This is a genomic window from Paenibacillus sp. BIHB 4019, from assembly GCF_002741035.1.
In the GTDB taxonomy this organism is placed as follows: domain Bacteria; phylum Bacillota; class Bacilli; order Paenibacillales; family Paenibacillaceae; genus Pristimantibacillus.
Window position 1 is genome coordinate 4,908,946 of the sequence record NZ_CP016808.1, and the last position, 57,671, is coordinate 4,966,616.

Consider the following 57,671-nt stretch of genomic DNA (forward strand, 5'->3'; position numbering starts at 1 on the left):
GAATGGATTACGGCTTCAGAGCGATGGGAGCTCTATGCTGATGGTTCTGATGTGGAAGAGAGCGAACAAATACGCGCGGGGCGTGAACAAGCGTTTAAGCAAGCATTTCGCTTGACAGAAAACCATGATTTGGCGGGGTATATAAGCGATGATATTCGTTTGATCTGCATGGCTTTAAAGCAGGGCGGGGGCGAAGATCCGGTTATTAAGCAGATGCTATCTTCCTATTTGCAAGGCCAATTGCCTTTCTTAAGCTAGATGCCGTATATGGAATAATCGTGATGTGCCGCACCGTAACCGTTTCATTTAAGGCAGCTAGAACAAGGGATAACCCCTATGCCTAGCTGTCTTTTTGCTTGCATCATTGCCGCTGCCTGAAGGCATAGTCGCTTTAACTATTTTTCCCGTGAAAAAAATCAATCAGCCCCTCCGTTAATTGTTGATGCGAGCGGCTAATAAAGCGATCCGTACAGTACATCAGCTCCATATGGCGTACAGGCGTAGGCCCTGTAAAAGGGATAGCTACAATGTCCAGGCGTTCTGGAAATAGACGAAGCAAGCCTTTCGGCTGAATAGTAGCGCCTACCCCAGCAGAAACTAATTGCAGCAAGGAATGAGCCGAGCTGGTTTCCATAACAGTAGCTAATTCGAAGCCTTCTTTGATGCAAACCTCATCCACTAAATCACGGCCGAGAAAGCCTTTCGGATACATAACTAATGCATGCTGCTCCAGCTCTTGCAGCGTAATTTTCTTTCGGTTAGCAAGCTCGCTTGCTGCATGAACGAAGAGCTGATAGGGCTCCGAGCCAAGCGGGACTTGAATTAATCTTTTATCAGGCAGGCCTTGCAAGCCAATACCGATATCGACTTTATGGCTAAGCACTTCTTCTTGCACATGGATAGTTGAGAAAACCTGCAGCTGGATGTGAGGATACTTCGTCTTAAATGCAACGAACAGCGGGACGAGCTGAAAATCCAAATCCGAGGGTAGCACGGCCAGACGGACAGTGCCGCCTTCTCCAGATAGAAGCTCCTTTATCGCATTTTTGGCATCCCGTTCTGCTTGCAGCATCTTAACCCCGTAATGCGCCAGGAGCTTGCCGGCTTCCGTTGCCACCACCTTTTTACCGATGCGGTCAAAAAGCGGCGTGCCGAGCTCAGCTTCAAGGATGCGAATTTGCTGGCTTAATGTGGGCTGTGAGATGCCAAGCCTTTCGGCAGCCTTCGTAAAATGAAGCAGCTCAAATACGGCCATAAAGTACTGTATATTGCGATTGTCCATACAGCAGCTCCTTTGAATGATAGTATTTTACTATCATTATAATATAAATTATAAAATTGATCGATGAAACGTGGCGCCATATACTTGATGAAGGGTTACCAAGCTAAATAGAGAGAGGCAGCACGTATGAAAAAATATTTTTTATTGTTAGCCATATTTATCGCAGCTTTAAATCTAAGACCGATTATTACATCGGTTGCCCCTTTGCTTCGTACGATGCAAAACGATTTGGCAATGAGTGGACTGACCGCGAGTCTGCTAACGACATTGCCTGTCTTATGCATGGGGATTTTTGCTCCAGCGGCAACCGCGTTACGTGATCGAGTAGGTCTTGAGCGAACTATTTTTATTGCATTATTTCTCATTACAGGGGCAACCGCTTTGCGGGGGATCGTTAGCTCCGTCTTTATATTGATTGTAAGTGCGCTAGTTGGCGGAATCGGAATCAGCTTGGCAGGGCCGCTGCTGTCGGGGTTTATTAAAAAATATTTCCCCACAAAGCCCGGCATTGTAAGTGTGTATTCCGCTTCGATGACCGTAGGGGCAGCCATTGCCTCTGCATTTGCCATACCTTTATACAATCGCAGCAATCACAGCTTAACGCTGACTTTGTCATGCTGGGCTATTTTCGGCGTGGCGGCCTTAATTGTTTGGTCGGCTTTTCTTGGAAACAGGGGGAGCAAGGGGAACGAGGGGAACGAGGGGAACAAGGAGAGCCAAGAAAGCTTAGTACGATCTAGCTCGAAGCTGCCAATCCGCAATAAAAAAGCGGTTATGTTAACCTTATTTTTCGGATTGATGGCCAGTGTGTTTTATTCGGTTACGGCGTGGATTTCACCGATCGCCCTAAATTTCGGGTACAGCGCAGCAAGCGCGGCTATGCTCCTTACCGTGTTTACGATTATTCAAATTCCGGTATCGTTGACGATTCCCTTTCTTGTAGCTAGGTCTGGGAAACGGCGATTTTATCTGGTCCTTTGCAGTGTGTCTGAGCTAATCGGGATTGTTATGCTGCTCTTCCATCTGCCGATGCTGCCAGCTGTAATATTGCTTGGCATTGGAGCGGGAGGATTGTTTCCACTGGCGCTTATGCTGCCGATTGTCGAAACGGATACACCAGAGGAGGCAGGAGCATGGTCAGCGATGTCTCAGTGTGGGGGCTACATCATTGGCGCAATGGGGCCCTTATTAATTGGGGCGATTTATGATCGTAGTGGGAGCTTTATGGCTGCGCTATTTACGCTGCTTGCTGTTATTGTGGTGATGATTGGGGTGCAGGTGGTTATAACTGGGGGGAAGGGGAGGGTCAGGCAAGTGTGTAAATCAACATAAGATATTATTGACTTTAATAGACTTGAGACTACCTCTACGGTTATTGATACGAGGGGAATTGACAGTAATATTAGTAAAGAGAAAGATGGTTCTGAGGTTAAAGAAAGAGACTCTTTTAGACGAGAGGATATTTTGTATTATATCGATAAGAAACAAGATGAATGTATATTCCTTTTTATAGATGGTATAAAAGCTGCACCTGCACAAGATATACTAGATACACCTTTATCATCATTTTAGTCTGGCGGTTGAAAAGGCTTATGATCGTATCTATATTGAGGCAAAGAATGATGTTATTAAAAAGGTTAATGAGTTCTTAAACTATATAAACATAACTAAATTGGAAGAAATATACTATAAAGCATTTTTAGAGAAAGTTCAGAGGGGATATCTAGAACAAAGAGCAAGTTTAACTGAGAATTATAAAGAACTGTTAATTGAAAACTTTAGAACTGAATCTTGGAGAAAAGTAGTAAATGAATATGGTAGAGGTAGTGGCAGATATACAAAGGACGTTTGTAGCATATATATGGCTGAAATTACAAGACTGGATGAATTGTATCCATTTAGAGAATCCTTTAATAATTCGTGGTCAACGCTTATAGAAGGCAATAATTTAGTTAAGAAAGAGTCTACAGGTCAATAGAATAGGAGGATAAAGTAAAAAAACGCAATCCTTATCAGGTTGCGTTTTTTTATTTGGTGGAAAGCCCAGTGGTTCAGTCCTCACGGTAGAAGTTTATGCGAAAACATTAATGAATTGGCATTATGGAGGAGCACGACATCTGATAAGGCGAGTTAAAAAAAAGACAATTAATTGGAATCGAAAGGCTTCTTTTTTGTCTATTATACAAGTGCAGATTCTAACAATTTAAGTAAATTGTTTTACATATTTAATGTTTTGTTGTAATATGTAAATCAGAAAGGTGTGTGGATATGATTGGCGATAAACAATGCAAAACGTGCAAGGAGGTCAAACCAAGCACCGAGTTTTACTCGCAAGATAATATTTGCAAACAATGTGTTAGATTAAAAAGTAAAGAAAATCTCTTAAAGCGTGCGTTAGAACCAAAGGAGTTCGTCGTTGAAAAACAGTGCGCTCGTTGTAAGAGAATAAAACCTAGATTTGAGTTCCTTATAGATAAATATACAAAAGACGGATTGCGAAACTCATGCCATGATTGTGAGAAATTGTTACAGCTTGAGTACGATCTGGCCGTTAAAGCAAGGCGCGAAGCAAACCCTGACTTTTACCAAGTAGCCGAAAAGAAGTGCTCTCATTGTAAGGAAGTTAAACAAAGAAGTGAGTTCAGCAAACACAGCTACTCATTAGATGGTTTACAAACTTATTGTAAAGCATGTAGGGGAGTGCTAGAAAAGAAGCGAAGAGAGAAGCTTAAGGAACAAGTCTTAGAAAGCGTAATTATAGAGAAACGATGCAAAAATTGTAGAGAAACTAAACAAGCAATGGAGTTCACAAAGAGCTTCAGTTCTAAGGATGGATTTTCAAATACTTGCAGAACGTGTATGTCTATTCAATATCGTAATCGAAAACGTGAAAAGCAGATCAAAGAACGAATAGAGGCAATCGGTTATGTTGAAATCGAGAAAGTCATCCCGAAGGATATTGACTTGAACCAGATCAAGAACTGCACTAAGTGCAACATGGAGAAAACTCTTCGTGAATTTAACTATAGTTATACTGTAAAAAAGTTCCGTCCCGAGTGCAAACAATGCGGTAAGGAAACTAGGCGCAATTATGCAGTGAATAACGAGATAGAGCGGTTACAGCGTTTAAAACAAAGGAGAGATTCTGAATGATTGAGCAAGAAATAAAGAGTCAAGATAAATACACTGAAGTATTTGTAACAAAAGACTATGGTAGGTTTAATACCATCGATGGAAACAGAATTATTAACGAATTGCATGTAAAACGTCTTATTGAGTCCATGCAACAGAAACAATTAATTACACCAATTATCGTTAATGAGAAGCATGAAATTATTGATGGTCAGCACCGCTTTAAATCACAATCAATATTGGGGCTGCCGGTATACTACATTGTATGTGCGGGATACGGTCTATCAGAAGTTCACCGATTAAATGAAAAGAGCAATAATTGGAAGCCGATTGACTTTCTAAATGGTTACGCGACTTTCGCCGAAAAAGAAGAAAAATTCTTTGACTACGTTTTGCTGAAGGATTTTATCGAAAGTAATGCTATTACACCAATTTTAGGAATTTCTTTAACAAAAGGAGAATTAAACGAACTGGATGCAATGACTGCGTTTAAAAATGGTCACTATAAGGCGAAGAACATTGAAGAAGTGCAACTGTTTATGGACCTACTCGAAGATTTCTCGCCGTACTTCTATGAAACATATAAGTCAACAAAGTTCATTAAAGCATTCCTACTGTTTTCAGGAAGCGCGAAATACAACCATGATATCATGACAAAGAAACTTGGATACATGAGTGGTTTCCTGCAACAACGGAATCAAATTAGTCAATACTTGGATATACTTAGTGATATTTATAATACAAGGCTTTCAGAGAAAAGTCGTATTCATTTTAAAGGTGAAAAAGAACTTTAATAGAATCGAGGGACATAATGACAAAATCAAAGACGACTAGTAGCTTCAGATTCGATATCGATTTTATTGATTTGCTGAACACATGGTCATTTGTAAGTAAGAGAGAGAAGGGGGCTCTCCTGCAGGAAGCATTCCGAGAGTATACCAAAATGAAGCAGAACTCGGACATTGCAGAAAAAGTAAATATGATCCTGGAAAGTTTGAAAGAGGATTGAGTCGCGGAGGTGGTCACTAACGATATTTCAGGTTTTAATTAAACGTTCATAATAATCTAATCAAATGGTGATTGCTAGAGTTGTTCTGAAAAATCTGGAAGACTGTTAATCAGGTGGACATAGAGTTATTTTCCCTGAAAAGATCTAAAAAGTAATTGAGTATAGGTTATAGCTAATAGTAGCAGAACATTTTTTGGTTTGAATGAATTGTAAGGAGAGGTCGGCCAATGACAGAAGATTTATATAATCTTTTTATATCAGGAGATGAAAATGCTTGGGAATCTAATACAAAAATATTTGATTTAGACCGTTGTCTCCGAGAGTATACTGAAAAAGATATTGTTGGAAAGTTCGGTAAGTTAGGAAAAACAGACATTGATGAGATTAAAAAACTTCCATGCATTTTTGCATATGAAGACTATTGTGTTAAGGATGCTAGCATTGGTTATATGACAGATATAAAAGTACGACAAGCTGGGGTTAAAATTACGATCCAGAAAGTGAAAGAACTTTCATTAGAAACTCTACACAAATTGCAATTTGAGTTAGATATAAAAAGTTGGGAATTAAATAGAACACATTGGGCAATAAAGAAAGTTAATCTATATAAGGAATTGCAACACATAGGCATTGACTTTAATAGTATAAAAACAGGCCCGCCTGTAGACATAACTAAGCATCAGTTTGACGTCTCTTTTACATTTGCAGGAGAATTTAGAAATGTAGTTGAACAAGTTGTAAATGAGTTTGAAAAGATAGCAGGCATAAACAAAATATTTTACGATAATAACTATATTAGTCAACTAGCAAGGCCCTCCTTAGATACACTATTGCAAGATATATATAGAAATCGTTCAAAATTAATTGTTGTATTCTTATGTGAGAAATATCAAGAGAAAGAGTGGTGTGGCCTTGAGTTTAGAGCAGTTCGGGAGATGATAAAAGAAAAAGTCATGAATAGAATTATGTATATACGACTTGATACTGGACATATTGATGGCGTGCTTAGCACTGACGGCTACATAGATGGAACAAAATTCACTCCACAACAATTAGCCAATTTTATTAATGAGCGTCTTAATTTTCTTGAATAATTTTGCGAAATTCCATGGCGGTAAAGTATGCATAGCATGCGAGAGGTCAGGGGTTAATTCTTGAGGAATCAAGGGTTTTTAAATTTATTAGAGGAATACCATTAAAGCAATATCATCAAAATATATATCTTGGGGGCGAAAAAACTGTATGCCCTTACGTACCGTTTTCTTTTGAGACAATTTCTGCTTTCGGAGACAATATAGTGTTGAATGTATTGGCAGTCGCCTGATCTATCGATTGTAGAGCGTGACCGTAATGGATATCTGCATGTCCAAGTCGGCTTGAAATCGTTTGAGAATGAACACCTTGATTATAAGTAAAGTTGCAGATGTATGACGTAAGTCGTGAAAACGGACTTTTTTTAAATGATTTCGCTTTAAGAATCTTCGAAACCATGAACCTGGTACAGTATGATAATACGGTACTCCGTTTCAAGAGGAAAAAACGAAGAAGCGCTTTGTTTGCTCCAAAAGGTCTCCGACATTTTCTTTTGACTTTTTCGCTTGATATTGATAATTCTTCAATTTGGGTATAAGTGAATCGGAAATCTTGGCGGAATTAATTCTTAGTTTTTGATACTTTGATTATATTATTTCCGTCAACATAACTTAGTGATTGTACAACTTCTAGCATATTTCGCAAGAGTTGCTATTGAAGGTTTTGGCAGGTGGTGTGAGTTGGGAGAACAAATCGACCACGTATCGGTTAAAAGCACTAAAAACGGTGCGTAATTGGCAAGAAGAGATCATCATTTACCATCGTTGTCGTTGGACAAATGCTGCAGTAGAAGGTCGTCAGACCCTTAAATATTTTATTTAAGACAATTGTTTTTTTAAAATAGGATCTAACTTACAGAGCAGAAGTAGGGGGTTATCGAAGATAATAATAGAGAGGTTGGGAATGGATATGCCCCTACCTCTCTATTTTTTAATCAAGTATTTAATCTTTTTAGTAAGGACCGAGCACAGTCCAAACATCGTAGAGATTACTATTCAGATCGGGACGTTGATTTTGCGTCCACCATTTGGCTTTATACTTCACTCCGTCATAAGAAACAATGTCATCTTTAACATAAACGGAGGAAGCGCTCCATGGAGTAAAGGAAGCGTCAACTTGAACCGTCACCGAGTTATTTTCCGTAGACAAATTACTAAAGCCATCCCGAGCCTTGACAGTAAATGTATATGAACCGCTTGTTAATCCACTGATCGTAGCGGAGTTGCTAGTCGTTCTTGCTTTTGGAAATGGATCGTTATTCACATAAATGTCATAACCGATCAATCCAACATTGTCCGTAGAAGCTGTCCAATTCAAGTTAACTGTCTCAGTGATCGTACTAACAACTAGATTGGTTGGTGCTAGTGGTGCCTCTGTGTCGTTAGGTACGGCACCTGGCGTAGGTAAATTTGATATAATTTGCTTCAAATTAGGTAGGGTGCCGATTCTATCATTTGCCATATCGGAAGTCGGGGTATTGAACGGTAACCATCTCAGTATTCTACGAATTTCAGCTGGCGAATACGGCTCGCCGAAATTAGCTTTAGCAATCCCTTGCAGTTGTAGAATCGCGCCTACAACGACAGGTGAAGCGGAAGATGTTCCATTGAAATAGTCGGTATAACCAGTTGTCGAAGCCGTACTTGTTGCACCTAAGGTAGCAACGTTCTCACCAATACCGAAAACGTCGATTCGATTGCCATGGCTACTAAAGTCGAGTCTGTAGTGAGGCGCAGTTGATGATCCCGCTCCAACAAGTATTGCTCCAGAATCTTTGAAATCTGGGAGATCCCGATTGTAGATGTATTTATTATCCCAATGCTGGTACTGATCGAGATCAGCACCACCGTTGGCTCCCGCTTCTACAACGACAATACCTAAGCTTGTTGCATATTGGATTGCATCAAACTCTGCTGGCTGTGTTTCGATAGGTAACCAAGGACCGCCAAAACCGATCTGTATTTCGAGCAGAATAACGTCACCTGGAGATAATACTTGTGTGGCCGCTAAAATGGCTTCTGCTGCGCCACCTGAACGAACTAAAGAGGATACAATGGGCGTTGCTTTGTTAGCTAGCCCGATATTGCCGATAGCATTGTCAACCGCGGATACAACCCCGAGTACAGCCGTACCATGACTACCATCTCCATCATTAATGCCGCCTGGCAAAAGCTGTATGTTATGAGCAGCTAGATCTTCATGATTTAATGCCCAACTCCACTCGATATCGGCCCATTGGGTACCTTTGCCATCGCCACCTTCAAATTGCCAAGCATACGGAGCGTTAATACCTAGAGGATCTGCTTGCGCATATTTTTGAAATGAGAAGCGTGGATCGTTATCTGGAAGGACAGTTGTTGTGTTCGGAAAAGGTGTATTGGCTAATTCTGGTTTTTTGCTTAAATATGCTTCCTCAACGAGCGACAAGCTTCGCAACTTTTGTACCAACTGTTCGACGTCAGCGCCAGCAGGAATTTTGGAATAATAATAGCGATCAAACACGGATGCAAACGGACTAGCAGTCATGCCTTTGTTAGCTGACGGTAAAAATTGCTGCGAGATTAGCGGGTCAAACGATAATTCTGGGACAGCTGATAGCGGCGATACTTCTTGTTGCAATTGAAGTTTTCCTTCTTTACTTGGAAGGAAGGCTTGTTTTTTAAGTTTGACAACAATTTTTTCTTCGAATATTGAAGCTGCAGTATTTGAGAATGATGTACTCGTCGGAGAGGGCTGTCCAATTTCTGAAGCGTATGCTCCATTTGACAAAGTACTTAATGATAAAAGCAAGGTCGAGGCTAGAGCGACGGACAACGTTTTTTTTAATTGGGAATAAGTATGTGTAATCGTAATCTCTCCTTTGTAATCGTTTCTTTTTCTAGTTCCGAGCACTACCGTTTAGCAGTCAAAAGTAATCAAAAAGCTGAACGCTAGCAATAAAGAGTAGACGAGTGCGATAGGTTACGTTCTGATGAAATGCGAATACAATTCTATCATTCCCTTCTATTCAATATGTTTATTTTTTGTTTTATCTGGTTGAATAGGCTAACAATTTACAGTATAAATTAAGGGAAATATTGGATCAAACCTGAGGTAAGCGTAAACAACGACAGTAATATAAAGATATCAAGTTCAAACTTCTATTTTCTCTATTTCCCATAGGTTCAATAGGAGATAATGTCGAATAATTAGCTTTTAATGTAATTTATTGTTGTGAGCTGAGTCTAAACTCCTAATTTTGAAAAAGAAACCGACTAATCCGGTAGAGCGCGTCGCTGGCAGCGATGAGGTCAGGGGTTCGATCCCCCTAGGCTCCATACTAAAAAACCTTGTAACAACGGCATTTCCCGAAGTTACAAGGTTTTTTAGATGTCATTTATTGACTAAAAATCTATTCGTGGTCACACGTTTGGTCACAGTGCTAGTATTTTTGAGCTATTGTAGAGGGATTTCATTGAGTAAAATGATTCAAACGTGTGGGGAAATAGCATATAGGTTCAAATATTCAGCCTTGATTAATCGATTGTCCAAATAACATATCCCATATTGCGAAGCGGTCTGCTTATGGACTGAAGGTAAAACATGAGAGTAAGTATCGAGAGTTACTCTGATGTCTGAATGTCCTAGAATTTCTTTAACAACTTTAGGGTTTATATTTTGGGCTAACATGAGTCTCGAAGTGATTCGACTTCTGTTTTGATTTCCTGTTTGCGTTCCAGAGATGTTCCTCGCTGAGAAAATTCCAGCGCTAATTTTACATGCCGTCCGGCAAGAACCAACAGCCGTTCACGATAAATCTCATTTTCGAGTACCATCCACAAACAGCTTTCCATGTATTTCACCCCACTTACTCTAATTGAACAAATAAGAAAGCTGCGGCACTAAACCGCAGCTTTCAGTTAATCTTCTGTTAGTTCTTTGTATCGCTCCATAGTAATCTTGCTCTGTGACAATACGTAATCCTTGATAGATAATTTCGGAATGCGGTATCCTTTCATTTTGATAGCTTTAATTTGCTGAATATGTTAATGCCAAAGAACCATCGAGTTAATGATTGAGAGCCACAGTGTTAATTAAATAGAGCTAAGTTGTTAACGGTGAGAGCCACTTTAGAATTAGGCTGTGAAAAACATTATAGAGAGTGGTCATTAAAATAAAGAGCAGAGCTTAGACTTTTATGAAGAAAAGAGATTTTTGTGGTATTATATGTAATTATGGATTGTGAAATAAATGGATTATTTGAAAATGGGGGAATCAATATATGGAACGTAAAATTCAACTAATGGAAACCTACGTAAATATCGACTTTGGAAACTCACCCTTTTTAAAATTAGATAAAGGGTTGCAATTCAATACTTTTCAATCAAGGGAATAACAACAGGTAGACCGATACCAAATGCTTTTAAACTATATGGTACTTTATTAGGAGGAATGAGAAATGGGTTATTTATATCATTTGGCGGTTATCAACTGCACTTTTTTGAAAATGAGCTTGAAACTCTTCATTTAGATTTGAATAGCTTTAAAGTTGGTAAGTTCAAAATATCAAAGTTGATCATTGGTGTTGAAAATCCTGAAGAAATAAGTAAAAATATTTCCGAAAGAGTGAAGTGATAATTTGTTGATGAACTGTTCTTTGAACTAACGTCGAACGATAGTTGAATGGGGTGATTGATTGCCTCTCGCGAGGACTACCTATCTGTATAGGTATCAGGGTTATAATATAGAAATCAATTTTTATATTTTCCTCAAAGTACAAAAAACGCCTTTAGGTAACAGGAAATGAATGGATAATGTCGAATGTAGGTCTTAAGGCTTGATTCTCATCTCATCCTAGCTGTGGAAGGGTGGTTTAAATGAATATTGCTAAGTTAAAAGCAATGAATTTTAGAGGCATAAAAGAATGTGAGATTTTTTTGATTGGTAAAACTGTACTCGTAGGAGATAACAATATTGGAAAATCAACATTGCTTGAAGCCATAGACCTTGTCCTTGGACCAGAACGACTTGCAAGGTTTCCCGTTATTGATGAACATGATTTTTATGCTGGTGAGTATCTGAATGAAAATAATGAAGCAATCGAAATTTTTATAGAGGTTGTTGTGATAGATTTAAGTGAAGAGCAGCAGAGACATTTTAGAAATCATCTTGAATGGTGGGACAATAATAAAAAAACATTGCTGGAAAGTCCCCCGCCAGAAGCTACAGATGAAAAAGGTGTAGAGGCTGCATTAAGAGTGTGCTTTAGAGGGAAATATGATAGTGACGAAGATGACTTTTTAGGGAAAACATTTTTCATGTCGCCTCTGAAAGAGGATAGTTCATTTGATATATTTGGAACCAAGGATAAGAGGCAGTGTGGTTTCTTATACTTAAGAACTCTTAGAACAGGATCACGAGCATTGAGTTTGGAGCGAGGATCGCTTTTAGATATCATAATCAAATTAAAAGAAATACAACTTCCTATGTGGGAAGAAGTATTATCGCAACTTCGGACTATATCTGTGGCCGAAAATCCTGATCTAGGAGTATCCGATATCCTGCAATCGGTTCAAAGCGCTGTTCGTTCATTTGTTCCATCTGATTGGGCCGACAAGCCACACTTCCGAGTTTCAGACTTAACGCGCTCAAATTTAAGAAAGATCCTTACTGTCTTTATGAGTACAGGGGCATTGCGTCAAAATGGCGAAGAGTATGCTGCTCCATTCCAACATCAAGGTACTGGTACTATAAACACATTAGTACTTTCACTATTATCTATGATTGCGGAGTTAAAACAAAATGTAATTTTCGCTATGGAAGAACCAGAAATAGCAATTCCACCTGCTACCCAAAAGAGGATAATTCAAAGCATCTGTTCTAAGTCGGCTCAGGCTATTTTTACATCACATTCACCATATGTTCTTGAGGAGTTCGCCCCGTCCGAAATTCTTGTTATAAATCGTGTGAATGGAAAAGTTGAAGGTATTCCTGCTCAGTATCCTCCAACCATTAAACCTAAAAAGTATAGGGATGAGTTCAGAAGAAGATTTTGTGAAGCCTTACTTACACGGAGGGTATTAATAACAGAAGGAAGAACTGAATATGACTCCTTCCCAGCAGCGGCAAGGCGGTTACAGGAGCTTTATCCTTGTAAATTTAAAAGTCTCGAGGAACTAGGGTTTGCAATAGTTAATGCCGAGGCAGAATCACAAGTAGCTCCACTTGGCGAGTATTTTCGCGGTTTAGGTAAAACCACGTTCGCAGTTTTTGATAAACAGAACGAAACTAGTAAAGCAGCAATTGAGAAATCCGTGGATCATCCATTCGAGGCGCAGGAACATGGGTTTGAAGATGTAATCCTAAATGGTTCCCACGAAAGTGCTCTTCGACGATATGCTATGCTACTTGTGAAATCGGATGAGTGGCCATCGGGACTAAGTGTTCAAAAACCATCTGACGATATTGAAATGACTGAGTTAAAAAAATCACTACGAGTATTTTTGGGAAAATCAAAGGCTTCAGGTGTTACGGCTGATTTTCTGGGTCAGTGTTCGATGGAAGAAATGCCGGATTTTATTATAACTACTCTGCAGTCTATTCAAGCTCTTGTGGAGAGGAATATTGCTTCTGATAGCGAGGAAGGGCTTGAGGATGAAGAAGCAACTGAAGATTTTTTTGAATAGGACTTCACGTCTCTTAAAGAGGTGATCATATATGTTTGATCTTTCCGAAGAAAAGAAAAAATTATTGAAAACTGATGGAAACCAGCTAGTACTAGGGGGACCGGGATCTGGAAAGACAACAATAGCTTTGTTGAAAGCTAAAGATGGGATCGAGTTTGGTAATTTAAAACGAGGACAGAAAGTATTATTTTTGAGTTTTGCAAGGGCCACTGTATCGCGTATAGAGGAACAAGTTGGTCAGCTAATTACTAAATCAATTAGTAGTTATCTTGAAGTAAATACTTATCATAGCTTTACTTGGAATATATTAAAGAGTCATGGATACTTAATTAATTCTAATTTACCAATCAGATTGCTTACGCCACCTGAAGCTGCCACAAAGTTTGCAAATATAACAGGTGACAAAGAACGGAACGCGGAGAAATTAAGGTTATTTGAAGAAGAAGGAGTACTTCACTTTGATTTGTTTGCAAAATATACAGGTGATCTACTTCGGAGAAGTAACTCGCTTGCGAGTATAATCTCGGATTCATACCCACTTGTCATACTTGATGAATTTCAGGATACGAACTCTGATGAATGGGGGCTTATTCAAGTGCTGGGGCAATGGAGTACACTTATAGCCTTGGCTGATGCCGAACAACGTATTTATGAGTTCAGAGGAGCTGACCCAGCAAGAATAGGCCAGTTTATATCACACTTTGCTCCAAAGCAATTTGATTTTGGTATAGAAAATAATCGCAGCAAGGGAACAGATATTGTCCAATTCGGAAATGATGTGTTGACTGGAAAGAATATAGGGAAGAGTTATAAAAATGTACTTAGTTCTTATTATCCCTATAGGAATGGATATGGAGCTCACTTCGATTTGAAACTTGCTGTATTTCGTACTCGTAAAAAAATGGTTGATTTAGGTAGAAAAGATTGGTCCATCGCAGTTCTAGTTCCATCAAAGAAATTGATGTTGGAAGTATCGGATTTTTTTGATTCAGCACAATCGCTTCCAAAGAACAAAACTTTTTCGCGAATTGCTCATGAGGTAGCACTTGAAACTGCAGGCCCATCTTTAGCTGCTGTTTTGCTTTCTGAATTATTGGAATTAGGTTCACGAAAACAAATGCAAGCAACGAATCTTATAAAAAGTATTTGTGATCATTCTCGTGGGAGAAAAGGGAATGAGCCCCCGAGTAAAGATATTCTAGCTCTGACTGATGCGCTATTGGAATATATAGATACTGGAAAGGTTTTAGGTTCGAAAAGAAAAGCAGTTATTAAGGAATGCGAAGATATAGCAAAGAAGTGTAATGAACTCGATTTTTCAGGAAATCCTATTGAAGATTGGATGCTTGTTAGAAAAATTCTGAAAGAAAATGACTCCGATGTATTAAAGCAGCTCGTTTCGGATTCGAAATATTTACGTTTAATGAATAAAGGATCTGAATTAAGATCAAGTCTCGGCAATCTATGGAGAAGCCATGGAAATTATACAGGGGCGGTTCAGGCTGTTAAAACTTCACTTTTACAGGAGCATTTTTCTTCGTCAAGTAAAGTGTGGAGAGGTATTCATGTTATGACTATTCATAAATCTAAAGGAAAGGAGTTTGACGAGGTTATTATATATGAAGGCCGATTTCACGGCAAAATTGGTAATAGGCAGGATGACAAAAAAAGGCTAGATCAAGCTCGCTTAAATCTTCGTGTCGCAGTCACAAGGGCGAAGGAAAATGTGACCATATTAACACCAGAAAATGATATTTGTATATTCTTGAAAGGGTGATGTAATGCGGATTAGATGCAAAGACGCTGATATTATACTTTCAAAAAATGAACAGGCGTACCAGACCATTATTAAGAATATGAAAAGGGACAGTCACCTATATATATCGACATTTAATTTCAATATGCCAGACGAATTTGATGAACTTCTCATCAAAAAAATTGAGTATGTCAATGATTTAAAGGTGATTTTTAATGTCTATCATTTTGATGGTAATGTGGACAAGAAAACTAATCAACTTTTAACAAAATCACTGAAGAAAAATCCATTTGTTCAGTTTTTTTATGATAATAGCAATCATTCTAAAATAGTTAGTAATGGTAAGTTAATGTACATTGGTAGTTCCAATGTAACTTTAAATGCTAAAAACAATTTTGAAGCAGGAGTTATTATTGACGATATTGAAGCTATTAAACAAGTAGAATATGAAGTTTTTGATTTAGCATACCTTAGATGTACTTCAATTTTTACAGAACCAGTTTTTCCTATAATTATTCCCTTTCTAATGATTTCACAAGAATGCGATAAAGCATTTAATTACATGGAATATCTTATTGACTGCTTTAAAAGTTCAAGTTTAATCAGTGAGGATGATTTACCTGGGGAAGGTTCCATTATTATTCAATATATCGACAAGTATCGTCTGATGTTAAATGATGCTCGTGAAAATATGTTAAAATTCGCGGCTAAGGAAACCGATGAGTTTTTTATTATTGAGGAGTTATTTCACGAAATAATGACGAATCTTAATGAATTATCTGATAGCCACTTAGGTTCACATTTTCTTTCTCATTTCAATTTTATTGAAGATTACAGGAATGCAAATGAAGAATACAAGGATCTTTATTGGAAAATAAACACTTTTAGTTTTGAGACAGTATTATTAAAAGAACGTATATACTTATCAAAAGTGAGGTCAACTCTAGCTAAGCTTTATCACTTAAGGATAAAATGGATAGAATTGATTGGAATAAAAAAACATGCTGTATTTATGAACTCGAGCATCCCAGTTACATATTGGCTTGAGGAACCGTCAATGTCGAAAGCGTATTGGGAATTCTTTGTCTCTTAGTTATGTAAGGACCATTCTATCTTTACAGAGGAAGAAAAAACTTTGGTCACATTTCTGGTCACACTTTTTCTTTTACGAGCGCGACGGCGCACTCGAATGTAAAAAGACAAAACTCAAAAAAGCCTTATCTCACAAGGCTTTCCTACCCTCTTTCCTTAACGTACAAAACCCCATCTCTCCACTGGCAGCGATGAGGTCATCTAGAGAAAATAGTGTTAGTATAAACAGATATTGGGGTTCTTCTAAACCAAAGTTGAAGTCGAAAAGCCGCATCAACAGGCATACTGTTCATGTGGCTTTTATCGTTTGATATTCAAGCTAGAAGGAGTATGGGCAATTAAGCTCAAATTCGCGAAATCTTTATTGGACTGTCAGATATAAAGCACAGTGCAGCGAAAAATGCGCTCAGGCCGTCTAATAGGTGGAGGTGATCATTCAGTGAAGCTGGCCGGCTCGATTAACAAGGGAAATTTCCCGAAAGATCCCTCTCAAGCTCTAGAGCAGCTGATGGAAAGCTTTGGCTCGACGATCATGCGCACCGCTTATTTTTATACCGGAGATCAGCATCTCGCCGAGGATATCAGTCAGGAGGTATTTCTTCGCGCTTATCGCAATTGGAACTCGTTTCGTGGAGAGAGCGCTGTTAAAACCTGGTTGACGACGATCGCTATCAACGTTTGCCGGGATAAGATGGGCGTGCGAATGTTTACGGAACAGCCGACCGATCCGAGCTTGATGGAGCGGGGACGGATATTCAACGTGGAAGAAGAAGCGCTTAAAAGATTGCAGAAAAGCGAGATTTTGCGGCATATGCTGCGTCTGCCTCTGCCGTATCAAGAGGCTTTGTATTTATATTATTATCTGGATTTGGACACACGGGAAATTGCGAAAGCGACGTCGTCGCCAGAGGGTACCGTGAGAAACAGACTGCACCGGGCGCGCGAGGCGTTGGCTCGGGAAATGCGCAAGGAGGAGACAGCCGATGACGGACATGGAGCGTAATTTACGTCAAAATTTGCAAAAGGAGTTGGATGATATGTTGTTTTCTAAAATGGAATTGAGCGATAACGTTAAACAGAAGATCAGGAAGGAAGCCGCCACGGAGAAAAGAAGCAGCCGCCGCTTCGTTCTTCCGAAAGCCTGGCTTGCAGGAGCGGCAGCGCTGGTCGCGGCAGTCGTCATAGTGACGGGATTGCCGATGCTGCAAGAACCCGCCGCAGTCCCGACGCCTACGGATCATTCGCCTGGAATCGTGCTGCCCGGAAACGGAGGAGCCACAGGTTCGGAGTTGTCCCAATTGATTACAACTCCGTTAGAAACGGCGGAGGCAGCGAAAGCAGCTTTCGGCTCCGGTGTGCTTGTTCCTCAAGTCGCCCCGGAAGGCTTCAAGCTGGCTGAGATCGTCGGCGTGGGAATGAAGGACCAACCGCTCAGAGATTTAAACTTCACATACGGCTCGGGTGATAAGACGGTGACATTCAGCGCGAGCCGTATGCCGGCCGCGTTCCCGACGGACCTGTTCACACAGACCAAAGTGGGCGGAGCGGACGGCTTTATTTTCGAGCAAGCCGAGTTCACGGAGCTGTTCTGGGAGGTTGACGGCATTCAGTATGGCGTGTCCGGTCCGATTTCGGGCGACGAGGCCATGAAGGTAGCCGAATCGGTGGAGCCTTAATGAGTTGATTCGTGTTTATCGTGAATGAATATAATATAAAGGTCAAAACCCTTGAGGAATCAAGGGTTTTTTTGATTTTTTAGAGGGATATCATTAAAGGAATATCATTAAAATATAGATCCTGGGGACGAATTGGGGACGATAAAACGGTATGCGATTACGTACCGTTTTCTTTTGAGACAATTTCTGCTTTCGGAGACAATATAGTGTTGAATGTATTGGCAGCCGACTGATCTATCGGTTAAAAATACATTAATAAAGATACGTAATTGGCAAGAAGAGATCATCCTTTACCATCGTTGTCGTTGGACAAGTTTGTGAATATGTAAATATTTTATTTAAGACAATTGATTTTTTTAAATAGGAGTTTACTTACAGAGCAGAAGTAGGGGTTATCGAAGATAATAATAGAGAGGTTGGGAATGGATATGCCCCTACCTCTCTATTACTTAATCAAGTTTTAATCTTTTTAGTAAGGACCGAGCACAGTCCAAACATCGTAGAGATTACTATTCAGATCGGGACGTTGATTTTGCGTCCACCATTTGGCTTTATACTTCACTCCGTCATAAGAAACAATGTCATCTTTAACATAAACGGAGGAAGCGCTCCATGGAGTAAAGGAAGCGTCAACTTGAACCGTCACCGAGTTATTTTCCGTAGACAAATTACTAAAGCCATCCCGAGCCTTGACAGTAAATGTATATGAACCGCTTGTTAATCCACTGATCGTAGCGGAGTTGCTAGTCGTTCTTGCTTTTGGAAATGGATCGTTATTCACATAAATGTCATAACCGATCAATCCAACATTGTCTGTAGAAGCTGTCCAATTCAAGTTAACTGTGTCAGTGATCGTACTAACAACTAGATTGGTTGGTGCTAGTGGTGCTTCTGTGTCGTTAGGTACGGCACCTGGCGTAGGTAAATTTGATATAATTTGCTTCAAATTAGGTAGGGTGCCGATTCTATCATTTGCCATATCGGAAGTCGGAGTATTGAACGGTAACCATCTCAGTATTCTACGAATTTCAGCTGGCGAATACGGCTCGCCGAAATTAGCTTTAGCAATCCCTTGCAGTTGTAGAATCGCGCCTACAACGACAGGTGAAGCGGAAGATGTTCCATTGAAATAGTCGGTATAACCAGTTGTCGAAGCCGTACTTGTTGCACCTAAGGTAGCAACGTTCTCACCAATACCGAAAACGTCGATTCGATTGCCATGGCTACTAAAGTCGAGTCTGTAGTGAGGCGCAGTTGATGATCCCGCTCCTACAAGTATTGCTCCAGAATCTTTGAAATCTGGGAGATCCCGATTGTAGATGTATTTATTATCCCAATGCTGGTACTGATCAAGATCAGCACCACCGTTGGCTCCCGCTTCTACAACGACAATACCTAAGCTTGTTGCATATTGGATTGCATCAAACTCTGCTGGCTGTGTTTCGATAGGTAACCAAGGACCGCCAAAACCGATCTGTATTTCGAGCAGAATAACGTCACCCGGAGCTAATACTTGTGTGGCCGCTAAAATGGCTTCTGCTGCGCCACCTGAACGAACTAAAGAGGATACAATGGGCGTTGCTTTGTTAGCTAGTCCGATATTGCCGATAGCATTGTCAACCGCGGATACAACCCCGAGCACAGCCGTACCGTGACTACCATCTCCATCATTAATGCCGCCTGGCAAAATCTGTATGTTATGAGCGGCTAGATCTTCATGATTTAATGCCCAACTCCACTCGATATCGGCCCACTGGGTGCCTTTGCCATCGCCACCTTCAAATTGCCAAGCATACGGAGCGTTAATACCAAGAGGATCTGCTTGCGCATATCTTTGTAATGAGAAGCGTGGATCGTTTTCTGGCAGGACAGTTGTTGTGTTCGGAAAAGGTGTATTGGCTAATTCTGGTTTTTTGCTTAAATACGCTTCCTCAACGAGCGACAAGCTTCGCAACTTTTGAACCAACTGTTCGACGTCAGCGCCAGCAGGAATCTTGGAATAATAATAGCGATCAAACACGGATGCAAACGGACTATCAGTAATGCCTTTGTTAGCTGACGGTAAAAATTGCTGCGAGATTAGCGGGTCAAACGATAATTCTGGGACAGCTGATAGCGGCGATACTTCTTGTTGCAATTGAAGTTTTCCTTCTTTACTTGGAAGGAAGGCTTGTTGTTTAAGTTTGACAACAATTTTTTCTTCGAATATTGAAGCTGCAGTATTTGAGAATGATGTACTCGTCGGAGAGGGCTGTCCAATTTCTGAAGCGTATGCTCCATTTGACAAAGTACTTAATGATAAAAGCAAGGTCGAGGCTAGAGCGACGGACAACGTTTTTTTTAATTGGGAATAAGTATGTGTAATCGTAATCTCTCCTTTGTAATCGTTTCTTTTTCTAGTTCCGAGCACTACCGTTTAGCAGTCAAAAGTAATCAAAAAGCTGAACGCTAGCAATAAAGAGTAGACGAGTGCGATAGGTTACGTTCTGATGAAATGCGAATACAATTCTATCATTCCCTTCTATTCAATATGTTTATTTTTTGTTTTATCTGGTTGAATAGTCCAACAATTTACAGTATAAATTAAGGTAAATATTGGATCAAACCTGAGGTAAGCGTAAACAACGACAGTAATATAAAGATATCAGGTTCAAACTTCTATTTTCTCTATTTCCCATAGGTTCAATAGGAGATAATGTCGAATAATCCTCTTTTAGTGTAATTTTTTCTTGTGAAATGGTTCTAAATTCCTAGTTTTCGAAAAATCTGCTGCTAGTGAATCAATACGATATAAGATAGCACTAGCGGACTTGGGCTCACGAAATACTTCATCCCATGCTCGAAAGTCAACATTAGTCGTGAAGATGGTGCTGTGCTTCTCATAACGCATATCAATGAGCTGGAAAAATAGTTTGGCATCTTCTGGTTCATTGGGAAGCTAACCAATCTCATCAATGATCAGCAGCTTATGCTTTCCATTTTAGATTGCCCGTGCAGATGAGATTAGCCGTTTTCAACTCTAACAAAGAAAAACTGCCCAGACCCGGCTATAGCCAGGTTTGGGCAGTTTCTCTTTGTTAGTTGAATGTCTTCAGAAGGCGTTTCGCCGTCCTATTAAAAGCCGGGGAAAAGTCCGCGGCTCTCATTATGTCATTACTCATTAATTAACATTGCTTGCTGTAAGAATCTTGTTACAATTGCAGCAGTTTGTGCACGTGTTAGGTGGCTTGCTGCTGTAAGATGCTGATCATGGCCTTGCATGATATTGTTAATGACCATAAGTGCTATGGCTTTCTTCGCCCAACCAGCAACTTGTTGACTGTCCTCAAACGAACTTAATGCATGATTCGCTTCGGCATCCGTCACGGTCGACGCAAGCGAAGTAATTGCCATCGCTCTAGATAAGATCACAGCGGCTTCTTGCCTTGTAATCGTCTGATTTGGTCTAAACGTATTATCCTCAAAACCTTGAACAAGTTGAAAAGCTAAAGCCGCTTGTACAACAGATGCATACCAATCTGAGGACTTCACATCCTGTGGCAAGTTAATTTGCTCAACTGACTTCAAGCCCAATGCTCTAACGACAATCGCGAGAAACTCTGCACGGGTGATATCTTTATCAGGTTGAAAGGTTGTTGCTGTAACACCATCAACAATGAGGCGCGAAGCCATATTATTGACATCATTTTGGCTCCAATGTCCTTGCACATCGGCGAATTTCTTCGGATTCCATATAATTGCATAGGTACTATTCGTTAAGCTATTCATTACGGCATGTAATTTGCCGTCTTTTGTGAAGACATTTGTTGGAATGTGGGATATTGTTCCATCTTCATTTAATACAACGCCAGTTGTTATTTGAGCGGGATCGATTACATTCGGCAATACAATCTCACGTGACACATAACGATCGAATTGATCGACCTTAATGGCACGATCTCCATACTTAGCTATAATTTCAAAATTAATCGCTGGAGCAGCCAAAGTCACCTTTTGGTTTGCAGCGGCAGAATCAAGCAACTTTTTACTTTCAGTAGATGGTTTTCCCATACGTATGCTTAACTTAATATCTTCCAGCTTCACGTTATTGCCAAACTGAGACGCGATTTGATCAATCATTAGCTGTTTCGATTGGATGGTATAAATGGCATCATTGGTGTCAATTTTAATAACTGTATTTGTCTTCTCCAATGATTTAATTACTTTACCATTCAATTCTGTCTGGATAACATCTGATTTAGAAGTTACTGGAATAAGGAGTATTTGATTATTTTTACCTTCCAGTAAAGCAATCAATTTCTCAGTATCAAGGGATACAATCGTTGTCGATTGTCCATCTGCAACAACTTCTTTTAACGTCGCTATTTTATCTAGCTTTACACCATCCAATATAACTGGGTTATCTGGATTTGGGTTTGGATTAACTGTTTGTGTGGCTGATGGTCCGCTTTCCGGAACTTTAGGAAGGAAGCTTTTGATAATCGTCACATTGTCGGCATAATAGTTTGCCGTAGCTAGATCATCTTTACCATCGTGATTAAAATCGCCAGCCGCAACCGACCGAGGCATAACATCGGTACTATAACTATTTTCCAAGCTAAACCCGCCCGTGCCATCGCCCATAAATACAGATATTGACCGTAATAAAGCAGGAACTGCAATATCCAACTTCCCATCACCGTTAAAATCACCAACTGCTAATGAAAAAACCTGATTCGAAAAAGTAGAAATCGTTTCCTCTCGAAATGTGCCCGTTTGATCACCAAAGAGAATATGAAGAGAATATTCTGATGGACCATTATAAGCAACCGCTATATCAGCCCGTCCATCACGATTAAAATCACCTGTAGCAAGCGCGCTTGGTTCGTTGATGCCCCCATATTCGTCACCAGCGGTAAATGTCCCATCTCCTTGTCCATGCAAAATATATACTTTGTTCGTTCCCTTGTTAGCTATAGCCAGATCGATCTTGTCATCATCATTAAAATGGCCTGAAACGATGGAATTGGGTGAGGAGATTCGATTATCAACTGGATGATCTTCTATCTGAAATTCCCCATTGCCGTCTCCAAGCAGCACGCTTAGACGGTTTGATCCCGTATGGGCTACAGCTAGATCGGGATTATTGTCTCCATTAAAATCCGCAACAGTAATGGTTCTAGCTTTAGAACCAGATACGGTGCTAGATACAAAAGTTTTGCTAATAAATGATCCTGTCCCATCGTTTAATAATCGTGTGATCGTATTATCACCGGAATTAGCAACGATCAGATCTGGTTTGCCATCGAGGTTAAGGTCAACTGACAAAAGTTGAACAGGCTTACTACCAACTACATAATTAATGGCGGCTGCAAACTGGCCTTTTCCATTGCCTCGCATGATGGACACATTATTAGAATTAAAATTTGCCGTTGCTATATCCAACTTCCCATCTCCGTCAAAGTCGAAACTTGTAACTGATGATGGTTGACGGCCACTAACTTCATAATTAACGGATGCAAGTAACGTTCCGTCTCCTCTACCTAGCAAAATGGAGGAAAAATTAACATTATTACCAAACTCATCATAATTTGCAGCGACTACATCTAATTTTTTATCAGCATTGAAATCAGCAATAACGACCTGAGAGTAAGAACCTTGTACAGCATATCGATCTGCGGCTTGCAATGATAGCACGGATCCTGCACTATCATTTAATAAAATGGATACTTGAGTTGCCTCCGAACAACCAACAGCCAAATCAAGATCGCCATCACCGTCTAGATCAGCGAGAGCAAGCGAGTAGGGGTCATCGAGTGTTGATACATATGAATTTGGACAGCTTGCCTTAAATTTAACAGCAGCTGTAAATGAACCTTGTCCGTCACCTTGAAGAATAGAGATTCCAGCCGAATCTCCAGTAGTAACCGCAACAATATCCGCATGACCATCCCCATTCATATCTCCAATAACAGATGTTAGTGGGTTGTTTCCAATGGGATATTCAGTAGTTGACATTGACGTCAAGTTCCCATTATTAGTTAAAATAGAAACTTTCCCTTCTCTGCTATGGGTAATAATAAAATCCAAGTTGCCATCCCCGTTAATGTCACTCGCAGTAATAGAATTAGGCTCATAACCTACTCGAATCGGGATTGGCTCACTAAATGTAAGCGTCCCATCCGATTGTGGAGCTTCACCAAGTAACAATACAATGTGATGCTCATTTGTAAGCGAGTCACGGTTAGATACAGCCAAATCCATAAGCGAATCTTTGTTGAAATCCCCTATCGTTACTGAACTAGGCGTAAATGTGTTGTAGTCAACGCTATCGATATAGACACTATAGTTTACTGTGGGTTTAAACAACCCGTCTGCTTGACCTATCAGTACAGAGACCGTACTAGAATGAATATCACTAGCTCCATCCCCACTGTTAGCGGTTACAATATCTACGATGTTGTCCCCATTCAAATCGCCAACAGCTACATCACTAGGCTTAATACCAACTGGATAATGTTTCTCCTGATAAAGACCAGCAGGATCATTAAGAAGAATTGAAACCTGGTTCTCATATGAGTTCGCAGCTGCTAGATCAGGTCGTCCATCTTTATTAAAATCACCAACAGCAGCCGCATTAGGCTGAGCGCCTAATCCGATGTTCTCCGCTCCTTCAAAGTTTGATTTGCCTAATGCGGTAGTAGGTAAAATAAGTGCAATTAAACATAAAATTATAACAATTGATTTTAATCTTCTAGAACTAGATTTCTTCGACATAATTCTCAAAATATCCAACTCCCTAATAGATTTAGACACGTTTACTTGCGCAAACATATCAAAAATATTCCAGCTAGTCAATATGAAATCTTTATGTAACATCGGCCAGCAAACTCGTTTATAGTACAACTATGGTAGCCGTCAAATTTACCATTTGCTGATCTGTTTTGGGTGTGTCATACCCTAATGCGGGAGTGTAGCTGCATGGCATGCAAGTGGTCGTTCGTTCGATCCCGCTAGGTTCAGAATCTGTTCAGTGGACTATTGTAAAATAGGTATTAAGAGAATATGATAAATGTCCTCATATAGGGGTTATCTACTAGTTGCGGGAAAGCTTTCTAATGGAAGCGTGATGGAGCAGCTATCAGCTCAGCCACAAATGCAAACTATACGCTGACGCAAGACGACATCGGAACGGTAATTAGCGTAACATTAACGGCTATCGGAACACATGCAACAGGCACTTTGACAAGTGCAGGGACAGCTGAAGTGGTCAAAGCAGATGGACCAGCAGCGCCGAGCGCACCGGTATTGCGTTTGAAAACAACGACGAGCCTCACGCTTCAAGCACAAGCAGGACAAGAATACAGCCTGAATGGTATAACATGGAAGGATAGCGCAGCATTAAGCGGTCTCACGTTGGACACGGACTATACGATCCAGACGCGGGTGAAAGCAATGGCTACACGTGAAGTATCGCAACAAGTGCAGGCGTGACATTTAGGACTAATAATGTTGTGGTTAGCCCAAGTGCTCCAGTAACCACAAGTCCATCAACAATCGGAGTGGACGTTCTTGTAAACGGCAAATTAGAGAGCGCGGGTACGGCGTTCATAACAGAATTAAACGGTCAAATGGTTAAAAAACTGGAGAATAAGCAAGCTACAAAGTTACAGCGACATACGGTGATAAATCCGTCGAAATATCTAAATTCAATGCCTATATCGAGCGGCCTTTCGCTATTCCGACAGGCGTGGATTTCAATCGAATTACAACTGGAATAGTCGTTGCTCCAGATGGAACAACGCGTCATGTACCAACAAAGGTTCGCTTAATCGATAGCAAGTGTTATGCTTCCATTAAAAGCCTAACTAACTAGATTTCAGAGGTTGCCTTGTGTTTCATTTCCGCCAAAAAGTCGAACAATCCGCCTTATCCAAAATATTAAACTCAATCATTTTCTCCAGTAATGAGTAATCGACCGGACTATACCATTTGATACGCATCAACTGGCTGGTATGATCATAGCCAGCCTGCACAATGGCGTCAGAAAAATGATGAATGCCTGCCTTTTCAGGGGCCACAGCCAAATGCTGCTTAGCTATGCTAAAGCCAATAATGAAGGTGCCGTGATCGGTAAACATTGGCTGATTCCAAGCGATTTTTGGCAATAAATTTGGAAACTTCTCAGCTACCCAAGCCAATACCTCTTCGGTTCTAGCCCGATGCATCGGGTTAACTATACTCGCTAAATATTCTGCAAAAACGTCCACGTTTTTACCTCCGGGCTCAAACCCCTGTAATGTTCTAGCTCCTCCTAAAAAACACAAGGAATAAACAAATTTAGACTAAGTATATCAATGAAAGAATCAACTTTCCAGAGCAGCAGGTTTTCCTGATTTGACATGCGAACAAGAATCTTCGCATGTTTTTTTTATTTAAAGGGCTACCCAAAAGGGCGGATGTATCCGCCCTTTTGGACGATGTCCGAACGCCTCCCGGGCTGTAGGATAAAAGCATATATAAAAATCATACGATTTTTGAGGGGAATAAATGGCTTCACGCAAATGCTGCATCAGCAACGCATGAACCTGAAAGATCAATGGATGGTGAAAGTAAAGGAGATTTACGCATGGACAAGTTACGGAGAATGAGAAACAACTCTCATCTCATCTTTAGCTTTATTCTGCTTTTGAAGAGTACGGTAGCCTGGTTTGTTGTATTTGACGAAACGCCGAGTTGGAGTATGGTGCTGACGGAATTCCCTTTTTTTATCCTTGTGTTCAGCCTGATTGAGTGGTTCGCGACCAAACGAAAAATTCTTTATTATATGATAGCTAATCTCTTCATTACGCTCATCTATTTCGCAGTGCTGATGTATTACAAATATTACGGCGTCATTGCGACTTACCATGCCTTGCAGCAGGCGGATAAGGTTACCAAGGTGGGGGAAAGCACCTATTCCCTGATCGCTCCCTATTATCTGTTTATTTTTTTGGACATCGTAATCTTTCTATTTTTTATGTTTCGTCCGAAGTATATCGCTAGATGGATGCAAAGAGGTTCAAAGCGTATGGACCGCCATGTGCTGTTTGCCCTAACATCTATATCGCTTGTACTCTGCCTGTTTAATATTTGGCCCAACCACGCCGGCATGAATGAAATCAAAAAGGCGGAAAACATGGGTATTCTCAACTATGAAGTATATAAGGTGATTGCGGACACGACCGAAAAAGTTGAACTCATCGATTTTAAGGAGATCACCCAGCAAGCTGTTGATGAGTTGAAGGGCAGCGAAATTGCAGCATCGCCTAAATACTGGGGTGTCGATAAGGGGAAAAACCTAATCGTCGTCCAGATGGAATCCTTCCAGAGCTTCTTGATTGGACTGACCATTGACGGGCAGGAGGTCACGCCGAATCTGAATAAGCTAGTCAAGGAAAATACGTATTTTAGCCATTTTTACACCAATGCGGGCCAAGGCACAACTTCCGATGCCGAGTTTGTCGTCAATACCTCTTTTTATGCACCCAAAAATGAGCCAGCTACCGCTTCCGAATATATGAATAAGAAGCTGCCTAGCCTGCCGCGTCTGCTTAGCGACAACGGCTATTTCACGGCTACGTTTCACACGAATCGTGTGGAGTTTTGGAACCGTTCGGATTTATACCAAGCGGTCGGCTTTGACAAATATTATGAGCAGTCCTTCTACGGCGACGAGGATCATATCGCCTTCGGTGCTTCAGACGAGGTGCTGTTCGCCAAGACGGTGCCAGAGCTTGCAAGGATCGATGCCCAAAATCAGCCGTTCTATGCGATGGTCATTTCCATGAGCGCCCATCATCCCTACCATATCCCCAAGGATAAATACAAGATGGAGCTTCCTGAAGGCTGCGAGGGAACGAAGCTCGGCAATTATTTGCTCGCCCAGAATTATGCAGACTATGCCATTGGCCAATTTCTGGAGGAGCTGAAGTCCAAGGGGCTTTGGGACAACAGCCTCATCGTATTTTACGGCGACCATCAAGGTTTGACGATGTATTCCCTTGATCAGGAGGAGAAGGGCCAGATAGAATCGCTGATCGGGCATGAGTACGGCTATACGGACATGTTTAACGTTCCGTTTATTGTCCATTCCCCAAGCGGCGAGTTGCCTCCCGTCATGTCAGGCACAGGCGGCCAGATCGACATTTTGCCGACTGTAGCTAATTTGCTTGGCATAACCGTGCAGAACCAGCTGCATTTCGGTCAGGATTTGTTTAACCAAGGCAGCAATCTGCTCCCGGTTAGACACTTTTTACCGCTAGGGTCTTTTGTGAACGATCACAGTATTTATGTCACAGGCAATGGATATGCCGACGGAAGCAATTATCGATTAAGCGACAATAAAGTTACCGAGGACGGTTCAACTGAAACGGAATTTAGAGCGGCGCAGCGCTTGCTTGAGCTGTCTAATAGCTATCTGCTGCAGTTGCCAAATGATCAAGAGTGATGGAAAGCTAGAAGTAAAGAAGTGGAAAAACGAAGGTTAGAGGAGGGTTCTTATGACTCGGCTTTCAGTGGTCGCGCCTGTTTATAACGAAGAGGAAAATATACATGATCTTTATTTAAGTATTACGGATGCTTTGAAAGGAAGGATTGATAGCTATGAAATCGTATTGGTGAATGACGGAAGCAGAGATCGAAGTGCGGTACTTCTGGATGAAATCGCCCAGATGGATCAAGCCGTAAAGGTCATCCATTTTGATAAAAACTACGGGCAAACGGCTGCGATATGGGCCGGATTGAAAAACTCCAAGGGCGAGCTGATTGCGCTAATGGATTCAGACCTGCAGACAGACCCTCGGGATATTTTCAGGCTGATGCCATTCATCGAGCGGATAGATTTTGTAAACGGAAAACGGGTGAAATATAAAGATGCAAGGGTTAAAAAAATGGCTTCGCGTATCGGAAATGGAGTGCGCAATTGGATCACGGGGGATTCGATTTATGATACAGCTTGTCCGATGAAGCTCTTTACCCGCGAGGTTGCGGATAGTTTTTATCTATACAATGGCATGCACCGTTTTTTGCCGACAATGGCTAAAATGAACGGCTTCTCCGTCATTGAAGTGTCGGTAACCCATCATGAAAGACAGCGTGGAGTATCGAAATACGGTGTGTTGGCTTGTGCCTGCGTAGGATTCATGGATGCCATTGTCATTGGTTGGCTTAAAAAAAGAGGCAATCTGTACCGAATTAAGGGGTGATCTTATTGGAGGACAAGCAAGCGATTGACCATAACAAATAACGAAAGGAGAGGCCGCCGGTCATTACGGCGGCCTCTTGGCGGTCTCTTCCTATTTTTGAAAGGAATTAATGGCTTATCTTATGTCGCATATCTAACATTTAAATTTGCAAAATGCCGCGCTCCAAAGCAGTCATAACCGCCTGTGATCTCGAATCAACACCCAATTTGTTATAAATATTAGTTAGATGTGCTTTAACCGTACGTTCGGAAATGCCGACGTCATATGCAATTTCTTTGCTTTTGTATCCCCGGGCCACACATTGGAGAATATAAGTTTCCTTCTCGGTCAGCAGCGGCTCCTCGCTTTGGGGAGCGGCAGCGGGGACCTGATGCTCGCGGGCAGCGAGGACCCTCGCCATAATATCGGCTGAAAGCAGGGTTTCTCCCCTCACGGCAGATTCGATATTGCGAAATAAATTGTCTCGATCAGTATCTTTTAGAAGATAGCCTTTTGCGCCTAAAGCCAAGCCGTTAATCATCAATTCGTCTTCATTATAGGTTGTTAAAATGATAACCGGTACAGGGCAGTTCCTGCTTTTCAGTACTTTCATAGCTTCCAAACCACTCATGACGGGCATATTCAAATCCATCAGAATGACATCAGGAACAACCTCGTCGATGAGGCTTATCGCTTCTTCGCCGTTTCTTGCTTCACCAACAACTTGAAACTGCTCGCTCGTCTCAAGGATCAACTTTAAGCCTTCCCGGACAACAAAATGATCATCAACAATTAGGATTTTGTAGGGGGTCATCTGGCGTCTCCTTCCAAAAATGTCGTCTCAATTTGAAGGCTCGTACCCTCTGAGTTACTGTGTATTTCCATCTTTCCTCCGATTAACCGTACTCGTTCCTGGATACCCAGCAAGCCGTAATGCCCGACTTCTGTGCCGATGGTTTCTGGATTGAATCCAATGCCATTGTCTCTGATTTCCATTAATAGCTGGCCGTGTTGGTCGGACAAATTTACCCATACTTGGTCAGCCCGGGCATGTTTGGCGATATTCGTGAGACATTCCTTAACGATATGCTGGGTATGCTCCATTAACGTCCTGGACAAATGCTTGTTGAGCTTGAAATGGGTGAATACCATAATGCCCGTGGCGTCTTTGAAATGCTGTACTTCATTGTGGATCGCTTCCTTCAAATCAATTTCGGATGCAGATTTAGCCCGAAGATTGTCGATAGCTAAGCGGGCCTCCGCCAACGTTCTGCGAGCCTGAACCATAGACTGCTTAATAATTTCATGAGTACGGTCCGTATTGCCCTGAACCATATAAGCATCTGCGGCCTCCAAGCGCATAATTAATCCTGCTACACCCTGTGCCAAAGTGTCATGCAAATCTCTTGCCATTCGCTGGCGTTCATTGGACAGTGTTAATTCCTCGACCTTCGTATGAGCTTCTTTAAGATCAAACAAGAAACTTTGGGTTCTGAGGCGCTCATGAACTTGCTGATAGAACAATAGCGCATAGGCCAAAACAATAATCAGCATGAGAACGAATATAGGCAAGAAGAGGATAAGATCGTGCGTATTGCTTAAGGTCAGGGCAGAATCGAAAAACAAAACAATACTGATCAGGACAACGAAGCCGACTCTTTTTAACTGATAGGAGAAGCCCAGACTTTGGGCAATCAGAATCGGAAGGAGCCCGATCAGAACCGCTTGGTAACCGTCAGGCATCAGAATGGCGCACAAATAAATCAAAATGCCTTGCGCAGAAAAATAAAACCAGAAGTGCTTGTTCGTCATTCGGTATGAGTTCCAGTGCAGCAAGGCATGAACCGTAAAAAGGCCTGTGAAAACGGAACTTTCCAAGATCAGCGGCTCCTTGAAAAATTGCAATATTATAGTGGCTGCATAAACGGTCGATATCCATATGAATACCGGCAGTCTGGAAGCAAGCAGCTCATTGGTTAAAATCAGTTTTTCTCTCTTTTCCTTCACTTGGCGAACCCTCCTTATCCCTATTATAAAGAACTTGTGCGCGATCTGGAAATGTACGAACGTACATGTACTTTCGTACATTGTGCCTTTTCTTGCATGCGTATAATCGCCCGATGGTGCATTTTTCTTGTTTCCCGTTTGGACGATGCTGCTGTATTGCCGAAATCATACAATGGACACAGAAACGCAGACGCACTGATGGGAGTGGAGATTTTTATGGCAAAATATTTATATCGATTAGGTTTATGGTCGGTTAGAAACCGGATCAAAGTGATGGTTGGAGGTTTGCTCGTTCTAATCGTTGCAGCGGCAATGGCATTATCAATTGGACCCGCCTTTAGCGAAGGTTCATCTATCCCGGGGCTCAAATCCCAGGAGGCATTAGAACTTCTAGCCAAGGAATTTCCATCGCCTAAAGAAGACGGCGGCCAAATTCAAATGGTTTTCAAAGCACCTGATGAGGAAAGCTTGTCTTCGAAATCAGCACAACAGTTCATAAACAATCATTTGAATGAAGTTGCAAAAGACACACAAGTAAAATCGATTGTAAGTCCTTATGAAAATAACTCGCAAAGTGCAGACGATAAAATTGGGTATGCAACGATTACTTATAAAGTGTCTGGCGACGATGTATCTGCGGAATCGAAGGAGCGAGTCGTTCATGTTGCACAATCGATGCGCGATTCAGGCTGGCAGGCCGAGCTAACCGGTTCAGGCTATGTGAAGATGGAAACTGGCGGTTCAACAGAGGCTCTCGGTATTTTAGTCGCTTTCATTATTTTGTCCATTACGTTTGCTTCTTTTCTGACTGGAATTTTACCTATTGTAACAGCGATTATCGGACTGATTATAGGTTTGGTGGCTGTTTTACTCGGTTCCAATGTTATGGATATGTCATCTAGCTCCTTATCGCTGGCAGCGATGCTCGGCTTGGCAGTAGGGATTGATTATGCGCTCTTTATTGTCTCTAGATATCGCCAACAGCTTGCTGAGGGGTACGGAGTTAATGAGTCGGTTGCCATCGCGAATGCGACAGCCGGAAGCTCTGTTGTATTCGCTGGAGTAACCGTTATTATCGGACTTGCAGGACTCGCAGTAGCACAGGTGCCGTTCCTCACTGCGATGGGAATAGCTGGCGCGTTATGTGTTCTCACGGCTGTTCTGACTGCAATTGTAATCATGCCGGCATTGCTTGGACTACTAGGAGAACGGGTGGGACCCAAAAGACAAAATCGTTTGTTCAAGGTGTTTGGCGGCAAGTCCAAATCCAAATCCGAACCCGAATCCGAATCTGCAAACAATGAAAGCCGCTGGGGCAAATTTGTAACGGGGCGCCCATGGATTATTGTCATTGCTGGTGTTGCTCTGCTGGGCGTGCTCGCCATGCCATTCGCTCACTTAAATCTCGGTTTGCCGGATGACGCACAGAAATCGACCGAAAAGACGGAACGCCGCGCTTATGACTTGCTTTCTGAGGGGTACGGCGCAGGGTATCACAGTCCGCTTGTCATTTTGGTGAAGACGGATGACCAGAAACAAGCATCAGAAAAATTGGCGCAAGTGTCGGAGCTGTTGAAAAAATTCCCGAATATCGCTACCATTGGCCCTGCCCTAACAGGCCCATCTGGAAAAGTAGCATTGATTAGCGTCGTTCCTTCTACCGGAGCACATGATATTGAAACGCAGGAGCTGGTTCAACAGATTCGCAACCAAGCTCCGGACATTCAGAAAAAATACAACGTTGAGGTTTTGGTGACAGGCAGTACAGCGGTTAACATTGATATCTCACAAAAGCTGAATGATGCATTGCCCAAATTCGGCATTGTCGTTGTTGGACTAGCCTTCCTTCTGCTTATGGTCGTGTTCCGATCCCTGCTTGTTCCGATTAAAGCGGTTTTAGGTTTTGTTCTTTCTCTGCTTGCAACTCTTGGTTTCGTTGTGTATGTCGTCCAAGATGGACATATGGGCCAGTTTTTCGGCTTCCATGCTGCGGGTCCGATCCTGAACTTTCTGCCTATTATTGTAGTGGGCATCTTGTTTGGACTAGCTATGGACTATGAAGTATTCCTGCTTAGTCGAATGCGTGAGGAGTACAAGCATACGGGGAATGCCCGCAGTGCAGTTCTAGCTGGCATTAAACACAGCGGTGCAGTTGTTACGGCTGCCGGCCTGATCATGATCTCTGTATTTATGGGATTTATGCTATCTGAGGAAGCCATCGTCAAGTCTATGGGTTTCGCTCTGGCCTTCGGAATTTTGTTCGATGCATTTGTTGTTCGGATGCTGCTTGTGCCAGCAGTCATGACTATATTGGGGAAATCCGCTTGGTATCTGCCTAAATGGCTTGACCGTATGCTTCCGAACCTGGACATTGAAGGCGAGTCCGTAATGGAGGAATTGAAAATGAAGGAAAGTTCGGCCCGTCCAAAATCTGACCATTTAAAGCTATTGCCCCGTCAATAATTTTGCGGATATAGGTTTTAAAATAGTAGGCAGCTAATAAAAGGTGATTCCTAGTTTGAACTTCTGAACAGGGGGTCATCTTTTTTAGTCCCCATTATCATTTTTTAAGCTCCTTGAAAAAATGAACTAATAGTATAGTTTAATTATCCTTATTTAAAGGAGTAATTGCATTAGTGCCAAAGAATCATTGAAATAAAATGAACGTATAGTATAAAATTGAATTGTAAATAAATTCTAATTGCCTAAGGAGACTCCCCATGACAACAAACCAGCATAAGGAACCCGCCCAGTCAAAAATCGATTATTTGAACGAAGCGTTTATTCGGAATCCGCATCCCATTTATGCAGAGGTACGCGAGCAAGAATCAGTATCCCGTTTTCTTTTGCCCAGTGGTCACTACGCGTGGCTTGTTACGGCTTATGAGGACGTTGCAGCGGTATTAAGCGACTCGCGCTTTGTGACCAACCATCCGGTAGAGGAAGGAGCAGAGCTTCCGTCCCATGTGGAGATTATTTCCCGAAATCTAAGCAATGTGGATGCAACCGATCACCGCAGGCTCAGGCGTTTGGTGCAAAAAGCCTTTACGCCAAAAATGGTGGATCAGCTTAGGGGGCGTATTGAAGAGCTGACCAATGATCTTCTTGATCAAGCTCAGGCAAAGGGAGAAATGAATTTGATTGAGGATTTTGCATTCCCTTTGCCCATCAAAGTGATTTGCGAAATGCTAGGAGTTCCGATTGAAGATCAGGATAAGTTCAGTGATTGGTCGAGTGCCATCATGGAAGGATTTAATAATCCGAAGCATGCCGAACGCAGCGAGCAAGCGTTGATTGCATTCATCGATTATTTGCAGCACTTAATTGCTAGAAGACGAAGCGATCTCAAGCAGGATTTAATCAGCGACCTCATTCGTGTCGAGGAGGATGGGGATATGCTTAGCGAGCATGAGCTGTATGCGATGATATTCGTGCTTATCATTGCGGGCCATGAAACGACGGTGAATTTAATCGGCAATGGCATGCTGTCCTTATTGGAGCATCCTGAGCAGCTGGAGATGCTGAAAAACGAGCCTGAGCTGATCCATGCGGCGATAGAAGAAATTTTGCGCTATGACGGGCCCGTTGAGGTCAACAATATGAGATTGGCAACGGAAGACGTCGAGCTTCAAGGCAAGCAGATCCGCAAGGGGGAAATGGTGTTTGTTGCGCTAGCTTCGGCGAATCGAGATGACAATCATTTTACGGATCCCAATACGTTCGACATTACTCGAAAAGTGAACGACCATCTTGCTTTTGGCAAAGGGATTCATTTCTGCATGGGTGCTCCTTTGGCAAGATTAGAAGGGGAAATTGCCATTAGCACATTGCTTCGGCGTATGCCTGAACTGAGATTGAAAACAAATCGCGAGTCACTGAATTGGCGTCATGGCATCATTATTCGCGGCTTGAAAGAAATTCCGCTCGTGTTTTAAATTAGCCAATTAAGAAAGGAGGACTGGGCATGGCCATATACACATGGGTGGATAAAGAGACATGCATAGCTTGTGGCGCTTGCGGGGCTGCGGCCCCAGATATTTTTGATTATGACGGGGATGGGCTTGCTGAAGTGTTCTACGGTGGAGACGGAAATCGCGGTGTTACTGCAATCGAAGATGACGAGCTCATGAATGATTTTCAGGATGCGCAGGATGGCTGTCCGACCGATTCAATCAAAGCTGCGGATAAACCATTCTCATTAAGCTAATTATGGAGAACTGAACTCACAATAGCATTCATCTCGGAGAAGCCGAAGCGTAATACAATAAGGGCAAAACCATTTGGAGGGGCCATAGCCGGTGAATTTTCCGGTTATGGCTTTTCATTTTCAGTTGTCATTCATTCATTCGTCGCGGCGTTTTTCAAACCAAGCGCGGTATAGCGCACGAACCCCCTCTGTTATATCCTCCTTGCTCAAACCGCCGAAACCGATCTGAACCATGGATTTCTCTGCATCAGCCCGCTGTGCCCAAAAAAGAGATACAGGGTAGACTCTGACGCTTTCTTCCTCCGCAGTGGCAATCAATTGTTGTTCATCCATACCATTATGCACACGCAATAAAATATGAAGTCCGGCATCCTGGCCGATTATGGTTACTTGAGCGCCCATCAGCTGCTGAAGCATGGAAATCAGCGTGAATTGCTTCTCTCGATATACATTGCGCATCCGGCGAATGTGGGCTTCCCAATGCCCATTTTTCATAAACAGCTCCAACGTTTTCTGGTGAAAACGTGATACGGTCTGGTCGTATAATCGATAGTCCTGCTCAGCGTGCAGCTCGATTAGCTTCTGAGGCAGAACCATATAGGCGATGCGCAGGGAAGGGAGCAGGCATTTAGAAAATGTCCCTAAATAAACCGTGCGATCATGGGTATCGAGGCTCTGCAGGGACGGTATCGGTTTGCCGACATACCTGAACTCACTATCGTAATCGTCCTCAATAATGATCCCTATCTGATCGGCTGCCCATTTCAGCAATTGCATTCTTTTGGGGAGCGGCATGACCATTCCATAGGGGAACTGGTGTGACGGAGTCATGTACACGATGCGGGATTTGCTTTCATAAAGCTTCTGTATATTGAGCCCATCCGTTTCCAGCGGAATAGGGTGGATATGAAAACCATGATGCGCAAAAATCGTCCGTACCCCGTCATATCCCGGCTCTTCCATTGCCATTTCGCTGCCATTGTTCGCGCCACTTAATAAGCGGGATAACACGCCGAGCAGATACTGTACACCAGCGCCAATCATCATTTGTTCAGGTGTACAATTTACTCCCCTGGAGCCGTGCAAATATTTGGCGATTTCTTCTCGAAGTCCAGGTTCTCCGAGCGGATCGCCATATGAACACAAGTCCAGTTGATCCTGATGCAGGCTTAAATTGGCTAGCTTTCGCCAAGCGGCAAACGGAAAATGCGCAGCATCAACATCGCCATAGCGAAAATCATATCGGATCGCCGAGCTCGCCTGTGCTTTATTTTTCAACCCTTTCTTATTCATTTGATGCGACAAAGGCAGCGACTCCAGCTCCAAATCAATAACATATAAGCCGCTCCTTGGCCTGCTTTGAACATATCCTTCGGCTAACAGCTGTTGATAGGCCAAATCCACCGTATTGCGGCTAATATGGAGGTGGGCAGCCAGCGACCGAATAGAAGGCAGCCGTGTCTCAGCGGCCAGCTTTCCGCCCAAAATTTCTTGCTTAATATATTGATAAAGCTGGGAGTATAACGCCTCTCCAGACTCTCTGTTCAACAATACTGTCAAATCGATCATTCATATCCTCCTTGCAATGTTAACTGACCCTAAAATCTAGTTTAGTTTTGTCACTTATTATGGGGTCAATTGCTTAATACAATTATATCACTTCCAGTCAGTCGAATTTGGATGAATGCCAGATGACAGGAACACGATCGCTTGAGGAGGAGAATGAATTGAACAAACCAATAAGATCTAATGAAAAAATAGATACAGGCCACCAGTCAACGTTGGTGATGGAGGCCTTTCATGATCACCCGGGCTTCCGCCGGATGTTTGCCCCTGACAAATTGACAATCGGATTATTTTTGCCGCTAAAATTTTATACAGGTCGGATGGATGTTTTACAGGGCCAAGCTGATCTAGTTGAAAAGATTGACCAAAATAATTTTGCAGCCGTCTGGGTGCGGGATGTTCCGCTATTTGATCCCGGTTTCCGGGATGCTGGGCAAGTATTCGACCCATTCGTTTATATGGCCTATCTAGCGGCAAAGACAAAAAACATATCCTTGGTAACAGGAAGCGCGATCTTCACGCTTCGCCATCCGATTGATTTGGCCAAGGCTGCTGCATCCATAGATGTGCTTTCTGGCGGACGGCTTGTGCTAGGGATTGCTTCCGGTGATCGCCCCGCGGAGTTTCCAGCTTATGGACTAGATGCGGATCATCGTGATGTGCGTTTTCGGGAGACGGTGGCGTTTTTTCGTGAATTGATTCATCAGAGTAGTCCTGAAATTCAATCTTCGCTTGGTAGAATGGGAGGGCTTGAATTGCTGCCTAAGCCTGCAGCTGGCAGTATTCCGCTTATCGTGACGGGTTCAAGCAGGCAGTCTTCAGATTGGATTGCAGAGCACAGTGACGGCTGGCTCACTTATCCCGAGGCTACTGCAAATGAGACAGGTCCCCGAATGCTAGGACGAAAGATCAATGCTTGGCGGGAAAAAATCCCTGGCGGGATTTTCAAGCCGCATATGACCAACGAATGGATTGATCTTGTGGAAGATGTTAATTATCCTCGAACGCCGCTTCGTGGCGGATACATATTGCGTACAGGGCGGGCAGGCCTGATCCAGCTTTTGGAGGAATGGCAGGCAATTGGGGTCAATCATGCTGCGCTCGGCATCCAATTTTCGAGCCGGCCGCCTGCCGAAGTCATTCAGGAGCTGGCAGAGGAAGTATTGCCGCTTTTCCCTACGCATGCTGGGCCGAAGCCGCTGTTTACCGGGTGGTAGAGGATGAAGGGGGCTCAAACGGAAATTTACTGGACAACATTTACCCATCCCTTGTTTAATGGTATGCCGCTGCAGGTAGCGGCGACCGAGCTAGGGTTATGTTTCATCGCGTTGCCAGATGACACCCATATGAACCTGAAGCAGTGGATGGGCAAGAAGTTTCCTAATGCGAAGCTGATTGAACATCAGAGCAGGCTTTCTCCCTATCTGGAGCAGCTGCAGTCCTATTGTGAGGGGGAAAGCACGTCATTTGAGATTCCTCTTGATTTACAGGGGACTACTTTTCAGATTTCTGTTTGGACAGCATTGATGAAAATTCCATATGGGCAAATCCGCAGTTATTTTGATATTGCGAAGATGATAAATAATCCCCAAGCCACACGCGCAGTGGGAAGCGCCAACGGGGCTAATCCGATTCCTATTGTCATTCCCTGTCACCGTGTTATCGGGAAGAACGGCACATTGACGGGGTACAGTGGAGGCTTGCAGGCGAAAGAAAAGCTGCTTCGATTAGAAGGTTATTTTGATTACACGGTTTTGGGGCATGCTCGATTTGATTTTTAAGGGGAGCGAAACGAAGAGATGGAACGATGTCAAATGAAGCAGGAGTACGGAAATTGGCTATACAATCGTTTTCAGTTGATCATCAAAAGAACATATTGAATAAAATAGATACCACCAACAGATAACGGAAGGAAACTTGATTAATGCAATGAAGGACAATCTCCCCAAATCGGACATATTCACGCTGCGAGCTGTCCAGGACGGCATGAGATGCAGCTTGGCGAAATTCAATATGCCAACGTGTTTCAAGACCTGAGCCTTGCAGGTTATTCAAGCTATATGGGGCTGGAATACGTACCTTCACTTGATATTGCCAAAGGGTTAGAGTACGCTAAACAGCTGTTGGGACGATCATAGATCTGCTTGAAAAGCCGCATTTTGCGGCTTTTTTTATTTTAACGAAATAAGCCAAATGATCGCATGATCAAGGCTGAGTGGCAATTTGTTGTACGAATTCAGCAGCAGGAGCCGGGACAACGCTACAATCAACGAATTTGAATTTGAGAAGGGCAGCTTTGTGCAAAGGAAGGGAAGATTGAACATAAATCTTTTGGACCAAAGCAACCCTTGACAGACAATCAGGCATCGTATACATTTGTATACACAACAACATTGTATACGAATGTATACATGGATCCGAAAGGGGAAATTGAAATGCGTGATGGACATAGACATAAAGACAAACGTGGTCATGGAGAACATGGGGAACACCGGGGGCATGGGCATCATCATAAGCACGGGGTGCAAGCGCAGACGTTTCGCCGTGGCAGGGCTCTCGCTTTTCTGGAATCGCTTAATGTGAAGCGGTCGACGTTGCAGCGGCAATTAGACGAGCCGGAGTTTGAGTCGATTAAGCAGGTTATTAGCGGCGAGTTAAAAGCGACAGACACGATCATCCAAGAATTTATCCATGTGTTTCAGCTTTATGACCTAACCCATGATTCTCCCATTACTGAAGAGAAATCAAGCGGCGACAATAACGATGGGGACGATGAAGCTAATCCTCCAATCGAAAACAGTTAATTTTGGGGCCATGGAGCCGCTATAAAAATGGAGGTGATGTTTCGACTTGAAACCGAACGGCATATTAAAACCCTACTTCGCTGCAACATGGTGCATGTATATTTCTTCGATTGCGCTGCATGCAATCGCCAGCATCATCTATGCCTACTTTCCGAAATTGCTAGGCGACTTTACAGACCGGCTGCAGACAGGAGATTTGGTCCAGCACGATATCGTGCGTTACAGCCTGCTCCTGCTGGTGATCGGCATGGGTTATGCGCTTCTCGGAGGGTATGGTCAATATCTTGTCATGTATGTTGGCCGATTGTTCGACTATATCACTCGTCGCCGGCTGTATAAGCACTTCTCAGAGCTAAGCGAGCACTATTATTCTAAAAATGGCGTAGGCAAGATGCTGAATTACTTTATGAATGATGTTACCGGCGTAAGGGAATCGCTTTCCATGGGGATTAACCAGCTCGCGATGGCTTCGATGCTATTATTGTCCTGTATTGGCGCAATGATACTGAGCGATATTCCGTTTTACCTCATCGCTGCTTCTGTCGGGCCATTGTTTTTGATTCCTTGGATCGTGATGCGTTTTGGCCCGGTCATTCGCAAGCGTTCTCTGCATGTGCAGGAGGCGCTCGGCACGATGACGGAATCAGCTGAGGAGCAGATCAGCGGTATACGCGTGACGAAGAAGTTTGCAGTCGAGCAGATCATGATTGATCGGTTTGGTTCGGATGTCGACCGCATCCGCGATAATCAGCTGTCGCTCGTAAGGATATCCTCGCTTTTTCAGGCGCTTGTGCCATTCCTCGGATCTATGTCCTTGATTATGGCGCTCGCGCTTGGCGGTTACCTGACCCTTACGGATAAAATCACTTTAGGCGATTTCGTCGCGCTTACTATGTACATCCGAATGTTGATGAATCCGTTGCAGCAGATCGGCAACGTGATTAATACGCTGCAGCGCTCACGCGCATCCTTGCAGCGTCTAAATGAATTAGTCGCCGTACAGCCAGACATCGTCGAGGCAGAAAATGCGGTGCCGATTGAGCTCGAACAAAGTGCCATACATTTGCAAGGTTTGTCCTTCACGTATCCTGATGCGTCAACGCCTGCTTTACGGCATATCGATCTAGTCATCGAACCCGGTACGACGCTCGGCATTGTAGGGCGAACAGGCAGCGGCAAGACAACGCTTGTCAAGCTGCTGCTGCGGACATATGAAGCGCCGCAAGGGGCGATTGAGATCGGCGGTACGAGTATCCGCGGCATTAAGCTGGAAAGCTTGCGCGGCCAGATCGCTTATGTGCCGCAGGACGGATTTTTGTTCAGCACGACGATTGGCGAGAATATCGCCTTTGCCAAACGCGAAGCCGGGCAGGACGAGATTGAAACGGCAGCCAAGCAGGCGCGTATTTACGACAATATCATCGAGTTCCCCGATGGCTTCGAGACGAAGCTTGGGGAGAAGGGAATCACTTTGTCTGGGGGACAGCGCCAGCGAACGAGTCTCGCACGAAGCCTGATGAAGCAGGCTCCGCTTATGATTCTCGATGACAGCGTCAGTGCCGTCGATGCGGTAACCGAAACCGAGATTGTGAAGACGATCCAGGAAGTGCGCCGTAATAAGACGACTATTATTATAGCCCATCGAATCAGCGCCTTGAAGCATGCTGATCTAATCATCGTCATGGACGAGGGCAGGATTGTTCAGCGTGGCAAGCACGAGGAACTGCTCGCGCAGCCGGGGCAGTACGCCGAGCTTCATGCCATCCAAGAGGAGGGAAGCCGGCATGCCGCAGGGCAATAACCATAAGCAGACGGATCAGAAGATGGACCTAGCTAAGAAACCGAAACCCCAATATCGATCAGCCTTTGGCATTATTAAATCCTATGTGGGACCGCATCGGTTCACCTTTGCGCTGGTCGTATTATGCACGATAATTGCCATTATGTCGGAGCTGTTCCAGCCATACTTGATCAAGGTTGCGATTGACGACAATCTAATGGCCGGGAACAAGGAATACAGCAGCATTCTGGTCATCTGCTTGATCTATTTTGGACTGGCGGCATCAGAATTGTTGTTTAGTTATCTTCAAAACAATTTGCTCCAACATGCCGGGCAAAGCATCGTGGCCCGAATACGAAAGCAGCTATTCGAACATATGACGAAGCTGTCCTTGTCCTATTTTGACAAGATGCCCAGCGGCAATCTCATTACGCATATTTCCAGCGATACGGAAGCTGTAAACCAATTTTTCAATCAAGTGCTGCTTACGCTGCTGCGCGACGGCCTCACACTGCTCTTCATCCTGATCATGTTGTTTCAGCTTGATGCAACACTCGGCGTTTATTGTCTGGTGCTGCTCCCGATTACCGCTTTTATTGCGATCGCATTCCGCTCTTACATGCGAAAAACGTATCAGCTGGCGCGGACCCGCTTGTCCCGTCTCGTGGCGTTCGTAACCGAGAATTTATCGGGCATGAACCTCATTCAAGTTTTCCATCAGCAAAAAGCGCAGGCCGAGCAATTCAATGTACGGAATGAGGCCTATTTTAAAGCTAATATTCGTGAAATACGCACGATGGTTTTATTTAATCGGTCGTTTGATTTGCTCAGCAATCTTACAATTGCTTTCATTATCTGGATCGGCGGCAAAGCGGTACTAGGCCAAGCACTTGAATTCGGCGTTCTATATGCGTTCATTACGTATATTCGCCAATTTTTCCAGCCGATTAATGCGATCACCCAGCAGTGGAACACGCTCCAGTCAGCTACGGTCGCCGTGAACCGGATTTGGGGCGTGCTCGATACCGAGCCGGAAATCGTAGATCGTCCTAATCCGCTTCAAATCGATAGGGAGTCGGTAGAGGGACGCCTCGATTTTAATCAGATTACGTTTGGTTATGAGGGCGTTTCACCGATATTCAGCGGACTCGACCTTCATATACGTCCGGGAGAGATGATTGGCTTCGTCGGGACGACGGGCGCAGGCAAAAGCTCGCTGATGAGTTTGCTTTGCCGGTTCTATGACGTGCAGGAGGGCAGCATTCTCATCGACGGCAACGATATTCGAGATTTAAAGCAGGCCGACCTGCACCGGATCGTCGGTCTAGTTCAACAAGAACCTTATCTTTATGCGGGCACCATCATCGATAATGTCCGGATGTTCGATGAGGCCATCTCCCGTGAAGCTGTCGTTCGCGCATGCGAATTCGTAGGTGCCGACCAACTCGTCAAACGGATGAAGGACGGCTACGACACGAGATTGTCCGAACGCGGCAGTGGGCTGTCAGCGGGCGAGCGGCAGCTGCTGTCCTTCGCGCGAATCCTCGTCTTCCAGCCGAAAATTCTTATTTTGGACGAAGCGACCGCGAATCTGGATTCCCACACGGAGCAGCTCATTCAACAGGCGCTGCAAGTCGTGTCCGCCGGTCGCACGACAATCGTCATCGCGCATCGTTTATCGACAATTATGCAGGCTGATCGAATTATCGTGCTGCGGCATGGAGCCATTGTTGAAGCGGGATCGCATTTGGAGCTGCTGGAAAACAAAGGATTCTACGAAGAGCTGTATCGCCATTCGCAAGGTGGGAAGAACCAAGCGGCCGTCCCCGCTGCCTCAGGCGAATAATGGATTTCACCCTATTACTCCGAATTCATTAAACTTCACCTAATTCCGAATAACTTCTTCCAACAAAAAGCTGGAGCCCATAGCAGGGCTCCAGCTTTTCGCATAATTACGCTTTCTTTTCGGCAAGGCTCATTTCCACACACATGAGGATAAAAGCGCCTGCGCCATGCAGATCGTTTTCACTAGTAGGGCGGGCGATATAGTGGGCGTAGTTGCCAATTCCTGTCCCGATGCAAATGTGGCCGATGATGACGTTGCCATTCTCATCGAGCTTGAGCGTATCAATTACGCCCTGATAGCCCTTCCAAGCATATTGCAAATACTTGGCATCGAGATAGCCGAATCGCACCGCTTTGGCAATGGCATGAACGAACAGGGCCGTGCAGGAATTTTCCAGCCAATTATCCGGCTCGTCGGGTTTGTCGACAACCTGATACCATAAACCAGTCGCGGCATCTTGGAAGTTAGTCAGCGCGATGAGCAGGTCCTGTAGGATACTGACTAGCGCTGCTTTATCCTTATGGTCTTCAGGCAAGTATTCGAACATTTCCAGCAGAGCGACAGGGTACCAGCCGATTGCCCGGCCCCAGAACTCTGGCGCTAGCCCTGTAACCGGATCGGCCCAAGCCGCTTCCTTCGTTTCATCCCATCCGTGATACAGCAAACCGGTTTTCGGGTCCTTGGTATGCTTTGCCATCAATAGCGCTTGGAAGGTCATTTGATCAAAATAGTCGCTTTCGCCGAATGTTTGGCCAAACTGCACGGCAATCGGGCCCGCCATATATAATCCGTCCAGCCACATTTGATTCGGGTAATGCTCCTTGTGCCAGAAGCCGCCCGACGGATTTGTTTTCCAAGATTTTAATAGGGGAACGAGGTTGTGTAAAGCTTTTTTATACCGTTCGTCGCCCGTTTGCTCATACAATCTAAAGAGAAGGACACCGGGCTGAATGTCATCCAGTTCATCTGGCTTGTGCTTCTTTATGCTGCCATCGGTGAGAATTTGGCTGTCTACCCACCGCTTAATATATTCGCTGTATTTGTCCTTTTTCGTTTGCTGCCAGCATTTCTCCATGCCCGACAGAAATACGCCCTGATGATAATGAAAACGGTCCGGCGGAAGCAATTCCGGCTCAAATTTGGCCATTAACGCCTCGCAGGCCTTCTCTGCCCATTGAATGGGGGAAAGGGTTTCTTGCATGGGGTTCATTCCTCCTTCTCGTATTAAGCCTATTTTAGCAGAGGAAAATGTACATTTTTTGCGAAAATGCCTTCATTCTTCTTATATCTTGCAGGAAATAAGCAGAAGCGTATAATAAAATGACAGACTGAGAAGAGAGGCGGAGCTTTGGATGGGAGATTTTCAATTTGAAAATAGGGACGGTACTTTTTTGGTGTCCCACCGGAGGGCGTTAAGCCACAATATGCCTGCCAGCCATTTTCACGGTACGTATGAAATCTTTTATTTAATGTCTGGCAAACGGGAATTTTTCATTAAGGACAGGACGATGGTGATCAATGAAGGGGATGTTATTATTATCTCTCCTAATATTTTGCACCGGACTACCAATACGGAAACGCCCCAGCATGAGCGGCTCATTATTAATATTCATGAGCAAGAGATGGCCGCGGCTAATGGTTCCTATATGAACACTTTGCAGCCGCTGTTTGAGCAGGAGTACATGATCATTAAATGCTCTTTGCAGGACAGGCTATCCATCGAGTCCCTATCAGGCCGTATTATCGAGGAAATTCAGGATAAGAAGGCGGGCTTCGAGATGTATGCGCAGACGTTGGTTCTGCAGCTGCTCCTCGTTTGCTGCCGGCATGTCAAACAAAACAGCATAGAGCCGATAGAATCGCCAAGCCCGATGCATGAAAGAATTTCGGAGGTTGTTCGCTATATTAACAGCCATTATATGCAGGATCTTTCGCTTCATCTGCTAGCAGAGAAATTTTATGTCAGCCCCTATTATTTAAGCCGTTTTTTTAAAGAAGCGACGGGTTTTACATTTGTAGAGTATTTGAACAGCGTCAGGATCAAGGAGGCGAAGAAGCTGTTGGAGCAATCGTCGATGAAGGTCAACCTGATTGCAAGGAAGGTAGGCTTCGGAAGCGTGACGCATTTTGGCCGAGTGTTCAAGTTAACGACGGGCCATAAGCCATTATTTTATAGAAAGGGGAAGTGACTAAACCATGTCCAACAGGCATGGTTTTTTTTATTGCTAAACATTCCATACCTTTTCCGAATGGTACGGGGTAGGATTCATTTGCCTCCCATTATAATATAAACTTCAAATAAGAAATGGAGGACCTATTCATTCACGACAGGGGGCACACAAGCTTGATAAGCTTGACATTCTTGCATCAGTGGTTCAAGGGTCATCTGAATGAAAGCAATTTGCGCACCAAGCTGCTGCTCCTATTCACCGTGCTTATTTTGCTGCCTTTAAGCCTGCAAGGTATGGTGACGTACCGTCATTTCTTAGCAACGGTTAATCACAAGACGGAGCAATTTACAATCGACATTGTTCAGCAGATCAACACCAATCTTGATCGGATGCTGAAAGACCTGGAACGATTATCGCTTATGCCGTTGTATGATCAGATGGTGTTGTCCATTCTGGCGAAATACAACGGGCCGATGGGCTCGGGGACTTGGGCGCTATCCGACGATTATTTGAAAATGAAGCTGTATACATCTGGGCAAGCATATAACCGACCTGAAATTCGCGGCATTCATCTAATCAGCAACAGCGGCATTTTATTTTCGAATGTAGATGCGATGTCGGCCGATGCGGTATGGGATAGCAGGCGGGATTCATGGTTTTCAGAGCTGAATCAATCCGATGGGGAATGGACAATCATCCCGCCTCATGAACCGTCCTATTACAGCAGCCCAAGCTCGGAGTCCTACATATCAGTCGCAAGAGTGATTAGAGAGCCTAAAACGCTAGTGCGATTAGGTTACATGATTATTGACGTCAAGGTGGAGGCGTTCGGCCATATTTTATCGAACCTGAATTTTGAGCGGGAGGCAAGCCTTTTGATCGTCGATGAAAGGCAGCGATTCATATTCGAGCGAGTGGAGGAGGGTGGCGTTTCCGCCTATGGCGAGCTGTTAGAAGATGGTCAGCTGCAGGAAATGAGGAATAGGCAAAAGAAAAAGCTCGGCAGCCGCGAGTATTTATTCGTGCAGCATCATTCCTCCTATACAGGCTTGTCCGTAATCAGCTTGACGCCGATCGCCGTTATCCAGAAGGAGTCGCATGAAATGATGACTTTTACGCTATGGTTTGCAGCCGTTTGCGTCGGAATGGTTACAGGGCTGGCGGTGCTGCTCTCCTATCGTATAACAAAGCCGCTTATTGAGCTGAAGAAGGCGATGGCCCGAGCTGAGCAGGGGAATTTCAATAAACGGGTAACGATGCTAAGCAATGATGAGTTTGGTCTGCTTGGACGAGGCTTCAACAATATGATGGAGGAAATCAATCGTCTCTTTCATGAGGTATTTGTACTTGGCATGCGGGAGAAGGAAGCGGAGCTGTCTGCTCTTCAAAGCCAAATCAATCCGCATTTTATTTATAATACGCTGGAGTCAATTAATATGATGGCCATTCAGTGCAAGCATGCTGAGGTGTCTGATATGGTGACCGCCCTCGGCAAGCTGCTTCGATACACCATTGATAAGGTGGACAGACGGATTCAACTTTGGGAGGAAATCCAGTTTGTAGATTCCTATGTGCGCATTCAACAGGTCCGATATGGTGGCAAGCTGCAGGTACTGTACGAAATGGAAGATGAGGTGAAGGACTGCCTTATACCGAAGCTTATTTTGCAGCCGTTGGTTGAGAACGCAGTCTATCATGGCATAGATGATCGAGAAGAGGGGGGCACAATCTGGATTTCTGCCCTGCGTTTCGAGGATGAGCTGCTTATTACGGTTCGTGACAATGGCAAAGGAATGAGTGAAATGGAAATTGAAAAGCTAAATGAGACGATAGGCAAGCATCCGGCCAATCAGCCGCTGCAGCTCAGTGGTCGCGATGAGTTGGGGCTAAGCAACATATTCCAACGCATCGTGCTTATGTATGACAAGGGCGGCAGCCTTACAGTGGATGGGAGCCCGGGACAGGGCTTCGCGGTTACGATTACGATTCCACTCTAAGAGACAGGGGCTGGGAAGCATGTATAAGGTTTTACTCGTAGAGGATGAAACGGTTATACGCCAGGGCTTGCGGGAACTGATCCATCAGTCGGTCCATTCGTTTGAGGTAACGGGAGAGGCTGCGAACGGCAGCGAGGCAATCGCTTATTTAAAGGCTGACATGCCTGATGTCATGATCACCGACATCAGGATGAGAGAGATGGACGGACTGGTGATGATGGGAAAGGTGAAGCAAATGTATCCGGAGCTGATCGTTATTATTTTGAGTGGCTACGGGGAGTTTGTCTATGCGCAAAAGGCGATAGAATATGGCGTGTTCAAATATTTGCTGAAGCCGATTGAGCGGCACGAGCTTGTAGCTGCAATGCAAAAGGCCCAACTGCTTCTGGATCGCAAGTATGGCGTTTCGACTTCGCTGCCCACAGCCGCAAATCTGGAACAGACGGGAAGTGGCGGTGATACTCGCAAAATTATCCGCGACATCAGGGAGTATGTAAAACGGCATATCGACGGGGATTTGCGCTTGCAAACCGTCGCATCCCAGGTGAGCCTGAATGCGACGTATTTGAGCCAGCTGTTCAAGAACGAGACGGGGGTCAATTATTCGGAATATGTATTGGAGGTGCGCATGGAAAGGGCGAAGTGGCTGCTGGTGCATACGCAGCTGAAAATCTATGATGTGGCACGGCTGTCCGGACATCAAAGCCCGAAGCATTTCATGCTTGTATTCAAGCAGCAGACAGGTCAGACAGCAGGCGAGTATCGCGATCAATTTACCGACGCCAACTTTTAGGGGAGACACGATAAGGAAATAGAGGAATAAAACGCACCATTTCTGCAATTTGCATGGTTTAAGGAAGGCAATAGCCACCGCTATACTTAAGTAGGAAATACAAATTAATGGCTGCTAAGGGGGATTTTATGAAAAAATCGAGTCGGGCACTCCTATCCATTTTACCGATTGCAATAGCTGTCGGCTGCAGCAGTACGAACTCTGGCAACGTTGTAAACAATGGTACGGAGCAGAAGGAGGACATCGAATTAACGTTTTTAATGTGGGGCAATCAGGGGCATATGGATGTGTACAGCAAGCTCATTGCTGGCTTCAAACAGGAGAACCCGGGTATTCAGGTGGTGATGGAATCCGTGCCGTTCGCTGATTACCAGCAGAAAATTTCAGTGCTGGCAGCCGGCAGGACGCTGCCGGACATCGCATGGGTATCCGAGCGGATGATCCCCCAGTTCAAGGCAAATGGCATATTGGCGGATGTATCCGAATTTAAAAATGACGCGGACTTTAAGCTGGGCGATTACATTCCAAGCACCCTTGACCTATTCCGCGACGGCGAGCAGCTGCTCGGCTTGCCTTTCTCGACGCCGCCAGTTGTTATGTTTTATAACAAGACACTTTTTGATCAAGCGAAATTATTAGACCCAAACACGCTCGCATCAGAAGGCAAATGGACATGGGAACAATTCGTGCAATCCGCCAAGGCGATCTCAAGCAGCGATGCGAAAAGCCGCATCTACGGCGCGAACTTTTTCCGCGACTGGAAAACATGGGCGATTTTATCCTCCTATTCCTGGTCCAATGGCAGCGGACCGTTCAACGCAGATTTAACTGCTTTCACCTGGAATGACCAGTACGGCTTGGAAACGTTCGATATGCTGAGCCGCATGATGTTCACCGACCAGTCTCATCCGAAGGCTGGCGAGCAGGTCAGCTTTGATGCGGGCAACGTTGGGATGTTCTTCGACAACTACAGCTATGTATCGAAAGCAAGAGAGATTACGAGCTTCGAGTGGAGCATAGCGCCGATGCCGTCCGGCTCGCAGGGCAGTGTGCCGATGCTTGGACAGGCGGGCTACACGCTGTTCAAGGACAGCAAGCACCCTGAGGAAGCGAAGAAGCTTCTGAAATATTTCGCTAGCCAGGCCGGTATAGAGGCGACAGCGACTTATTTTGTCCCGCCTCGCACCTCAGTGCTTCAATCGGATGCGTTCCTGCATCAGCCGAACAACCCGCCAGCAGAGCATATTACTCAGGCGGTTATCGACGAAATGCCGAAGGCCCGCATGCTTCCGGGGCATATTCGCTGGCAGGACATCGACAACGCCGTTCTGCAGGGGTTCGACCGCCTGTTCGGCAGATCGGGCAGCACGCAGGAAAACTTGGCAAAAATGCAAACGGAAGTTGACGCTATTTTGAAATAAGCAGCCGTATAAGGGGGACGGTCCGTCTGACGGGCCACCTCGCCTCGCCAAAAAAGTTCAAGGGAGTGGAGTGAATTGGGAAAATTAAAGGAGCAGTTCAACAAGCATAAGCTATCTTTATTCATCAGCCTGCCCGGCAATGATGCGGCGCTGGCACAAGCTGCGCTCGATGAGGGCGCTGACGCACTGAAGGTGCATGTCAATGTGGGTCATCGAGCTAGCGGCACGCACTTTGGTTCACTCGACGAATATGAAGCGGTATTTCACAGCATTCGGGAAAAGTTTGACGGGCCATTCGGTGTTGTGCCAGCTGGTAGCCTTGAAGGCGTGACCAGACCGGACATGGAAAGATTGGCTCCGCTGGGCTTTGATTTCTATTCGATTTATGCCCATCATCTTCCCTCGCTTCTGTTGGAGGAGCTGGGCCTTGACCGAACGTTTGCAATCAATGAACATTATGATCTCACACTTGTACAGAGCGCAGGGCAGTTCGGCTTTACCGCTCTGGAAGCTTCAATTGTGCCGGGAAGCGAGTATGGGACGCCGCTCAGCTTTGCAGATGTGATGAAATATCGCTATTTAGTAGAGCATTCGGGACTTCCGGTTGTTATTCCATCACAGCGGCGGCTTGTACCGGGCGATGTAGCGGTGCTGCGCAATGCTGGTGTTAGTGCGATTATGCTGGGGGCAATTGTAGTCGGGAAGACGGAGGATCAGCTGCGGAGAACGATCAGCGAGTTCCGCAATGCAATGGATAGATTGAGCTAGAAGGCGGTGTTACCTTAATGAAGGATGTGGGCAAAAATCGAAGAAGAGGGCCGCTTGTCCGGGAGGCGCAAATTGCAGGCTGGCTGTTTGTTTCCCCAATGGTACTCGGTTTTACTTTGCTGCTGCTGTTTCCGATGGGGCAAGCACTCTTTATGAGTTTGATGGATTGGCCGCTGCTTGGTGAACGCCATTTTATCGGGCTTCATAATTATCGGAATATTGCGACAGATCATTTATTTTGGAAAGTGTTAGGGAATACTCTTTATTTTACAGTAGGCCTTGTTCCGTTTAATATTGTGCTGGCTCTGCTGCTGGCGCTGCTTTTATCCAAAAGCTTCAAGGGGATTGGGCTGTACCGAACAGCGATATTTGTACCCGTCATGACTTCTCTTATCGTATGGTCGATTGTCTGGAAATATATGTTCGCAACGGATTCGGGGCTTATCAATCAGGTTTTGCTGCTGCTCGATATTAGAGGGCCGGCGTGGTTGTACGACGAGAAGCTGGCCATGCCATCGGTTATTGTAACTAGCGTTTTGAAAAATGTAGGCTTGAACATGGTGCTTTTTATTGCTGCCATGCAGCAGGTTCCACGCTCCTTGTATGAAGCCGCAATGCTAGATGGTGCGGGCAAGGGCAAAAGCTTTTTTAATGTAACGCTGCCAATGATAACGCCTACTATATTTCTGACCGTCGTTATGACCATTATCGGTTCTCTGAAGGTATTTGGCCAAATTTATGTCATGACGCAAGGCGGGCCTAGCAGCAGTACGAAGGTGCTGGTGTATTATATTTGGGAAAAAGCATTCAAATTGTTTCAGATGGGATATGCATCAGCACTGGCGTTCGTGCTGTTCTTCGTGGTGCTTGTGTTAACTCTGCTACAATGGCAGCTCAGAAAAAGGTGGGTGTTCAATGAAAGCGACACCTAATGCAGGCTTTAGCAGGCCGCTTGCGCTGCTGGGCGTTTATAGCATTTTAAGCTTCATTTCGCTTATTATGCTCGTGCCATTTTTATGGATGCTGTCTACCTCCTTCAAGGAGCCGCAGGACATCTTCACCTATCCGCCGAAGCTGATCCCGCCTGCGTTCCGGCTGCAAAACTATGTCGATGTCTTCCAGCTCATCCCGTTCCACCGCTTTTATTTCAACAGTGTATATATTGCGTTTGTAGTTGTGCTAGGCACCGTTTTTTTTGCCTCATTGGCCGGCTATGCGTTTGCAAAAATACCGTTCAAGGGCCGAAATATCGTGTTTTTGATTTTGCTCAGCGCGATGATGATTCCTCATGAGGTAACGGCGATTCCGATGTTTCTGTTCATGCGTGAGCTTAATTGGATTGATACGCATGTGCCGCTTATCCTGCTGCCGATCTTTGGGGCAGGTGGAGTGTTCGGAATTTTTGTGATGCGGCAGTTTTTCATTACGGTGCCGACGGAGCTGGAAGAGGCAGCGATGATAGACGGCTGTAGCCGATTTCGGATTTATGCACAAATTATGCTGCCAATTGCCAAGCCTGGACTGGCGACGTTGACGATTTTCACATTCGTAACGGTATGGAATGAGTTTTTTGACCCGCTTATTTTCATTAATTCGCGTCATTTGATGACCCTTCCGCTAGGCCTGTCGCTATTTACGGATGAGGTCGGCACATCCTGGCATTATTTAATGAGTGCGACCGTAATGGCAACGGTACCGCTGTTAATCGTATTTTTTCTGGCCCAGCGGCGTTTTATTGAAGGGGTGGCCATGACGGGCTTGAAGGAATAAATGCAGCTTCGAAAGGGAGGATGAAATGAAGAACAAAATAGAGGCAGATGTTGTCGTTGTTGGCGGGGGGCCGGCAGGAATAGCCGCGTCCATTGCTGCAGGCCGGCAAGGTGTGAGAACCGTGCTGATTGAACGATATGGCTTTGTTGGCGGCATGTCTACGGCAGCAATGGTCTATCCATGGATGACATTCCATACGAGCAGCGGCGAGCAGGTCATTAAAGGCATCGCACAGGAAATTGTAGATCGGCTGCAGGCTCGCGGAGGCTCGCCTGGCCATCTCAGGGATACGGTCGGTTTCGTTCATACGCTGACGCCTTATCATCCGGAAATTTATCAGGTCATTGCGGCAGATATGCTGCGCGAGGCTGGCGTCAAATTGCTGCTTCATAGTATGGTGGACGAGGTTGGGGTGAGGGAAGGCGTTATTGAGGCCGTACATGTAACCCATAAGTCTGGCAGAACGGAAGTGTGTGCCAAAGTATTTGTGGATACAAGCGGTGATGCGGACGTGGCTTACCTATCCGGGGCAGAAACGCTTCATGGGCGTACCCTGGATCAACAGGCACAACCGATGACGATGAAGTTCAGGATGCGCGGTGTTAGTTTGGATAAAGTAAAGCAATATATGATGGCCCACCCGGAGGATTTTTATCAAAAAACCCCTTTTTCAGAGCTGCCGGGTCTGCCGCTGACTGGTGTGAGCGGATTCTATTCGCAATGGAAGAAGGCCAATTTGCCCATTAACCGTGATCAGATTCTGTTTTTTACGGGGCCAGCCGAGGATGAGGTGCTGATTAACTGTACACGGGTGCAGGGGCTGGATGCGACTAGTGTTGAGGATTTGACATTTGCTGAACAGGAGGGGCGACGGCAGGTGTTGATGATGGCGGAGTTTCTGCAGCGCGATGTACCCGGTTTTGAGCGGGCTTCCATCTCAGCGGTTGCTCCGCAAATCGGCATAAGGGAATCGCGGCGAATTGTTGGCCATTATTCACTCACGAAGGAAGATGTGATAGAGGGGAGAAAGCACAGCGATGTTATAGCACGCAGTGGCTACCCCATTGATATCCACGATCCAACCGGAAAAGGGGTAACCGCTGCTTTTATTTCCGGTGATGGCGCTTATGACATTCCGCTTCGCTGTCTGCTCTCCCATAATGTGCCCAATTTGCTCGCGGCGGGAAGGTGCATCTCGACTTCACACGAGGCGCTCGCAACAACTCGCCTGACCCCGAGCTGTATGGCAACCGGACAGGCAGCTGGAACAGCGGCAGCTTTAGCGGTATTGACTGGGGTTGAGCCAGCTCATGTACCTATTGCCAAATTGCAGGATGAGCTGCGGAAAGCACATGCGGCAATATAAGCGGCTCCTAGCCAACTGCCTATGTGTGATGACTGATTGACACTCACCTTGAGGTAAGTAGCTGTACTTAAAGTGCGTACTTACCTAATCGCAGTTTGCGCTTTATACTCAAGAGGCCAATCACATTTTAGGAGGATCATTCATTGAAAACACTCGTTATTGTCACGCATCCCAGCATAGAAGCATCGGTCATCAATAAGCGATGGATAGAAGAGCTTGCTAAATATCCGGAAAAATATACGATACATGAATTGCATAAGGCTTACCCTGATGGAAACATCGACGTGGCGAAAGAACAACAGTTGGTTGAAGCACATGGCAATCTGGTGTTTCAGTTCCCTATTTATTGGTTTAATTGTCCGCCTCTGCTTAAAAAATGGTTGGATGAAGTTTTAGCCTATGGATGGGCCTTCGGTTCTAAAGGTGGGGACAATTTAAAAAATCGCAAAGTGGCATTAGCGGTATCCGCTGGAGCAACAGAAGAGAATTATCGGGAAGAGGGGAAATATCGCTACACACTTGCACAAGTATTGGCTCCTTTTGAAATTTCCTTCCTGTATTGCAGTGCTGATTATCGCTCCTATTTTGCTTTTTATGGTATAGAAGCGGAGCCGGGTGAAAATGAACCTGGTGCAGCCGTGGAAACGTCTGCAAGCAAACTAGAAACAAACGCATTGGCTTATGTGAATTTTATTGACAGCCTGTAACCCTGCCGCTGCTCCGCTTACGGTGTCGATGCTGCGCTTCAGCTCATTGTGCCGCATTATCTTATTTTCAGACAGCCGATATAGAATAATCAGCTTTATTATTGCCACCTATTTAGGATTATGTTTATCCGAAATGGGTGTTTTTTTTATATAGGATAGGATATGATTTTTTTCATTCTTTCTCTATATTCCACCCTCAAAACGGTAATTTTGCCGCCAGAGGACGGCGCCAGCCATTTACGCGTGGTTCCACGCCAGCTATTAGCCTCTGCTTATGCAGCTAATACGCTGGCGGCAGCTTAAAAACTCTTTGAAAATGAGAATGATTCTTACTATAATGAAAGAGTTGGCAGTGGTAAGAAGCTGTGGTATATAGATGCGGTAAATAGACATGGAAGGTGAACATAATGAAGTTGCAGGAACAATTGCCCTTATGGAATCATGCGGCTATACGGGTGCTTGATGTTCGTCGGTCTATGCTGCGATTGGATGACCGTGTGCAAGGCTTCCGTTTGCCGGCGAGCGCCTTCTTGGTAGCTGTTGCTGGAGAGGCAAGAGTCCTCATTGACGGTACCGAGCATATCGTCGATCGCTGTTATGTGTGCCACGCTGGGAAAGGCGCAACGATCGACATTAACCAGGTCGCTGAGCCATTCGATTATTATATGATTTTTTATAAAGCCGTTCTCGCTGTGCCCAGCCGCAAAGAGCTGCTCAATGTGTATAGGGACAATAATCCTTTCCAAATGCAATATGGCTTTGCTCCTAACTATCCCCTCGGTGTCCTTGCGAAAATAGAGCAAATGCACACCTATTGGCTGCTGGATGCCCAATTGGAGAAATTCCATGTGCGAGCTATTTTTCACCAATTGGTGTACGACCTCCTGCTGCAGCTCCATGCGCATGAGGGAGCGCCGATGGCCCAGCCAAACTACGTTAGCCAGACGATTCGGTTTATGGAGGAGCGTTATGCGGAGCCCATCAGCCTTCAGGATATAGCAAGTACCCTTCATTGCAGCGAAAGGCAGCTGCAGCGCTTATTTAAGGCGAAGCTGAGTATTGGGCCGCTTGAATATTTAATCCGAATCCGTATGGACCATGCGCAAGCGATGTTATTGAATACGAATTTACCGCTAAAGGCGATCGCCGAATCGGTAGGTTACGGAGACAGTTATTATTTTAGCCGGGCTTTTAAGAAGTTTTGCGGTGTTTCCCCGCTTTATTTTAGGCAAAACCGTCGCATAAGTTCATCCTATGTGTCGGGATATTCCATTGGCTCCCGTCCTAATCTCTCCTATAATAATGAGCGTGATAATCATTATCAACATATTAGCGGGGGAGTTTTAGGAATGAATAGGAGCAAGGGGTCTATTTTAGCGGTCAGTTTGATGTTGAGCTTAATCTTGTTGCTGAGTGCATGTGCAACTGCGCCAGGCAATAGTTCAGGGAACAATACAGGGGGAGCAAGCCCAACGAGTGCCGTTTCAACCAATACAAACGCTGCGCAAACGGCACAACAAGCATATCCGGTCGTTATTAAACATGCAAAGGGTGAAATAACGCTGGAGCAGCATCCTACGAAAATTGCGGTGCTTGATACTAAATTTGTGGACCAACTGGTGACGTTAAGCGAGCAGCCGGCGGGCAGTGTGAAAGCTGCGGCAGATAAAACCGATTTCCCTGAGTATTTATCCGAGAAGCTGACGGATGTTAAATTGCTTGGTACGAGGGATGAGCCGAATTTGGAAGCTATTGCTGCCATGGAGCCGGATTTAATCATTTGTACAGAGTTTCAAGAAAAAGTATATGATAGCTTGTCTAAAATAGCACCTACCATCATGCTCGATTTTGATGAAAATTGGCGCGATACCTTAACGACCTTCGGTAAAATTACAGGAAAATCGGAAGAAGCGAGTGCTGTTCTGGAAGCTTATAACGAGAAAACAGTCAAGCTGAAGGAAGAGCTTAAGGCCAAGCTTGGAGACCAGAACGTTGCGCTCATTCGTCCACGTGATGAAGTCATACGGATTCATACGCCGAGCCATCGCACAGGGGACATTTTATATAACGATCTAGGTTTGTCTGCTCCACAGCAGGTGCTCGATGAGAAGGATACGGCTTATCAAATTTCGTTTGAAGCTTTTCCAGAAGTAGGGGCAGACCATTATTTCCTCGTACATGATGACATGTTCAAGGAGGTCGTTGAGGAGTTCCAGCAGACTGAAACTTGGAAAAGTGTTGAAGCGGTGAAAAATAATCAAGTATATGAAGTAGATTCGAACATTTGGATTGCTTATTATGGGCCGATCGCGATTAATATGATTGTGGATAGAACTGCAGAAATTTTCCTTGGAACGCGATAATATGCCGGTTAATCTTTCACCTGCACAGTGGAAAGAGCTTGAAGCCAGCTTCAAGTTTGCGCCTGAGAAAGAGGAACCGCCTGCTGCTCTTTCCATTGCAGCCCAAGACTTGCTAGACCTAGAGAAATGTAAGTCCTATCTGGATCGACTAGCAAGTGAAATAGGCGCGCCAACGAGAAGAGTAGCAGCATCCATGCTTGCGAAGCGCTATGCTTTTCTATACGTTGCACCTGTTTTGTATGCGATGACGGTATATAACAAGAGCTTGCTGTTAACGTTAAATAACTGCCGACTGGCTTCGCCTGATGAAAGTGAAAGTAAGGTAAGCGGCTCCAAGTTTCCTAATTTGAGCATTGATGGACTGGAGATTTCTGAGCCAGAGGCGGGAAAGCGGCTCGAATGGCGGGAGCAGATGCTGCGTCAGCTATTTGCGGAGCATCTTTCACCTTTATTTCGTTCTTTATCTGCAGCTGGCAAAGTTCCGCTGGCGATTTTGTGGGAAAATGCATTTGTCCGTGTGGCTCCGCTATATGAGGAGGGTTTGGAGGAAGCAGAGGGCGAACCATCTGTTATACAGCGTCTTCATGACGACTTTAAGTTTTTGACAGAAACTGCACCAGCGGCCCTATTTGGAGAACGCCGCAACCCGCTTGCGAAGTTTGCAAAATCGGCCAAGGCAGGCAGGGCCGGAGAAATGTTGGCCTCTATTCGTCAAACCTGCTGCTTTTATTACGAAATGTCCTCAGAATACTGCAGAGCTTGCCCGAAGAAGCTCAATTGTTGTTGACAAAAGGGCAGGGTAACTAGACGATTGCAAATTCAATCGTTGAAGATTCATGTGTGGATCCTAGGGATACGATAATAAGTTTCAGCAGAAAAGCTGCTATCGGTATGGTACCGATAGCAGCTTTTTTTGCTTTTTTAATTTAACTTAATTGCAGTAAGACTGCCGTTTGTCTTGAAATCCGTTGTATAGGAAACGGTAGTGGTGGCGGAGAAGGTGCCCGTTGGTCCAGTGATGGTTATCGTAGGAGCGGAGGAATAGCCTGCACCTGCATTTGTGATTTTGATTCCGGTCACTTTGCCGTTCGTTAATAGGGTTGTAGCGGTCGCCGCCGTATGCGTCCATAACTCGCCCTTGCTGCCGTTATAGCGGTAGTAGTTCGATACCTCATCCAGACGGTCGTTGGTAATGCC

General features: G+C 44.3%; 44 protein-coding genes, 1 tRNA gene and 2 pseudogenes (2 of these 47 only partly in view). 35 read left to right on the forward strand and 12 right to left on the reverse strand.

Annotated features, from left to right (window positions below; all coding sequences use genetic code 11):
* A protein-coding gene (locus BBD42_RS21240; RefSeq protein ID WP_099519771.1) for a hypothetical protein crosses the window boundary here: on the forward strand, nt 1-258 show its 3' portion. 123 nt of this gene lie to the left of the window's left edge; the window shows 258 of its 381 coding nt (coding positions 124-381); its start codon lies off the left edge, out of view; its stop codon occupies nt 256-258.
* Nucleotides 259-391: 133 nt separating this feature from the next.
* On the opposite strand, the gene BBD42_RS21245 is transcribed toward BBD42_RS21240, so the two are convergent.
* A complete protein-coding gene (locus BBD42_RS21245; protein ID WP_099519772.1) occupies nt 392-1,282 on the reverse strand; it encodes a LysR family transcriptional regulator in 891 nt (296 codons plus the stop codon).
* A 126-nt stretch (nt 1,283-1,408) separates the two neighbouring features.
* Here BBD42_RS21245 and BBD42_RS21250 point away from each other — a divergent pair, with 126 nt between their 5' ends.
* The 4 genes from BBD42_RS21250 (at nt 1,409) to BBD42_RS21270 (ending at nt 6,517) form a co-directional block, all read left to right on the forward strand.
* Nucleotides 1,409-2,614: an MFS transporter gene (locus BBD42_RS21250; protein WP_099519773.1), complete on the forward strand. Its 1,206-nt coding sequence runs from the start codon at nt 1,409-1,411 to the stop codon at nt 2,612-2,614.
* 936 nt (nt 2,615-3,550) lie between these two features.
* A complete protein-coding gene (locus tag BBD42_RS21255; RefSeq protein WP_099519774.1) occupies nt 3,551-4,435 on the forward strand; it encodes a hypothetical protein in 885 nt (294 codons plus the stop codon).
* Nucleotides 4,432-5,208 (forward strand): ParB N-terminal domain-containing protein, encoded by a 777-nt coding sequence (locus BBD42_RS21260; protein WP_099519775.1) that lies wholly within the window; start codon nt 4,432-4,434, stop codon nt 5,206-5,208. The genes BBD42_RS21255 and BBD42_RS21260 overlap by 4 nt, the downstream gene beginning before the upstream one ends.
* Before the next feature lie 442 nt (nt 5,209-5,650).
* A complete protein-coding gene (locus BBD42_RS21270) occupies nt 5,651-6,517 on the forward strand; it encodes a toll/interleukin-1 receptor domain-containing protein (protein WP_099519777.1) in 867 nt (288 codons plus the stop codon).
* A 949-nt stretch (nt 6,518-7,466) separates the two neighbouring features.
* Here the strand turns inward: BBD42_RS21270 and BBD42_RS21280 are convergent.
* Nucleotides 7,467-9,407 (reverse strand): S8 family serine peptidase, encoded by a 1,941-nt coding sequence (locus tag BBD42_RS21280; protein WP_150131578.1) that lies wholly within the window; start codon nt 9,405-9,407, stop codon nt 7,467-7,469.
* 324 nt (nt 9,408-9,731) lie between these two features.
* Between BBD42_RS21280 and BBD42_RS31580 the strand changes: the two genes are divergently transcribed.
* From BBD42_RS31580 to BBD42_RS21315, 7 genes are all read left to right on the forward strand, one after another.
* Nucleotides 9,732-9,832: transfer RNA gene (locus BBD42_RS31580), tRNA-Ala, on the forward strand.
* A gap of 1,114 nt (nt 9,833-10,946) precedes the next feature.
* Nucleotides 10,947-11,129: a hypothetical protein gene (locus BBD42_RS21290; RefSeq protein WP_099519779.1), complete on the forward strand. Its 183-nt coding sequence runs from the start codon at nt 10,947-10,949 to the stop codon at nt 11,127-11,129.
* Nucleotides 11,130-11,371: 242 nt separating this feature from the next.
* Entirely contained in the window at nt 11,372-13,180 is a 1,809-nt protein-coding gene (locus BBD42_RS21295; RefSeq protein ID WP_099519780.1) for an ATP-dependent nuclease, read from the forward strand.
* A 31-nt stretch (nt 13,181-13,211) separates the two neighbouring features.
* Nucleotides 13,212-14,957 (forward strand): UvrD-helicase domain-containing protein, encoded by a 1,746-nt coding sequence (locus BBD42_RS21300; RefSeq protein WP_099519781.1) that lies wholly within the window; start codon nt 13,212-13,214, stop codon nt 14,955-14,957.
* A gap of 4 nt (nt 14,958-14,961) precedes the next feature.
* The gene (locus BBD42_RS21305) at nt 14,962-16,029 is read left to right on the forward strand and encodes a phospholipase D-like domain-containing protein (protein ID WP_099519782.1); all 1,068 of its coding nucleotides are present in this window, start codon (nt 14,962-14,964) and stop codon (nt 16,027-16,029) included.
* Between the two features lie 438 nt (nt 16,030-16,467).
* Nucleotides 16,468-17,031, forward strand: a complete 564-nt coding sequence (locus BBD42_RS21310) for a sigma-70 family RNA polymerase sigma factor (protein ID WP_237163185.1) — start codon at nt 16,468-16,470, stop codon at nt 17,029-17,031.
* On the forward strand, nt 17,012-17,704 hold the full coding sequence (locus BBD42_RS21315) for a DUF4367 domain-containing protein (protein WP_099519784.1): 693 nt from the start codon (nt 17,012-17,014) through the stop codon (nt 17,702-17,704). The genes BBD42_RS21310 and BBD42_RS21315 overlap by 20 nt, the downstream gene beginning before the upstream one ends.
* 469 nt (nt 17,705-18,173) lie before the next feature.
* On the opposite strand, the gene BBD42_RS21320 is transcribed toward BBD42_RS21315, so the two are convergent.
* From BBD42_RS21320 to BBD42_RS21330, 3 genes and pseudogenes are all read right to left on the reverse strand, one after another.
* Complete coding sequence (locus tag BBD42_RS21320; RefSeq protein ID WP_099519785.1) at nt 18,174-20,114, reverse strand: S8 family serine peptidase; 1,941 nt, start codon at nt 20,112-20,114, stop codon at nt 18,174-18,176.
* A 372-nt stretch (nt 20,115-20,486) separates the two neighbouring features.
* Nucleotides 20,487-20,678, reverse strand: a pseudogene (locus tag BBD42_RS21325) (ATP-binding protein); the annotation flags it as partial.
* A gap of 179 nt (nt 20,679-20,857) precedes the next feature.
* On the reverse strand, nt 20,858-24,562 hold the full coding sequence (locus BBD42_RS21330) for an FG-GAP-like repeat-containing protein (RefSeq protein WP_099519786.1): 3,705 nt from the start codon (nt 24,560-24,562) through the stop codon (nt 20,858-20,860).
* Between the two features lie 387 nt (nt 24,563-24,949).
* Between BBD42_RS21330 and BBD42_RS21335 the strand changes: the two genes are divergently transcribed.
* Complete coding sequence (locus BBD42_RS21335; protein WP_099519787.1) at nt 24,950-25,177, forward strand: hypothetical protein; 228 nt, start codon at nt 24,950-24,952, stop codon at nt 25,175-25,177.
* Nucleotides 25,178-25,581: 404 nt separating this feature from the next.
* Here BBD42_RS21335 and BBD42_RS21340 read toward each other — a convergent pair whose 3' ends face one another.
* Nucleotides 25,582-25,953 (reverse strand): iron chaperone, encoded by a 372-nt coding sequence (locus BBD42_RS21340; RefSeq protein WP_099519788.1) that lies wholly within the window; start codon nt 25,951-25,953, stop codon nt 25,582-25,584.
* Between the two features lie 359 nt (nt 25,954-26,312).
* Here BBD42_RS21340 and BBD42_RS21350 point away from each other — a divergent pair, with 359 nt between their 5' ends.
* Nucleotides 26,313-28,172: an LTA synthase family protein gene (locus BBD42_RS21350; protein WP_099519790.1), complete on the forward strand. Its 1,860-nt coding sequence runs from the start codon at nt 26,313-26,315 to the stop codon at nt 28,170-28,172.
* A gap of 52 nt (nt 28,173-28,224) precedes the next feature.
* Nucleotides 28,225-28,929: a glycosyltransferase family 2 protein gene (locus BBD42_RS21355; RefSeq protein WP_099519791.1), complete on the forward strand. Its 705-nt coding sequence runs from the start codon at nt 28,225-28,227 to the stop codon at nt 28,927-28,929.
* Nucleotides 28,930-29,068: 139 nt separating this feature from the next.
* On the opposite strand, the gene BBD42_RS21360 is transcribed toward BBD42_RS21355, so the two are convergent.
* Both BBD42_RS21360 and BBD42_RS21365 read right to left on the reverse strand, forming a co-directional pair.
* Nucleotides 29,069-29,722 (reverse strand): response regulator, encoded by a 654-nt coding sequence (locus BBD42_RS21360; protein WP_099519792.1) that lies wholly within the window; start codon nt 29,720-29,722, stop codon nt 29,069-29,071.
* Entirely contained in the window at nt 29,719-30,915 is a 1,197-nt protein-coding gene (locus tag BBD42_RS21365) for a sensor histidine kinase (RefSeq protein ID WP_172455579.1), read from the reverse strand. The genes BBD42_RS21360 and BBD42_RS21365 overlap by 4 nt, the downstream gene beginning before the upstream one ends.
* Before the next feature lie 216 nt (nt 30,916-31,131).
* Between BBD42_RS21365 and BBD42_RS21370 the strand changes: the two genes are divergently transcribed.
* The 3 genes from BBD42_RS21370 (at nt 31,132) to BBD42_RS21380 (ending at nt 35,122) form a co-directional block, all read left to right on the forward strand.
* Nucleotides 31,132-33,378 carry an MMPL family transporter gene (locus BBD42_RS21370; protein ID WP_099519794.1) on the forward strand — a complete coding sequence of 749 codons (2,247 nt, stop codon included), beginning with the start codon at nt 31,132-31,134 and terminating at the stop codon, nt 33,376-33,378.
* 257 nt (nt 33,379-33,635) lie between these two features.
* Nucleotides 33,636-34,850 (forward strand): cytochrome P450 family protein, encoded by a 1,215-nt coding sequence (locus tag BBD42_RS21375; protein ID WP_099519795.1) that lies wholly within the window; start codon nt 33,636-33,638, stop codon nt 34,848-34,850.
* Nucleotides 34,851-34,879: 29 nt separating this feature from the next.
* A complete protein-coding gene (locus BBD42_RS21380) occupies nt 34,880-35,122 on the forward strand; it encodes a ferredoxin (protein WP_099519796.1) in 243 nt (80 codons plus the stop codon).
* 135 nt (nt 35,123-35,257) lie between these two features.
* On the opposite strand, the gene pdxR is transcribed toward BBD42_RS21380, so the two are convergent.
* Complete coding sequence (gene pdxR / locus BBD42_RS21385; protein WP_099519797.1) at nt 35,258-36,691, reverse strand: MocR-like pyridoxine biosynthesis transcription factor PdxR; 1,434 nt, start codon at nt 36,689-36,691, stop codon at nt 35,258-35,260.
* 158 nt (nt 36,692-36,849) lie between these two features.
* On the opposite strand from pdxR, the gene BBD42_RS21390 reads away from it, so the two are divergent.
* The 6 genes from BBD42_RS21390 to BBD42_RS21410 all read left to right on the forward strand — a co-directional run bounded on the left by BBD42_RS21390 (nt 36,850) and on the right by BBD42_RS21410 (nt 43,118).
* Nucleotides 36,850-37,905: an LLM class oxidoreductase gene (locus tag BBD42_RS21390; RefSeq protein ID WP_237163186.1), complete on the forward strand. Its 1,056-nt coding sequence runs from the start codon at nt 36,850-36,852 to the stop codon at nt 37,903-37,905.
* 3 nt (nt 37,906-37,908) lie between these two features.
* Nucleotides 37,909-38,469 (forward strand): methylated-DNA--[protein]-cysteine S-methyltransferase, encoded by a 561-nt coding sequence (locus BBD42_RS21395; RefSeq protein WP_099519798.1) that lies wholly within the window; start codon nt 37,909-37,911, stop codon nt 38,467-38,469.
* A gap of 210 nt (nt 38,470-38,679) precedes the next feature.
* Complete coding sequence (locus BBD42_RS31845) at nt 38,680-38,826, forward strand: hypothetical protein (protein WP_172455580.1); 147 nt, start codon at nt 38,680-38,682, stop codon at nt 38,824-38,826.
* Nucleotides 38,827-39,123: 297 nt separating this feature from the next.
* The gene (locus tag BBD42_RS21400) at nt 39,124-39,492 is read left to right on the forward strand and encodes a hypothetical protein (protein WP_237163187.1); all 369 of its coding nucleotides are present in this window, start codon (nt 39,124-39,126) and stop codon (nt 39,490-39,492) included.
* A gap of 46 nt (nt 39,493-39,538) precedes the next feature.
* Entirely contained in the window at nt 39,539-41,293 is a 1,755-nt protein-coding gene (locus BBD42_RS21405) for an ABC transporter ATP-binding protein (RefSeq protein ID WP_237163188.1), read from the forward strand.
* Complete coding sequence (locus tag BBD42_RS21410) at nt 41,277-43,118, forward strand: ABC transporter ATP-binding protein (protein WP_099519799.1); 1,842 nt, start codon at nt 41,277-41,279, stop codon at nt 43,116-43,118. Before BBD42_RS21405 ends, BBD42_RS21410 begins: the two co-directional genes overlap by 17 nt.
* Before the next feature lie 106 nt (nt 43,119-43,224).
* Here the strand turns inward: BBD42_RS21410 and BBD42_RS21415 are convergent, their stop codons facing one another.
* On the reverse strand, nt 43,225-44,319 hold the full coding sequence (locus BBD42_RS21415; protein WP_237163189.1) for a glycoside hydrolase family 88/105 protein: 1,095 nt from the start codon (nt 44,317-44,319) through the stop codon (nt 43,225-43,227).
* A 151-nt stretch (nt 44,320-44,470) separates the two neighbouring features.
* Here BBD42_RS21415 and BBD42_RS21420 point away from each other — a divergent pair, with 151 nt between their 5' ends.
* From BBD42_RS21420 to BBD42_RS21460, 9 genes are all read left to right on the forward strand, one after another.
* The gene (locus tag BBD42_RS21420) at nt 44,471-45,307 is read left to right on the forward strand and encodes an AraC family transcriptional regulator (protein WP_099519801.1); all 837 of its coding nucleotides are present in this window, start codon (nt 44,471-44,473) and stop codon (nt 45,305-45,307) included.
* A 155-nt stretch (nt 45,308-45,462) separates the two neighbouring features.
* The gene (locus tag BBD42_RS21425; protein ID WP_172455581.1) at nt 45,463-47,286 is read left to right on the forward strand and encodes a sensor histidine kinase; all 1,824 of its coding nucleotides are present in this window, start codon (nt 45,463-45,465) and stop codon (nt 47,284-47,286) included.
* 19 nt (nt 47,287-47,305) lie between these two features.
* Nucleotides 47,306-48,079 (forward strand): response regulator transcription factor, encoded by a 774-nt coding sequence (locus BBD42_RS21430; protein WP_099519803.1) that lies wholly within the window; start codon nt 47,306-47,308, stop codon nt 48,077-48,079.
* A gap of 128 nt (nt 48,080-48,207) precedes the next feature.
* Nucleotides 48,208-49,500: an ABC transporter substrate-binding protein gene (locus tag BBD42_RS21435; RefSeq protein ID WP_099521741.1), complete on the forward strand. Its 1,293-nt coding sequence runs from the start codon at nt 48,208-48,210 to the stop codon at nt 49,498-49,500.
* A 75-nt stretch (nt 49,501-49,575) separates the two neighbouring features.
* Complete coding sequence (locus BBD42_RS21440; RefSeq protein WP_099519804.1) at nt 49,576-50,268, forward strand: hypothetical protein; 693 nt, start codon at nt 49,576-49,578, stop codon at nt 50,266-50,268.
* Between the two features lie 17 nt (nt 50,269-50,285).
* Nucleotides 50,286-51,200: a carbohydrate ABC transporter permease gene (locus BBD42_RS21445; RefSeq protein WP_099519805.1), complete on the forward strand. Its 915-nt coding sequence runs from the start codon at nt 50,286-50,288 to the stop codon at nt 51,198-51,200.
* Nucleotides 51,184-52,038 (forward strand): carbohydrate ABC transporter permease, encoded by an 855-nt coding sequence (locus tag BBD42_RS21450; protein WP_099519806.1) that lies wholly within the window; start codon nt 51,184-51,186, stop codon nt 52,036-52,038. The genes BBD42_RS21445 and BBD42_RS21450 overlap by 17 nt, the downstream gene beginning before the upstream one ends.
* 25 nt (nt 52,039-52,063) lie before the next feature.
* A complete protein-coding gene (locus BBD42_RS21455; RefSeq protein WP_099519807.1) occupies nt 52,064-53,404 on the forward strand; it encodes an FAD-dependent oxidoreductase in 1,341 nt (446 codons plus the stop codon).
* Nucleotides 53,405-53,547: 143 nt separating this feature from the next.
* Nucleotides 53,548-54,111 carry an NAD(P)H-dependent oxidoreductase gene (locus BBD42_RS21460; RefSeq protein WP_099519808.1) on the forward strand — a complete coding sequence of 188 codons (564 nt, stop codon included), beginning with the start codon at nt 53,548-53,550 and terminating at the stop codon, nt 54,109-54,111.
* Between the two features lie 15 nt (nt 54,112-54,126).
* Here BBD42_RS21460 and BBD42_RS32900 read toward each other — a convergent pair.
* Nucleotides 54,127-54,207, reverse strand: a pseudogene (locus BBD42_RS32900) (winged helix-turn-helix transcriptional regulator); the annotation flags it as partial.
* A gap of 311 nt (nt 54,208-54,518) precedes the next feature.
* Here BBD42_RS32900 and BBD42_RS21470 point away from each other — a divergent pair.
* Both BBD42_RS21470 and BBD42_RS21475 read left to right on the forward strand, forming a co-directional pair.
* Nucleotides 54,519-56,474 carry an AraC family transcriptional regulator gene (locus BBD42_RS21470; protein ID WP_099519809.1) on the forward strand — a complete coding sequence of 652 codons (1,956 nt, stop codon included), beginning with the start codon at nt 54,519-54,521 and terminating at the stop codon, nt 56,472-56,474.
* Nucleotides 56,461-57,261, forward strand: a complete 801-nt coding sequence (locus BBD42_RS21475; protein WP_150131579.1) for an IucA/IucC family C-terminal-domain containing protein — start codon at nt 56,461-56,463, stop codon at nt 57,259-57,261. The genes BBD42_RS21470 and BBD42_RS21475 overlap by 14 nt, the downstream gene beginning before the upstream one ends.
* A gap of 134 nt (nt 57,262-57,395) precedes the next feature.
* Here the strand turns inward: BBD42_RS21475 and BBD42_RS21480 are convergent, their stop codons facing one another.
* Nucleotides 57,396-57,671: the final stretch of a hypothetical protein gene (locus tag BBD42_RS21480; protein WP_099519811.1), read on the reverse strand. Its footprint extends 468 nt past the window's final position; the window shows 276 of its 744 coding nt (coding positions 469-744); the start codon falls outside the window, past its right edge; its stop codon occupies nt 57,396-57,398.

What these genes read in the sequence shown, in the direction of transcription:
- BBD42_RS21245 (WP_099519772.1), bottom strand. Translation starts at nt 1,282, where the DNA reads ATGGACAATCGCAATATACAGTACTTTATGGCCGTATTTGAGCTGCTT.
- BBD42_RS21250 (WP_099519773.1), top strand. Translation starts at nt 1,409, where the DNA reads ATGAAAAAATATTTTTTATTGTTAGCCATATTTATCGCAGCTTTAAAT.
- BBD42_RS21255 (WP_099519774.1), top strand. Translation starts at nt 3,551, where the DNA reads ATGATTGGCGATAAACAATGCAAAACGTGCAAGGAGGTCAAACCAAGC.
- BBD42_RS21260 (WP_099519775.1), top strand. Translation starts at nt 4,432, where the DNA reads ATGATTGAGCAAGAAATAAAGAGTCAAGATAAATACACTGAAGTATTT.
- BBD42_RS21270 (WP_099519777.1), top strand. Translation starts at nt 5,651, where the DNA reads ATGACAGAAGATTTATATAATCTTTTTATATCAGGAGATGAAAATGCT.
- BBD42_RS21290 (WP_099519779.1), top strand. Translation starts at nt 10,947, where the DNA reads ATGAGAAATGGGTTATTTATATCATTTGGCGGTTATCAACTGCACTTT.
- BBD42_RS21295 (WP_099519780.1), top strand. Translation starts at nt 11,372, where the DNA reads ATGAATATTGCTAAGTTAAAAGCAATGAATTTTAGAGGCATAAAAGAA.
- BBD42_RS21300 (WP_099519781.1), top strand. Translation starts at nt 13,212, where the DNA reads ATGTTTGATCTTTCCGAAGAAAAGAAAAAATTATTGAAAACTGATGGA.
- BBD42_RS21305 (WP_099519782.1), top strand. Translation starts at nt 14,962, where the DNA reads ATGCGGATTAGATGCAAAGACGCTGATATTATACTTTCAAAAAATGAA.
- BBD42_RS21315 (WP_099519784.1), top strand. Translation starts at nt 17,012, where the DNA reads ATGACGGACATGGAGCGTAATTTACGTCAAAATTTGCAAAAGGAGTTG.
- BBD42_RS21330 (WP_099519786.1), bottom strand. Translation starts at nt 24,562, where the DNA reads ATGTTACATAAAGATTTCATATTGACTAGCTGGAATATTTTTGATATG.
- BBD42_RS21350 (WP_099519790.1), top strand. Translation starts at nt 26,313, where the DNA reads ATGGACAAGTTACGGAGAATGAGAAACAACTCTCATCTCATCTTTAGC.
- BBD42_RS21355 (WP_099519791.1), top strand. Translation starts at nt 28,225, where the DNA reads ATGACTCGGCTTTCAGTGGTCGCGCCTGTTTATAACGAAGAGGAAAAT.
- BBD42_RS21360 (WP_099519792.1), bottom strand. Translation starts at nt 29,722, where the DNA reads ATGACCCCCTACAAAATCCTAATTGTTGATGATCATTTTGTTGTCCGG.
- BBD42_RS21370 (WP_099519794.1), top strand. Translation starts at nt 31,132, where the DNA reads ATGGCAAAATATTTATATCGATTAGGTTTATGGTCGGTTAGAAACCGG.
- BBD42_RS21375 (WP_099519795.1), top strand. Translation starts at nt 33,636, where the DNA reads ATGACAACAAACCAGCATAAGGAACCCGCCCAGTCAAAAATCGATTAT.
- BBD42_RS21380 (WP_099519796.1), top strand. Translation starts at nt 34,880, where the DNA reads ATGGCCATATACACATGGGTGGATAAAGAGACATGCATAGCTTGTGGC.
- pdxR (WP_099519797.1), bottom strand. Translation starts at nt 36,691, where the DNA reads ATGATCGATTTGACAGTATTGTTGAACAGAGAGTCTGGAGAGGCGTTA.
- BBD42_RS21395 (WP_099519798.1), top strand. Translation starts at nt 37,909, where the DNA reads ATGAAGGGGGCTCAAACGGAAATTTACTGGACAACATTTACCCATCCC.
- BBD42_RS31845 (WP_172455580.1), top strand. Translation starts at nt 38,680, where the DNA reads ATGCAGCTTGGCGAAATTCAATATGCCAACGTGTTTCAAGACCTGAGC.
- BBD42_RS21400 (WP_237163187.1), top strand. Translation starts at nt 39,124, where the DNA reads ATGCGTGATGGACATAGACATAAAGACAAACGTGGTCATGGAGAACAT.
- BBD42_RS21410 (WP_099519799.1), top strand. Translation starts at nt 41,277, where the DNA reads ATGCCGCAGGGCAATAACCATAAGCAGACGGATCAGAAGATGGACCTA.
- BBD42_RS21415 (WP_237163189.1), bottom strand. Translation starts at nt 44,319, where the DNA reads ATGCAAGAAACCCTTTCCCCCATTCAATGGGCAGAGAAGGCCTGCGAG.
- BBD42_RS21420 (WP_099519801.1), top strand. Translation starts at nt 44,471, where the DNA reads ATGGGAGATTTTCAATTTGAAAATAGGGACGGTACTTTTTTGGTGTCC.
- BBD42_RS21430 (WP_099519803.1), top strand. Translation starts at nt 47,306, where the DNA reads ATGTATAAGGTTTTACTCGTAGAGGATGAAACGGTTATACGCCAGGGC.
- BBD42_RS21435 (WP_099521741.1), top strand. Translation starts at nt 48,208, where the DNA reads ATGAAAAAATCGAGTCGGGCACTCCTATCCATTTTACCGATTGCAATA.
- BBD42_RS21445 (WP_099519805.1), top strand. Translation starts at nt 50,286, where the DNA reads ATGAAGGATGTGGGCAAAAATCGAAGAAGAGGGCCGCTTGTCCGGGAG.
- BBD42_RS21450 (WP_099519806.1), top strand. Translation starts at nt 51,184, where the DNA reads ATGAAAGCGACACCTAATGCAGGCTTTAGCAGGCCGCTTGCGCTGCTG.
- BBD42_RS21455 (WP_099519807.1), top strand. Translation starts at nt 52,064, where the DNA reads ATGAAGAACAAAATAGAGGCAGATGTTGTCGTTGTTGGCGGGGGGCCG.
- BBD42_RS21470 (WP_099519809.1), top strand. Translation starts at nt 54,519, where the DNA reads ATGAAGTTGCAGGAACAATTGCCCTTATGGAATCATGCGGCTATACGG.